This is a genomic window from Prescottella sp. R16 (genome assembly GCF_030656875.1).
In the GTDB taxonomy this organism is placed as follows: Bacteria; Actinomycetota; Actinomycetes; order Mycobacteriales; family Mycobacteriaceae; genus Prescottella.
Map to the genome: position 1 here is coordinate 2,697,348 of NZ_CP130943.1, position 57,671 is coordinate 2,755,018.

Here is a 57,671-nt window from a genome sequence, read left to right on the forward strand (position 1 = left end):
TCTGCCCGTCGACGGCCGGACGCTGATCCCGGCGACTTCCCGGGATGACGGCACCGTCGGAGCCCCGGTCGTGGGTCTCGGAACCGTCCTCACCGGCGAGGACGCCGTCCATCGAATCCTCGAGGCCGAGCAGACCGTGACCGTCCCAGCCCGTCGCACCGACGATGTTCGCGGCCAGCGACCCACCCGGATACTCGCGGATGTCCTGCCGTTCGAGACCGACCTCCGGGAACTCCTCGGCGATGTCCGCGGCGACCGCCGGATCGACACTTCGAGCCAGGTACACGAACGTCTCGTTACTGCGCAGCTTGTCGAGAAGGCCCGATTCGGGCGCGGCGTCACCGAGCCGGTCGTGGATACCGGCGGCGATCTCCTTCACCCGGGTCTGCGAGTCCGGCTGCGTGTCGTCCTTGGCGTGCAGCTCGTCGATGTTCTTGCGTTCCCGCACCGGCTGGAACGTGAGCGCCTTCGCGTCGAGCGTGTAGGCGAGCTTGTTGCCGTTCCGGTCGACGACAGAACCCCGCGTCGCAGGCAGCGTGACGACGGTGGTGCGTTGGTTCGCGGCCTCCGCGGACAGCCGCGGCGCGTCGATGCCCTGCACCCACAGCAACTGCACGGCGACGACACCGAGCGCGATGAGCATGACGGCGCGCCCGTACTTGAGCCGGAACGCGAACGCATCGCTGCGCCGCCGCGCGGGCCGACGCGGTTTTCCCGGCCGGGCCCGGCGCTGCGGTTGCGGCGCCGGACGACGGCGGGGTGCCGGGCGACGTCCGCCGGGGGACGTCACTGCCGCGTACCTGCCGGGGGCTGGTTGACGACCGTGACGGGTGTGGGCTGTTCACCGCGGGCTTCGAGGCGGCCCTCGACGCTCTGTCCGGGCAGCGGCGCGGCCGGGGTGTTCTGCTGCGGCGGCGCGGGCGCGGTGGTCCGCGGTGCGGGTGCCCGGTCCAGCGGCGGGACGGGAGTGCCCTCGGCAGGTTTCGGGGTGCCGACGACAGCAACGGCACCGTCGGTGCCCAATACCAGACGCGCCGGATCCTTCGCCGGGATCAACCCCAGCTCCGCCGCCTTCGACGCGAGTACCGGCGCCGAGTTCCCGGCGGCGACCTCACGCTGGACGGCTGCCGTCTGCTCACGCAGGCTCTGGTTGTGCGCACGAGCGTCCGCGAGTTCGTACGAATCCTCCGCGGCACGCGTCGTCAGCAGCAGCGTCGTCGCCAGCCCCAGGCACAGCAGCGCAATGATGGTGGCCACGAACGGAACCCGCGCCGAGATACGCCGCGCCGACGATTCCTGCGAGGGCACCGGCCGGGCGGACGCCGCGGGACGCTGCTCCGGGCCCGAGGCACGCTGCCGACGCCGGTCGTAGGCACGTTGCGCCGCCGTGGACCGCCGGACCCGCACGGTGGGAGCCGCTTGGACAGTCATGTCGTCGTCCTCCTCGCGATTCGCTGCGCCGCCCGCAAACGCACGGGTGCAGCTCTCGGGTTGTCCTCGATCTCCTGCTCGGACGCGCGTTCCGCACCACGGGTGAGGATGCGGAACTCCGGCCCCATACCGGGAAGTTCCACGGGCAGACCCTCGGGGGTCTTGGACTTCGAGAGGGGCGTCAGTTCCTGCTTGACGACCCGGTCCTCGAGCGACTGATAGGACATGAACACGACACGGCCCCCGACATGGAGGGAGTCGAGTGCCGCCGGGACGGCGGCCCGCAGCGAGTCCAGCTCGCCGTTGACCTCGACGCGCAGCGCCTGGAAGGTGCGCTTGGCGGGGTGCCCGCCGGTACGCCGGGTGGCCGCCGGGATGGCGTCGTAGAGCAGTTCCACGAGCGCCGCACTGGTGGTGAACGGCTGCTTCTCACGGCGGCGCACGATCTCCGACGCGATCCGGCCCGCGAACCGTTCCTCACCGTAGGTGCTGAGGATGCGCGCGAGTTCGCCGTGGCTGTAGGTGTTGAGGATCTCGGCGGCGGTGAGCCCGGCGGTCGGGTTCATCCGCATGTCGAGCGGCGCGTCGACCGAGTACGCGAAACCGCGGTCGGCCTCGTCGAGCTGCATCGACGACACCCCGAGGTCGAACAGGATCGCGGTGACCGTGCCGACGGGTGCGAGTCCGGCCTGGTCGAGTGCCTCGACGATCCCGTCGTAGCGGGTGTGCACGAACGTGGTGCGATCCGCGTACGGCGCCAACCGGTCCGACGCGATCCGCAGCGCCGCAGGATCACGGTCCAGCCCGATCAGGTGCAGACCGGGATAGGTGCGCAGGAAGTGCTCCGAATGACCGCCCAGACCGAGTGTGGCGTCGATCATCACCGCGCCGGCACCGGACGGGTCGTCGGCCGTGATCGCGGGACCGAGCAGTTCGTCCGCCCGATGCAGCAGGACCGGCACATGACCGAACTCGTCGGGGACCGACCGGGTGTCGTCCTCGCCGTCGACCATGTGTCCTCCGGTTCGTGCTCGTGCGCTCGCGCGCGGTACTGGTTGTTCGGAGGTGGCGAATGCCTCGGGGTCCCTGTCCGATCGAGGAGCCTGGCACTGGGGAAGAGTGTCAGGTTCCCGGTGGTGATCCTGGCGCTGGGGAAGTGCGTCAGGGTCACACTCGGGCAGAGGCCTCGCGGCACTCGCCGGCAGCCGGGGGCTAGAAGATCCCCTCGAGTGCCTCGTCTCTGGCTTGCGAATAGCTTTCTTCGTGCTCCGCGAGGTAGTCCGCCCAGGCCTGGGCGTCCCATATCTCGAGGAAGTCGACCGAACCGATCACCACACAGTCCTTGGACAACCCCGCATAACGGCGGTGGTCCGCAGACAACGTGATCCGGCCCTGGCCGTCGGGGTGCTGCTCGTCGGTTCCGGAGGCGAGCCCACGCACGAACGCCCGCGCCTGGGGATTGCTCCGCGAGGCCGCAGCCGCACGACGTGCGAGTGCGGTGAACTCCTCACGGGGGTACACCGCGAGGCTGTGGTCCTGCCCCTTCGTGACCATCAACCCTCCCGCCAGCGCATCCCGGAACTTCGCGGGCAGCGTGAGCCGCCCTTTGTCGTCGAGCTTGGGCGTGTAGGTCCCGAGAAACACTCGACACCTCCCGCCGGGGCCCTGTGACGACCATGCGCGCAGCACTTCCGAAATTTTCCGTCGTGCCGTTCACATTTCTGGCGGGTCGCCTCCACGATCCGCCGTCCGCCACTTTACCCCACTTTCCACCACTTTCAATCCGAACCACCGGGCGATTTGACAAGCAACGGCCGATAATTGCAGCTCACAGCGGGGGCACGGAGTGGGGGACGAATCGGCGCGTGACAGCAGACACCCGAAACCGAGGAACCGCCCCCATGCCACATTCGGCACGAATCGGCTGCGACACGCCCGTCGAGACCACCTCGAACCCGGCACAGACCGGGCACAGACCGGGCACAGACCAGCCGGTGGGGAGCGGTGGGGAACGAGCAAACCCCAGGTGGGGTGGGTCGACGGCCGGCGGAAACGAGGAACGACGGGCGGCCGCACCGACCGCCCCGGCACACACGAACGCGGCGGCGCGACCGTTGTGGTCGCGCCGCCGCGTTCGAACGAGTTCGGTTACTTACTCCTGCTCGAATCTCCTCCGGAAACGATCCTCCATACGGGACGAGAATCCGCCCGTGGACTTCTTGCCACCATGGGACTTGCGGGGATTCGCTCCCCCCGCCCCCCGTGACGTGTCGTTCCCTTCGGGAACCGTCGCCGAACTTCCCTTGCCTCCACCGAGAAGGAAGAGAATTCCGGCACCGAACATCACGACGAATCCGATCAGACTGATGATCGGAAACTCGCCCAACCGCACATTGAGAGCCACGCCCGCGACAAGGAGAACGAGGCCCAGAACGAAGAGGGCCACCGCCTGCAATCGACGCTTCCCGGACGGGGCGCGCATACGCCCGCCCCGCACAGTGGACGCGAACTTGGGGTCCTCGGCGTAGAGCGCGCTCTCGATCTGGTCGAGCATGCGCTGCTCGTGCTCGGAGAGTGGCACGGTACCTCCCCCGGCACTAAGAGTTGACACCTCGCCGCGGTGCGGTGAGGCGGGTAACGGCTGACGGTTACCTGAACTCGATAATACGAGGTGCGCCCGCGGCGTACCACCTACTCCGCCGACAAGTTCCCGACGAATCGGTGGTATCCGGGGGTTGCCACCGACGACAAGCCCGTGACCTGCCGAAATGCGGCGTACCGGACACTCGGTGTTCGCTACGCGCCGACACCGCCCCCGCCCCGCACCACCCCGGTGAGCAGATCGTCCACCGCGATGAGGAACCGTCCGACGTCCGCGTAGAACCGATCCGCTGCGGAGCTCTCGACCGAGCGGGTCACCCCCGATTCAATCGCGGCCCGGAGCGCGGAGTGCTCCGCGAAGTAGTCGGCCCAGTCCGCGAACTCCGGTGCCGCGCGCGCCATGAGCACCCAGGCACTGCGCGAACGCGGACGTCGCCCGGTCGCCGCCCGGGCCGCACCGTCACAGGCCGCCAGTACCGCGGCGGCCCCCTTCAACGCGGCCAGATACGCGCACCGGAACCGTTCGTCGGCCCGCGACGCACCGGCAGCCTCCGACAGCAAGCCGTCCGCGCGCCGCAGCAACACCGTCGCCCGGTACGGCGCCGACATCGGCGAACGCACGGCCGCCGCGCACCCACCTGCCGGCACCACCGGACTCGACACCACCCGTGCCATGACTCAGAGCACCTCCCACGGCTGCCGAGTTCCCGGTGATCCGGTGATGCATCGCTTCCCCACAGAACCACCGACACATCACCGGATCACCATCATCGAACACCTGTTCGACATATTCAATATAGCTGGCCCCACCGACACGTCGTCAAGGGAGAGATCAAGAGTGAGCCCACAGACGGACTCCGAGGACCGCTCGGACGGCACCGAACCGAGAATCGTGGATCTGCCCGCGGCCGACATGCGTTCCCGGTTGCCCGAGGCACTCGCGATCTACGTCGCCGCCATGGGGTATCCGAAAGGCACCGAATACCACCGCGCACCCATGTGGTCCGAGCACATCGCTCGGCCCGGCTGGCGTGCCGTCGGTGCCGTCCGCACCGACCCCCACCACCCCGACCGGCCCGCGGAGCTCGTCGCGATCGCCTACGGCTACCGCGGCGGCCCCGACCAGTGGTGGCAGCAGCAGGTCCGCCACGGAATGCGCGCGACCGGTTGGAGCGGCGAGCAGGTCGACTTCGTCCTGGGGAACTATTTCGAGCTGACCGAACTGCACGTCCACCCGGACGCGCAGGGCCACCGACTCGGCGAACAACTGCTCCGCCGACTCCTCGCCGACCGCCCGGAGCGGGGCGTCCTGCTGTCGACCCCCGAGGTCGATCGCGAGGACAACCGTGCGTGGCGGCTGTACCGGCGCACCGGATTCCGCGACGTCGTCCGGCACTTCACGTTCGCGGGCGACCGGCGTCCGTTCGCGGTTCTGGGCCGAGGGTTGCCGCTGTGACCGCGACTCTCGACGCCGTCGTCGTCGGATCGGGGCACAACGCACTCGTGTCCGCGTGCTACCTCGCCCGTGACGGCTGGTCCGTCGAGGTCCTCGAACGGGACACGGTGCTCGGTGGTGCGGTGTCGACCGTCGAGAGGTTCCCCGGGCACCGGATCGACCGAGGCTCGTCGGCGCACATCATGATCCGGCACTCCGGGATCGTCGAGGAACTCGGCCTCGCCGCCCACGGGCTGCGCTACATCGACTGCGATCCGTGGGCGTTCGCGCCCGCGCCGGCGGGGTCGGATCGTCCGGGCATCGTGTTCCACCGCAGCCTCGACCGGACGTGTGCGTCGATCGAGGCTGCGTGCGGCGTCGCCGACGCGGACGCCTACCGGCGGTTCGTCGGCACGTGGGGGCCGCGCAGTGCCCGGGTCATGCGCGCGTTCGCGGCCCCGCCGACCGGCGGGCACCTGCTGCGCTCGTTCTGGGGCCTGGACACGTCCGACGGGGCCGGCGCGCTCTCCCGCGAGTTCATGACGACGGGTGACGCACTGCTCGACGAGTACTTCGACAGCGAACCGCTCAAGGCGGCGCTCGCCTGGTTCGGTGCCCAGTCCGGTCCCCCGATGTCGGAGCCGGGCACCGCGCCGATGGTGGGGTTCGCGGCGCTGATGCACACGCTGCCCCCGGGCCGCGCGGTCGGCGGCAGCGGGGCGCTCACGGCGGCGCTGGCGTCGCGTCTGGAATCGGACGGCGGCACCGTCACACTCGGTGACGGGGTCACCGAGTTGCGTCGCGACACCGACGCCTGGACCGTCGTCACCGCGTCGGGCCGCCGGGTGCGGGCCCGCACAGTGATCGCGGGCTGTCACGTGCTCACGACACTCGACCTGCTCGAACGAGGCGGCTACGACCGGGAGACACTCGCAGGCTGGCGGCGGCGGATCCGCGTCGGCCCCGGAATCGGGCTGGTGCTGCGGCTCGGGACGGACGCGTTGCCGTCGTACCCGAGCGTGCCCGACGGCGAGACCACTGTGTCGTCCACGTCGGGGCTGCAACTGCTCGTCACCGATCGGGCGCAGCTGCGGACCGCGCACGGCGCTGCGCTGGCCGGTGAGCTGCCCCCGGATCCGGCGGTGCTGGCCATGAGCTTCAGCAGTATCGATCCGACCATCTCCCCGGCCGGGGAGCATCAGGTGACGTTGTGGTCGCAGTGGCAGCCGTACGCACTGTCCGGCGGCCGGAGCTGGGCCGACATCGGCGAGCGGGAGGCCGACCGGGTGATCGCGGGCGTCGACGCCCTGGCCCCCGGTTTCGCCGGCAGCATCCGGCACCGGCACGTGCAGACGCCCGCGGACATCGAACGCGAAATGGGGCTGCTCGGCGGCAACGTGATGCACGTGGAGATGTCGCTGGACCAGATGTTCATGTGGCGGCCGATCCCGGAGCTGTCGGGGCAGCGCGTCCCGCACGCGTCGGGGCTGTATCTGACCGGGGCGTCCACGCATCCCGGTGGCGGCGTGTCCGGGGCCAGTGGGCGCAGCGCGGCCCGGATCGCGCTCGCCGACGCGCGCGGCGGCCGGGTGCGGCGTCTGCTGCGCGGCCGGCTGCGGTGACGAGCACCGTCACCCGGTCCCCGCTCGTGCGGGTGTCCGCGGTGCTCGCGGCGGCCGCCGTCGCGGCGCAGATCGTCTATCCCCTCGTCGACGGACGTGCCCGAGATGTCGTGACGGTCGTGGTCGTCGCACTGCTGGCGGCGGCGTCGATCGTGCACGCCGTCGCGGTCCGGGGCGGCCGGTGGGCGGTGGGCCTGGTAGCGGCGACGGCCGGGATCGGGCTGGTCTCGGAGATCGTCGGGACGGCGACCGGCTACCCGTACGGCTGCTACGCGTATGCGACGGACCGGCTCGGCTGGGCGATCGCGGACGTCCCGGCGGTGGTGCCGTTGGCGTGGACGGCCGGCTTCTACCCGGTGTGGTGTGCGGCGTCGCTGGTCACCCGGACGCGGGTGGCCCGGATCGTACTGACGACGATCGGCGTCGTCGGCTGGGATCTGTACCTCGATCCGCAGATGGTCGCGGACGGCCAGTGGCGCTGGTGTGTCGTCGACGCCGGACTGCCCGGTATCGCGCACATTCCGCTGACCAACTACGCCGGCTGGCTGCTCGTCGCGGCCGTCATGGCCGTCGTCGTGGATCGACTCGATGCCCGGCTCGATACACGACCGGGCTCGTCGCCGCCGTCGCCCGCTCGGGACGCGGTCCCGTTCGCGCTGCTGTCGTGGACGTGGCTCGGGTCCGCGCTCGCGCACGCCGTGTTCCTGGACGCGCCCGAGTTGCGGTATTCGGCGGTCTACGGGTTGCTCGCGATGGGGGCCGTCGGGGTGCCGCTGCTGGTGCGGCTGGCACGCCGGAACGTCGACACCTGACACCGGCGGCGGGCTGCGCCTGGCAGGATGCCGATGTGCTGTCGTCGACGCCTGCCCCGTCCTCCCGTCCCCGTTCCGTCCGCGCGGCCGCGGTCGCGATTCTCGCGATTCTGCTGATGCCGCTGCTCGCAGGCTGTCTGCGGGTGCAGGTGACGATGGGTGTGTCCACCGACGACAAGGTGTCCGGGCAGATCGTCGCCGCCACGGTTCCCAAGGACGAGAACGACAAGGGTCCGCAGCTCACCCCGCCGGACTCGCTCGCGCCGCGGATCCGGGTGGAGGAGTACCGCAAGGACGGCTATGTCGGTACGCAGGCGTTCTTCAGTGATCTCACGTTCGGGGACGTCAACGACCTCGGTTCGATGTACGGGCAGACCGGTGGCGTACTGCAATTGGCGTTGCGACGGGCCGGTGACCAGGTGACCCTCGACGGCCGGGTCGACCTCGAGGACATTCCCGCGCAGGGCACCGACGTGCAGTTCACGATCGCGTTCCCCACCCGCATCACCACCACGAACGGTGTCCGCAACGGCGATTCGACGGTCACCTGGACGCTGCCCGCCGGCGACGTCAGCACCCTGCACGCCGAGGTCCGCTACCCGGACCCGCGGACCCGCAGCTTCGCCGGCTGGGCGGGCATGGCCGGGGGTGTGGCCGTCGCGGTCGCGGTGATCGTCGGGGTGATGGCATGGCGTGGACGCAATCCCGCACCGCGTCCCGCGCAGGCGGAGACGGAGGCTACCGACGACGCGACCTCCGAGACCGTCCGGCACTGACCCGCGTGACCGCCGTGCCCCACCCGTTCGGTGTTGCGGTGCGCGCCGGTGCCGCCCTGGCACTCGCCGGGGTCGTCGTCGCCGTGGCCAACGTCGTCGCGCTGCCCCGGCTGCGGCCGCGCGGCGACACGGTCACCGAGCCGGTGACGGTGATCGTCCCGGCCCGTGACGAGGCCGACCGGATCGCCGCGCTCGTCGCGGACCTGCGGGCCCAACGTGGTCCGACGGCACTGCGGATCCTGATCGTCGACGACGATTCGGCCGACGACACCGCGGCGATCGTGGCCCGCGCGATCGACGGAGACGACCGTTTCACCCTGATCCGTACGACGGGGCCGCCGACACCGGGATGGCTCGGCAAGACCGCCGCGTGCGCGCGTGGCGCGGATCATGCTGCCCGGCAGGCGGATCCGGGCCGGCCAGGGGTGCTGGTCTTCCTCGACGCTGATGTCCGGACCCACCCGGATGCGGTCGCGGCCGCGGTGGCCGAGTTGCGGCGGCGGAACGCCGCACTGCTGTCGGCGTGGCCTCGGCAGGTTGCGGTCACGGCCGCGGAACGGCTGGTCCAGCCGCTGCTGTGCTGGTCGTGGTTCGCGAGCCTGCCGGTCGCGGTCGCGCACCGCAGCCGCCGCCCGTCGATGGCAGTCGCGTGCGGCCAGTTCCTGGTGTTCGACGCCGCCGCCTACACCCGGGCGGGCGGGCACGCCACGGTCGCGGGCGCGGTCACCGAGGATCTCGCGATCGCGCGGGCACTGCGGCGGCGGGGCGAACGCACCGTGGTGGCCGCGGCCGGTGCGGTGGCGTCGTGCCGTATGTACACCGGGGCCGGCGCGGTGCGCGACGGCTACACCCGCTGGTTGTGGTCCGCGTACGGCTCGCCTGCCGGGTCGGCCGCGGTGTCCGCGGTCGTCGCGCTCGGATACCTGTTGCCGCCGGTGGCCGTCGTGGTGGGACGCGGACGGATCCGCCGGTGGGCGCTGGCCGGGTACGGTGCGGCCGTGGCGTCCCGCGCGGCGGCGCGGGCCGTCGAAACCGGGCGGCGGCCCGGGCTCGGGGACGTCGTGGACGCCGCGGCCCACCCGCTGTCGGTGGCCGGGTATCTGTATCTGACCGCTGCGTCGCACGTCGGCCGGCGGCGTGGCCGGCTGCGGTGGAAGGGTCGAGGAGTCGGCTGACGGTCTCCGCTCAGGCGGTGGCCGCCGCGGGCGTCGACAGTCCCAGGTTGGCGAGGACCTCGCTCGTCGCCCGCGCGAAGTTGAGGGTGATGAAGTGCAGGCACGGTGCGCCCTCGGAAATCAGCCGCTCCGCCATCTCCGTCGCCACCTCGATACCGACCTCGCGCACGGCTGCCCGGTTCTCCTCCGGGCCGTCGCCCGCGGCCCGCACGAGACGTTCCTCGAGCGCCACCGGCAACCGTGATCCCGACAGCTCCAGGCTGCGCCGCGCCGACCTCAGCGACGTGATCGGCATGATCTCCGGGATGATCGGCTTCGCCCCCTGCTCGGCGTCGAACGCGACGACCCGGTCCCGCAGCCGCAGGTAGTCGTCGACGTCGAAGAACATCTGGGTGATCGAGTACTCGGCACCGGCCCGCAGTTTCTGCACCAGGTACTTCGTGTCGTGCTCGAGATCCGGGGCCCGGTAGTGCCCCTCGGGGAACGACGCGACACCGACGTGGAAGTCGCCCATCGCCCGGACCAGCCGGACCAGTTCCTCCGCGTACTCGACGCCGTCGGGATGTTTGACCCAGTCGCCGAGCGGATCGCCCGGCGGATCACCGCGCAGCACCAGGATGTTGCTGATGCCGCGATCCGCGTACGCCCCGCACATCGCCCGCAGCTCGTCGATGCTGTGTCCGACCGCCGTGAGGTGCGCGACCGGCAGCAGCGTCGTCTGATCGGCGATCTCCCCGGTCACCCGCACCGTTCGGTCCCGCGTCGAGCCGCCCGCGCCGTACGTCATCGACACGAACGCCGGATTCATCCGCTCGAACGCGCGCACCGCACGCCACAATCGAGCCTCGGCCGCCTCGTCACGCGGCGGCGAGAACTCGACCGAGAACGGGATCCGGTTGCTCCCGGAGTCCGCCGAAGAACGAATACGGTCCACGATCGAAGGGGTCTGGGTCACCCAACCTGCGCTGCTGCGCCCCCGAACGGCATCGAATGTCACGCACCCAGCATAGGTTGACCTGCGTCACCCGACCTCATCGTGTCGCCCGAATGGTCCGGGTAGGTGGGTGCCGGGCGGCGTCTAAGGTGGGGCCAGATGTAGTCCCACTGCATGTCGCGATCACCTTGGAGGCAGTCCTGTCCCCCCGCCCCGCTCCGTCCGTCCCGCCGCTCACCGATCTGGTCGAAGCATCGCTGCGGGAGTTCTTCGCGTCACGCGCCGACACGGTTCGTTCCGTCGGCGGCGGCTACCCGGACGCCGTCGCAGCGTTGGAGAGTTTCGTGTTGCGTGGCGGGAAGCGGGTCCGTCCCGTCTTCGCGTGGACGGGCTGGCTCGGGGCCGGTGGTGATCCCGACGGTCCGCAGGCGGCCGCGGCGCTGCGAGCGGCCTCGTCCCTCGAGCTGGTGCAGGCCTGCGCGCTGGTGCACGACGACATCATCGATGCATCCACCACCCGCCGAGGTTTCCCGACCGTGCACGTCGAGTTCGCCGGCCGGCATCGTGCGAACGGCTGGAACGGTGACGCCACCGGGTTCGGTCACGGTGTCGCGATCCTGCTCGGGGATCTCGCACTCGCGTGGGCCGACGACATGATCCGCGACTCCGGGCTCGATCCGACGGCGTCGGCGCGGGTGTCCCCGGTGTGGTCGGCGATGCGCACCGAGGTGCTCGGCGGCCAGTTCCTCGACATCACCGGTGAGGTGAGTGCCGACGAGTCGGTCGAGGCCGCCCTGCGGGTGAACCGGTTCAAGACGGCCGCGTACACGATCGAGCGACCCCTGCACCTGGGTGCGGCGATCGCGGGGGCGGACGCCGCCCTGGTGGACGCGTACCGGCGATTCGGCACCGACATCGGGATCGCGTTCCAGTTGCGTGACGATCTGCTGGGTGTGTTCGGCGATCCGGAGGTGACCGGCAAGCCGTCGGGTGACGATCTGCGGGCCGGGAAGCGGACGGTGCTGTTCGCGGTCGCACTCGCGCGGGCCGACGCCACCGACCCGGCCGCGGCCGCGGTGCTGCGGGACGCGATCGGGACGGACCTGTCGGAGACGCAGGTGGAGCGGCTGCGGTCGATCATCACCGAGTTGGGTGCCGTCGACGACGCCGAACGGCGGATCACCGACCTCACCGACAACGCGCTGGCCGTCCTGGACGCCAGCACCGCCACCGACGACGGCAAGCGCCTGCTGCGGGAGATGGCCGTGGCCGTCACCCGGCGGAACGCCTGACGTCGTGCGGACCGTGCGGGGCGCGACCGACCACATCGTGGTCGTCGGCGCCGGGTTGGCGGGGTTGTCCGCGGCCCTGTACCTGCGGGGTACCGGCCGGGACGTGACGGTCCTCGAACGCGACGACCGGCCCGGCGGCCGGGTGGGCGTGTACGACGACGCCGGATATCCGATCGACAACGGGGCGACCGTGCTGACGATGCCGGAGCTGGTGCGCGATGCTTTGGCCGCCGTCGGCGCGGACACCGAGTCGACGACGCCGCCGCTGCGCCTGCACCGGCTCGAACCGGCGTACCACGCCCGGTTCGCGGACGGTTCGACGATCGACGTGCACTCCGATCCGGAGAAGATGGCGGCCGAGGTCGCGCGGGTGTGCGGTCCCGGTGAGGCCCAGCGGTATCGCCGGTTGCGCCGCTGGCTGGCGCGGGTGTTCGACGCCGAGTTCGACACGTTCATCGACGCGAACTTCGATTCGCCGCTCGATCTGCTGTCCACCCGCCGATCGGCGGCCGACCTGGCCCGGCTGGTCGCGGCGGGCGGGTTCGGCCGGCTCGGCGGCCAGGTGGCCCGACGGATCAGCGATCCCCGGCTGCGCCGTGTGTTCACGTTCCAGGCCCTGTACGCGGGCGTGGCGCCGGCGAAGGCGCTCGCCGTCTACGGGGCGATCGCGCACATGGACACGTCGCTGGGGGTGTCGTTCCCCGAGGGTGGTATGCACACGATCGCGGCGTCGATGGCGGACGCCTTCACCACGGCCGGTGGCCGGCTGCATCTCGGTGCCGACGTCGTCCGGATCGAACGGGACTCCGCGCGGGCCGACGCACGGGCCCGGGCCGTGCACACCGCCGACGGCCGTGTCTTCGCATGCGACGCACTGGTGCTGACCCCGGACCTGCCGGTCGTCGACCGACTGCTGGCGACGCGGCGGCCCCGCCGATTACGGATCTCGCCGTCCGCGGTGGTCCTGCACGGCACGGTGCCGCGGTCGACCACGGCCCGGTGGGGCGCGCCGCACCATCACACGATCGACTTCGGTGACGCGTGGGAACGCACATTCACCGAGATCACCGCACCGCGGGGCCGGGGCCGGCTGATGAGCGACCCGTCGCTGCTGATCACCCGGCCCGCGGTCACCGATCCGGGCCTGGCGATCGTGCGCGACGGCGTCGACCACGAACCGCTGTCGGTGCTGGCGCCGTGCCCCAACCTCGACAGCGCCCCCCTGGACTGGACCGCACTGGGCGGCGCGTACCGCACGGAACTGCTGCAGACCCTCGAGTCCCGCGGCTACCCGGGCATCACCACCGACTATCGCGTCGATCACATCGACACCCCGGCCACGTGGGCCCGGCAGGGCATGGCCGCCGGCAGCCCGTTCGCGCCCGCACACGTGTTCCGTCAGACCGGCCCGTTCCGGCGCCGGAACATGGCGTCACGCACGACGAACATCGTGCTCGCCGGCTCGGGAACCACCCCCGGTGTCGGTGTCCCGACCGTCCTCGTCTCCGGGAAACTGGCCGCGCAACGCATCTGCGGGCAGGCCTTTGCCGGAGATTCACCGACGACCCACTAAACTGACTCTCCGTCCCATGCCGTCCGACCGCCACGACACCGTCGGACACCGCCGTTCGATCCTTCCGGGGGAGGAACCTGCACCGATGTCGGCCTCTTCCGTATCCGTCGGCACCACCACATCCGTACGCACTGCGACCGATCCACGGTCCCGGCTGCGCACGAGCGCCGACTATCTGCGCACCCCCGCCGGGCACGCGTCGCTGCTCGGCTTCCTCGGTGCCGCGATGATCACGTTCGGCGGGTTCGGGGCCGGCAGCGTCCGGCGTCACGATCCCCTGCTCGAGGAGATGCGGCTGTCGTGGCTGCGGTTCGGGCACGGCTACGCGCTGTCGACGATCGTCGTGTGGGGCGGTGTGCTGGCGATGATCGCCGCATGGGTCCGGTTGGGCCGCATCGCACTCCGTGGCGACGTCGGACTGCGCGGCGTGCTGTGGACGGTCCCGGTGTGGACCGCCCCGATGCTGCTGGCGGTCCCGATGTTCAGCCGGGACGCCTATTCGTATCTGGCGCAGGGCGCGCTGCTGCGGGACGGCTTCGACCCGTATGCGGTCGGCCCGGTCGTCAACCCGGGCCTGCTGCTCGACAACGTCTCCAACGTGTGGACGACGACGACCGCACCGTACGGTCCGGTGTCGCTGCTCCTCGGGCAGGGCATCACGACGATCACCGGGGACAACGTGGTCGCGGGCACGATGCTGCTGCGACTGGTGTTCCTGCCCGGTCTGGCGCTCATGATGTGGGCGTTGCCGCGGCTGGCCCGGCAGCTCGGCGGCGATCCGACGATCGCGGTGTGGCTCGCGGTCCTCAATCCGCTGGTCCTGATCCATCTGATCGGGGGCGTCCACAACGAACTGCTCATGGTCGGGTTGATGGTCGCCGGCATCACGCTCGCACTCGACCGCAAGCATCTGGCCGCGGTCGCGGTCATCGCGCTCGGTGTCGCCGTGAAGGCCATGGCCGGTATCGCGCTGCCGTTCATCGTGTGGATCTGGATGATCCACGAACGCGACCGGGCCCTCTCCGAGGGCCGCGAACCGGTGTCTCCGCTCGCGTCGTTCACCCGGACCGCCGGAACCGGGGTCGCGGTGTTCGCGGCGATCTTCGCGGCGGTGTCCGCGATCGCCGGAGTCGGTCTCGGCTGGCTGACGGCGCTGTCCGGGTCCGCGAAGATCATCAACTGGCTGTCGCTGCCGACGATCCTGGCGCACATCGTCACGGTGGGCACCGGCTGGTTCACCGGGCTGCGATCGGTGGATGCGGGTTCACCGGTTCTGGGGGTGACGCGCACGATCTCCGCGGTCGTCCTCGCGAGTCTGCTGGTATGGATCTGGTGGCGGTTCCGCAAGACGGAGCGGGACGCGGTGATGGGCATCCTCGTCGCCCTGGTGGCGATCGTGATCCTGTCCCCGGCCGCACTGCCGTGGTACTACTCGTGGCCGCTCGCGATCGCGGCCGGTTTCTCGATGTCGACGCGCACCCTGCAGATCCTCGTCGGCCTGTCGACGTGGCTGATGCTGGTGTTCCAGCCGGACGGGTCGATCGGCCTGTACACGTTCGTCCACGTCGCGCTCGCCACGTTCGCGGCCGTCGTCGCCGCGGTGTCGCTGAAGGTGGTCGATCCGCTGCGGCTGCGGGCGGTGTCCGATCGGGCGGCAGCACCGGCCCCGGAACCGATTCCGGAACCGGTCGCGTCGGCCGCGTCGGAGCGGACCGCGTCGCCACGGTGACCGTTCCCCGTCCGGCCGACGATCTGGCGTCGGCGTACGAGCAGTGCCGCCGGATCGCCGCCGAACACGGCCGCACCTACTATCTGGCGACCCGGCTGCTGCCGGCCGAGCGTCGGCCCGCCGTGCACGCCCTGTACGGGTTCGCGCGGGTCGTCGACGACATCGTCGACGTGGCACCCGACGGCGGGCAGTCGGAGGCGCTGGACACCGTCGCGGCCCGGTTCGAGTCCGTGCTCGCCGGCCGTCCGGTGGACGATCCCCGGACGGGACCGGTTCTCGCGGCGCTCGCCGACACGATCGACCGGTACGGGATCGACGTCGCCTACTTCCGCGCGTTCCTCGATTCGATGCGGATGGATGTTCCCGGGTCGCCGTCGTTCCGGGCGGGTTACCCGGATCTGGCGGCGCTGCGGGAGTACATGTACGGGTCGGCCGCGGTGATCGGGTTGCAGATGCTGCCGATCCTCGGCACCACGGTTCCGGTCGCGGAGGCGCAACCGTATGCGGCGGCGCTGGGGGAAGCGTTCCAGCTCACCAATTTCCTGCGGGACGTCGGTGAGGATCTCGGCCGCGGCCGCGTGTACCTGCCCGCCGACGAGCTGGCGGCGTTCGGTGTGGATGCAGGTCTGCTGCGGCACTGCCGGGCCACCGGGACGACGGATCCGAGGGTGCGGCGGGCGCTGGCGCATCTCGTCGCGCTCACCCGTGACGTCTACCGCCGGGCCGAACCCGGGCTCGAGATGCTCGAGCCGCGGGTCCGGCCGGGGCTGCGGGCCGCGTTCGTGCTCTACCGCGACATCCTCACCGAGATCGAACGTGACGGTTACCGGGTGCTGGACCGTCGGGCGACGGTGCCGCGACGCCGCCGTGTGGCGGTCGCGGTGCCGTTGCTCGCCCGGTCGGTCCTGCGCACCGGATAGCCCCGGACGGATCCGGTTCCGGGTCAGAACGCCATCGACTGGGCGCGGCGGACCACTTCGCGGGCCTGGTCGGTGTGCATCGCGTCGATCGGGGTGCCGGTCAGGGAGTCGTCCTCGGTGAACAGCCACTGCAGGATCTCCTCGTCGGCGAATCCACCGTCCCGCAGGACCGTGATCAGCCCCGACAGGAGCCGGACCGGCTGCCCGTCCTCCCCGAAGAAGGCTTCCGGGACACCGGGAACCCGGTCCCGCTTGACGGCGATCAGACGGTGGTCGCGCAGCAACTGGTGCACCCCGGTGATCGGGATACCCATCCACTTCGACACGTCCGGCAGCTGCAGCAGCGGAATCGACCGGTCCAACACGTCATCGCAGTAAGGGAGTGCACTCACTCCCGCTACGTTATCGGGTCCCGCCGCGTCCTTCGACCACCACCACCGTCTGCCGCACCTCGCGGAGTCGGGGTTGTCCGGGCGGCTGACTACGATCGGGGGGAATCTGTATCCGTCGAGACGAGGGGCTCGGGCTTGAATCCAGGAGGTCGAGGGTTGATCGGTGTGGTGCTCGAACGGCGCTATCGCATCGACGCGCCCATCGCTCGCGGTGGCATGTCCACCGTGTACCGCGGCATGGATCTGCGGCTGGACCGGCCGGTCGCGATCAAGGTGATGGATCCGCAGTTCGCGGCGGACCCCCAGTTCCTCGCCCGTTTCGAGTTCGAGGCCCGCGCCGTGGCCCGGCTCGCGCACCCCGGCCTGGTGGGGGTGCACGATCAGGGCCGCGACGGCGAGCACGTGTTCCTGGTGATGGAACTCGTCGAGGGCGGCACCCTGCGGGAGTTGCTCCGCGAACGCGGCCCGATGCCCCCGCACGCCGTGGCCGCGGTGGCCCGCCCGGTACTCGAGGCGCTCGCCGTCGCACACCGGGCCGGACTCGTGCACCGCGACGTCAAACCCGAGAACGTGCTCATCTCGCACGCCGGCGACGTCAAGATCGCCGATTTCGGTCTGGTCCGGGCGATCGCGGCGTCGAACACCACGTCCCGCAGCGTCATCCTCGGCACCGCGCAGTATCTGTCCCCCGAGCAGGTCACCACCGGGACCGCGGACGCCCGCAGCGACGTGTACGCCGCAGGTGTGCTGATGTTCGAGATGCTCACCGGTGCCACCCCGTTCACGGGCGACACGTCGCTGTCCATCGCCTACCAGCGGATCGACAACGACGTCCCGGAGCCGAGCAGCCTCATCGACGGGGTGCCCCCGGCGTTCGACGAGCTCGTCGTCCGCGCCACCGAACGCGACCCGGGCGACCGGTTCGCCGACGCCGGCGCCATGGCGGCCGAACTGCGCTCGGTGAGCGCCCGACTGCAGTTGCCCGAGTACCGGGTGCCGGCGCCGCGGCGTACCGCTCCCCCCACGCCACCCCCCGCCTCCCCCCCTGCCGCAGCGCCCACGGCCGCGACCACACGGGTACCGACCGGGCCGGCATCGGCGTCCCCCGAGAGCACGACGCCCCGGGGAGACGCGACGACCGTGCTCGCGACAGCCTCCGATCCCGGTTCCGGCGTCCAGCACACCAAGGTCGTCACGACGATGACCCCACGGCCCGCGCTCGAGTCCGAGGCCGTGCCCCCGCCCGAACCCCCGCGGCCCTTCGGCGCCGGGCCGGCGCGACTGCACCGGTCCCGCCGCACCGTCGTGGCGTGGCTGCTGGTGGTGCTGCTGCTCGCGGCCGCGGTCGGTTTCGGCGGCTGGTGGCTCGGGTCGGGCCGCTACATCGCGATCCCGGTGATCGACGGGCAGGACAAGGCCACGGCGACCGCCACCGTCGAGGCGGCCGGGCTGAGCGTCGACACCGTCGGCCGCTACTCCGACACCGTCGCGGCCGACGCCGTGATCGGCACCGACCCCGATGCGGGCGCGGAGGTGACCCGCGGATCGTCGATCAGTCTGCTCGTCTCCCTCGGCCGACCGGCCGTCCCCGAGGTTCCCGGCCGCGGTGACGCCGCCGCCGTCGAGGCGAGCCTGAAGGAACGCACGTTCGAGCCCGTCGACGGCGGTGAGACGTTCAGCGCCCGCGTCCCGGTCGGGGCGATCGCCGCCCTCGACCCCGCCCCCGGCACCGTGCTGCCCGTCGGCTCGCAGGTGCGGATGCTCCGCAGCAAGGGCGCCCCGCCCATCGACGTCCCCGACGTGTCGGGCATGTCGGAGGACAAGGCCCGCAAGGCTCTCGACAAGGCCGGGATCACCGTCCGGGAGGTGCAACTCGTGTTCGACGCCGGCGTCGACGCCGGGGACGCGATCGGCACCGACCCGGCGACCGGTGCCAGCGTCACCGCCGGCACCAGCGTCGTGCTGAAGGTGTCCAACGCCGTGAAGGTGCCGTCGATGCTGGGCCGCTCCGTCGGCTCCGCGAAGAACGAACTGGACCGCCTCGGCCTGCCCTACGAGGTGCGTCAGATCATCAGCTCCGACCGCTCCCTCATCGTCTCCCAGGATCCGAGCTCCGGATCCCGCGTCGCCCCGGGCACCACCGTGACGCTCACGTCGCTGCTCTGACCGTGTGCTCGGCTCACAGCCGAAGGGACCCTTCGGTCGCCCGGGGCGATCGAAGGGTCCCTTCGGCTGTGGCGGCGGGAGTGCCCCGCCGGCGGGTGGAGTCGGAGATCAGCCGCGCAGCATTTCGGCGACGAGGAACGCCAGCTCGAGGGACTGCTGGGTGTTGAGGCGCGGGTCGCAGGCGGTTTCGTAGCGGCCGGACAGGTCGAGGTCGGAGATGTCCTGGGCGCCGCCGAGGCACTCGGTGACGTTCTCTCCGGTGAGTTCGACGTGGATGCCACCGGGGTGGGTGCCGAGCCCGTTGTGGACCTCGAAGAAGCCCTGGACCTCGTCGACGATGCGGTCGAAGTGGCGGGTCTTGTAGCCGGTGGTGGCCTCGTGGGTGTTGCCGTGCATGGGGTCGCACTGCCAGATGACCTGGTGGCCGGTGGCCTGCACCTTTTCGATGATGGGGGGCAGCAGGTCGCGGACCTTGCCGTTGCCCATGCGGGAGATGAGGGTGAGGCGGCCCGGCTTGTTGGTGGGGTCGAGGCGTTCGACGTATTCGACGGCCATGTCCGGGGTGGTGGACGGGCCGATCTTGAGGCCGATGGGGTTGGACACGAGCTCGGCGAACGCGATGTGCGCGCCGTCGAGCTGGCGGGTACGGTCGCCGATCCACAGGAAGTGGGCGGACAGGTCGTACAGCTTGGGGTGGTCGCCGCTGTCGTCGAGACGCAGCATCGCGCGCTCGTAGTCGAGGACGAGGGCCTCGTGGCTGGCGTAGATCTGCGCGGACTGCAGGTTGGGGTCGGTGACCCGGCACGCGTCCATGAACTTCAGGCCGCGGTCGATCTCGGCGGCGAGGGCCTCGTAGCGGGCACCGGCCGGCGAGTTGGCGACGAATTCGCGGTTCCAGTCGTGCACGCGGTGCAGATCGGCGGTGCCGGAGCCGGTGAGGGCGCGCACGAGGTTCATGGCGGCGCTGGCGTTGGCGTAGGCGCGCACGAGCCGCGACGGGTCGTGGGCACGGACGGCCTCGTCGGCGACGATCGAGTTGACCATGTCGCCGCGGTACGACGGCAGTCCGAGGGCGTCGGTGTTCGACGAGCGCGGCTTGGCGTACTGGCCGGCGATGCGGGCGACCTTGACGACGGGCAGGCTGGCACCGTAGGTGAGCACGACGGCCATCTGCAGCAGGGTGCGGATGTTGCCCTTGATGTGCGGTTCGGTGTTGTCCGCGAAGGTTTCCGCGCAGTCACCGCCCTGCAGCAGGAAGGCTTCACCACGAGCCACTTCGGCGAGCCGCGCGGACAGCGCCTCGACCTCGCCGGCCACCGTGATCGGTGGCACGGATTCGAGGACGGTGCGCATGGCCGCGGCCTGGTCGGCAGGCCACTGCGGCTGCTGGGCCGCCGGCTTGGCGAGTGCGGCGTCGAGCTGATCGCGCATCACGGCGGGCAGCGGCGGCAGTTCGGGCAAGCGATCGATCGGAACATCGACAGTCCAGTTCACGACTACAGGATATTCTCCTCGTCACATCCGGGGCCGAGAAGGCTCCCATTCACAAAGACCACCCCCGGGAGCCCCGGCTCACCGCAGTCGGCGGAACGCCTCGATCGCGTCGAACTTCGCAAGGTTGTGGCGGGCGTCGGCGAGGGCGTCGTGGGCGTCCTCGGGGACCGGCGGCAACGGCGGGCAGCCGTGGAATTCCCAGTGCTGACGCAGTTCGCGGGTGTAGCGCGGCATGCTCGACGGCAGTTCGGTCATCGCCCCGAACAGCTGGCACAGCGCGACGTGGTCGTATGCGGCGACCCACGCCCACAGTTCCGGTTCGATGCCGGGGCGCGGGATCAGGAACGCCATGAGGTCGTCCCGGATCCGGGTACGCGACTTCCACAGCGGCGACGACGGCGGCGGCAGTTTCGGCAGGACGTTGCGGCGCACCCAGCGTCCGGCACGGTCGGGATCGAACTCGGTGGAGACGGCGTAGAACTCGCGGCCGTCCTCGCACACGACGCCGATCGAGACGAGCTCGATCGTGCGGCCGTCCTCGATGAATTCGCAGTCGTAGAAGTAGCGCACCGTGGGAGCCTATGCTCCCGTTCAGCGGGCTACTCCACACGGGAGCCCCGGTTCGGGGCAGGATGGTTCGGTGCGCACCCCCTCCCCCGATACTGCCGATCGACCGTCCGACACCGGGCGGCCGGTGCCGTCGTGGTGGCAGTCGCCGTTCGGAGCCGTGGCCCGGGTCGTGATCGCGGCGGGCGCGTTGTTCGGCGCGACCTTCTACCTGATCGGGATTCCGGGGCTCCGCGACGTCGGCCTCCACTACCGCATCGACCTCGACGTGTACCGGCTCGGGGGCGCGGTGTTCGCGGAGGGAGGCCCGCTGTACGGGTCGCTGCCGAAGACGGCGTCGGGTGATTCGCTGCCGTTCACGTATCCGCCGCTCGCGGCGGTGGTGTTCTCGCCGATGTCGGCGATCTCGCTGGACGCCGCCGGGGTGGTGTTGACGGTGCTGACGGTGCTGGCACTGTTCGCGTCGCTCGCGCTCACGCTGGCGTCGATCGGGGTGCGGGTGCGCACGATGCTGGCGTGGACGGCGCTGGCGGCGACGGCGGTGGCGTTCACGCTCGAGCCGGTGCGGTCGACGTTCGACTACGGGCAGGTCAACATTTTGTTGATGGCGTTCGTGGCGGCGGACTGCCTGCCGAAGCGGACGCCGTGGCCGCGGGGGCTCCTGATCGGGTTCGTGGCTGCGGTGAAGCTGACACCGGCGGTGTTCGTGCTGTTCTTCCTGGTGCGCAGGGACGTTCGGGCGGCGGTGACGACCGGGGTGAGTTTCGTGGCGTTCGGCGCGATCGGGTTCGTGCTGACCCGCGCCGACTCGTGGCAGTACTGGACGGAGACGCTGTTCGAGTCGAACCGGATCGGGACGCCCGCGTATCCGGCGAATCAGAGCATCACCGGCATGCTGGCCCGCCTCGGGGTGGACGAGTCGCTGCGCAGTGTGCTGTGGCTGGGTCTGAGTGTCGTGGCGCTCGGGGTCGCCGCGATCGCGATGCACCGCGCGTTCGCGGCGGGGGCGACGGCGCTCGCGCTGTGCGTCAATGCGCTGTTCGGGCTTCTCGCGTCTCCCGTGTCGTGGTCACACCACTGGGTCTGGGTCGCCCCGCTCCTCACGCTCACTGCGGTCGAGGCATACCGGCGTCGCAGCGCGCTGCTCGGGGCCGGCGTCGTCGTGAGCTGGCTGCTGTTCGTGATCGCCCCGCACTGGCGGCTCGGGCCGGGCCGCTGGGACGGGGCCGGATGGCCGCTGTGGGACCAGTTCCTCGCCTCGTCGTACGTGTGGTGGGCGGTCGCCGTGATCGTCGTGGTCGCGTGCGGGGCCGGGCTCGGTCGGCGGCGTGCCGACCGGCCCGACGACGCCGTCGCGCAGCCGGTGCCGGTGTCCTGATCCGGCCTCGATCGGCGTCGGCGCACGGTCACGCCGGAGCTGCACGTCGACGACGGTCACCGGATCGTCCGGTGGTGACACCACTTTCGGTTCGGTCAGCTCACCTGGGTGTCGGGGATCCTGGCGGCGTCACCGGCCGGAGCCTCCGGTGCCGGGTCCTTGAGGGTGGCGGCGTAGATGTCGACGTACTCCTGGCCCGACAGGCGCATCAGCTTGTACATGACCTCGTCGGTGACGGCGCGTTCGACGAACCGGTTGCCGCCCATGCCGTCGAAGCGGGAGAAGTCGATCGGCTCGCCGATACGGATGGTCACCTTGGCGGGCTTCCACAGGCGCGACCCGATCGGGTTGACCTTCTCGGTACCGATCATCGCGACGGGGATGACCTTGACGCCGGATTCGAGGGCGAGCCGCGCCATACCGGTCTTGCCCTTGTAGAGGCGACCGTCGGGCGAGCGGGTGCCCTCCGGGTAGATGCCGAGGAGCTTGCCCTGACCCAGGACCCGCAGGCCCGCGTCGAGAGCGTCCTTCGCGGCCGACGCGCCGGTGCGGTCGATCGGCACCTGCCCGACCGCGGAGAAGAACCACTTCTGGAAGGCGCCCTTGGGGCCGCTGCCGGTGAAGTACTCGCTCTTGGCGAGGAACGTGATGCGCCGCTTGACCCGCAGTGGCAGGAAGAACGAATCCAGCACGGCCTGATGATTACTGGCGAGAATCGCCGGTCCGTCCAGTGGAATGTTCTCGGCGCCTTCGAGTTTCGGCCGTCCGAGGAGCCACAGCTGGGGGCCCAGCAACACGTACTTGAACAGCCAGTACCACATGTTGTCCTTCCGGCCCCGGGGCTTGTCTCTGTCCAAGACTGTACTCAGCAGTCTCGGCAGCTGCCACACCGCACCACCGCGTCCCCGGGGACGTGCCCGAGACTCGCCGCGGTGTGCCCGCGGCATGTTCGAGGACGGCGGGAACACCGTCCGACGTGCGTCAGAGCACGGCCCGGGCCAGGTCCGCGGCACCGATCACGGCCGCCGATTCCCCGAGCAGGGTGTGCCGGATCCGGGCCAGCGGGCGGTGACCGGAGCCGGTGACCAGCCGCGCGTAGTGCTCGCGGGCGTCGTCGAGGAACAGCGGCGCCGAACTGCCGGCGCCCCCGCAGATCACGACGAGATCCGGGTCGAACACGTCGGACACGGTGGCCAGGCCCACACCCAGCCACCTCGCGAAGTCGGCGAACGTCGCCAGCGCCAGCGGGTCGCCGTCGGCGGCGGCCGCCGCGATCCGGCGGCCGGTGAGTGCACCGGGGTCGACCGCGACGGCGCGCGCCAGGACGGTCGACTCCGAGGGGTCTGCGGCCAGCAGGTCCAGGGCCGTCTCGACGAGTGCGGTGCCGCTGCAGTACCGCTCCCAGCAGCCGCGTTTGCCGCACGCGCACGGCCGGCCACCGGGGACGACCTGCAGGTGCCCGAGTTCCGGTGCCACCCCGAAACTTCCGCGGTAGAGCCGACCGTCGATCAGCAGGGCCGCGCCGATACCGGTGCCGATCGCGACGACGACCACGTTGCGCCCGCCGGCCGCGGCCCCGAACCGGGACTCGCCCCAGCCGGCGGCGTTGGCGTCGTGTTCGAGGACGACGGGCAGCCCGAGCCGCTCGGCGAGAATGCGGGCGACGGGTGCGTCCACCCACGGCAGGTGCGGCGCGAATCGCACCGTCGTGCGGTCCGAGTCGACGAATCCGGCCACGGCGAGGCCGACGGCCGCCACCGGGTGCCGCGCGGCGAGTTCCCGGACCGCGCGTTCGATACCGCGTTCGAGGGCGTCCGCGGACTGGGGTGTCGGCGCACGCACCGAGTCGAGCACCTCGCCGCCGGAGTCGACGACCGAGGCGCGGATGCTGGTGCCGCCGACGTCGATCCCGACGGTCGGCGGATCCGGGTGCGGAGCGTTCACGTCCTGATCGTCACATCGATCGGCGCGAACACCGACCGGGGCGGTACCGGATCGCCGTCGGCGGGAGCGGCCGGCGAACCCGCGGCCGCGGTGCGCTCGTGGGCGTCGCGCATCTCCCGCAGTGCCGCGATCAGGGTCGACGCCTGTCCGGCCACGAGGGTCACGAGATCGTGCTGCTCTCCGCGGACGAGGGCCGCCAGCGCACACAGGGGACACCACGAGCAGCTGCTGCAGCCGCCGGAACCGTCGGCGGTCGCGGCAGATCCGGCGGCCTGCTGCGCCTTCGCGAGGATCGGGTCGAGACGGTCGAGGACCGTGTCGGCGAGCGCCCGCAGCTCGGCGATCAGTTCGGCGTGCTCCCCCGTCACTGTGGCCACACCGCCGGATCGGGGACGAACCGCACCACCAGGTCGGTGCCGTCGAAGTCGGCCCCCGTCACGGTGCAGCGCCGCAGCACCGATGCCAGCCGTATGCGACGCCGTCGGCCGTCGGCCCCCACCAGCAAGTCGTCCTCCACTCGTCCCAACGTCAGTGTTCCCGGGTCGACGACCGGGAGGTGCATCCGCATGGCGTACACCGATTCCACGTCGCCCGAACCCGATTCCCGCGTCACCCGCACCGACGGTTCGGCTGCCGCCGTGCCGGCCGGGTCGACCGGATCCACCGGGTCGCCACCGGCCTCGGGGTACACCGAGGCGGCGAGAGCCGCGAGAGCGTCCCACCCTATCGGTTCGGTTCCGGCCCGTGCGGCGGCGAGGACCGGAGCCGCGTCCACCCTGCTTTCGGCCATCGGATCGTCCTGGCGCGCACTGTTGTTCATGATCACGGCGTCGACCCGCAGGCCCGTGAGGGCGGCCGCGGACAGCACACGTCGGGTCTCCGCGGCCGCAATCCGTCCCGGCGCCGACACGACGCGCAGCGCCGTCCGGTCCCGGTCCGCGAGCAGCCGCGCGGCGGCATCGGCGCCGTCGACCACCCGGTCGACCAGTGCGGCGGCGAACGCCGCCCGGGGATCGGAGGAGGTCGCGGCGGCGACCCGGCGGTGCTGCGGCCACAGCCGCTCGACGTATCCGGTGACCGTGCCCGGCAGGGCCAGTGTGCGCAGCGCGTCGGCCGTGGGGGGACAGTCCACGACGACGACGTCCCAGCGCCCCTCCCCCGCGAGCCGGACGATCTCCCCGAGGCCCAGGAGGTCCTCGACACCGGGCAGCCCGGTCAGTTCCTCCGGCGCCAGATCGGTGAACCGGTCGCCGTGGTCGTGGCTACCGGCGACCGCGAGCAATGCGATCAGGCCGCGGTACCGCTGTTCGAGCAGTCCGAGGGTGTCGATCTCGACGGCGTCGAGCCCGCCCCCGATCCGGGTCTCCGTACCGCGTCCGACCGGTCGATCGAGCACGTCGGACAGTGCGTGCGCCTGATCCAGTGAGGCCAGCAGCACCCGCCGGCCCGCCGCGGCGAGGGCGACAGCCGTGGCCGCGGCCAGCGTCGTCCGGCCCGCACCGCCCTTGCCGACGAACAGCCGGACCGCGGCCCCCGGGCTCGCGGCGCTCAGCCCTCCACCCGCTTCTTGAGCTCCTCGAGGGCGGTGCCGGTGATGACCTTCTCCGCCTTCCGTTTGAACAGGCCGATCATCGGGATCGTCAGGTCGACGGTCAGCTCGTAGGTGACGCGTGTCGATGCCCCGCCACCCTCCGAGCTCTCGGGCTCGAGCACATACGAGCCGTGCTGCGCCTTCTGGATCTCCCCGGACACGAGGTCCCACTCGACCGACAGCCCGTCGGGCGCCCACCGGTACCGCAGCACGTACGTGTCCTTGACCATGCCGGCGTCGAGCACGAACCGCACCTGCTCGGCCCGTCCGTCGGTGCCGGTCGCGAGGACCTCGACGGACTTGGCTGCATCCACCCACTCCGGGTAGGCGGCGAAGTCGGCGATCACGCCCATCACGTGTTCGGCGGGTGCGTCGACGGTGATCGACCGCCGGGTCTTCTCGGCCATGCCTCGGACGCTTCCTTTCAGAACGAACGGATGCGGTGGTGCCGCACCCGTCCATCACACACGAACCCCCGGGCACCGCACAATTCTCTCCGTGCCCCTCTCCGTGCCGCTGCGGCCTCTACGCGGCGGGCGGTTCCCCCGCCGGGCGCCCCGACTCGAGCTGCCGTTTGATCTCGAACGTCATCTCCTTGCCGGCGACCCGGCGGGCGTGGTTCATGCCGGCCAGGTCGAGGGACGCCAGATTCTGCGGGCTCACCCCGGTCGGTTCGGCGTGCAGGAAGTAGTGCACGACGGTGCCGTCCATCACCGGTTCGAGCCACACTTCCATCGTGCCCGTCAACGGTCCGGCGACGGTCCAGCGGATTCCCTTCTCCCCGCGGTCTTCTCGGACGTCGAGGGCGAGGTCCGGCCACCAGGCCCGCCACCGCGCGCGCACGGACACACGGGCGGCCACCTTCTCCGGGGCTGCGGCTACGAACGTCTGGTCGGCGACCTGAATGCTGCTCACTCCCACAGCTTCACACACCGGCCCCGAGGCCGGTGACCCGGATTACACTGGACGACGGTCCACTTCCCGGCCACCGAGCCGACGGCAGTGCCGCACGTCACTCTGCGGCGGTCTATCGTGGGGACCAGCAAAACTTACTCGTCAGTATTTTCAGTGCCGGAGGTTGTCGTGCCCGAGTTCAGCGTTCCTGCCACCTTCACGATCCCGGAGGACGCGTCCGCAGTCGACTCCGTCTTCGAGTTCGCAAAGACGAAGCCCGGCCACATCGTCTACCGGCGCCTCGTGAACGGCACCTGGACCGACGTGAACGCGCGCGACTTCGCCGAGCAGGTCACCGCGGTCGCCAAGGGCCTGATCGCCCGCGGCGTGCGTCCGGGCGACCGGGTTGCGCTCATGTCGGCGACCCGCTACGAGTGGCCGCTGCTCGACTACGCGATCTGGGCCGCCGGCGGTGTCACGGTGCCGATCTACGAGACGTCGTCCGCCGAGCAGGTGCGATGGATCCTCGAGGACTCGGCCGCGGTCGGGCTGATCGTCGAGACCGCGAAACATTCGGCGACCGTCGCCGACGTCGCCGCGGCCGCACCCGAACTGCGCGCGGTCCTGCAGATCGACCCGTCCGGCACCGATGCCGGAGCCGTCGCGATCCTCACCGCGGACGGCGCCGACGTGTCCGACGACGACGTGCAGACCCGGGTGCGGGACCTGAAGTCCGCCGACCCGGCCACGCTCATCTACACCTCCGGCACCACCGGGCGCCCCAAGGGCTGCCAGCTCACGCACTCGAACCTCATCGCCGAGTCGAAGGGCATCGTCGCCTCGACCCTCGGCGGCCTGCTCACCCAGCCCGGCGTGAACACACTGATGTTCCTGCCGCTCGCGCACGTGCTGGCCCGCGCGGTGTCGATCGCCGCGTTCGACGCCGGCGCCGCCCTCGGGCACACGAGCGACATCCCCAACCTGGTGCCGACGTTCGCCGAGTTCCGGCCCGACTTCATCCTGTCCGTTCCGCGCGTCTTCGAGAAGGTGTACAACACCGCGCGGCAGAAGGCGCACAACGAGGGCAAGGGCAAGATCTTCGACATCGCCGCCGCCACCGCCGTCGAGTGGAGCGAGGCCCAGGACACCGGTGGTCCCGGTCTGCTGCTGAACATCAAGCACGCGATCTTCGACAAGCTCGTCTACTCGAAGCTGCGGGCCGCACTCGGCGGGAAGTGCCAGCTCGCGATCTCCGGTGGTGCACCGCTCGGCGCGCGGCTCGGGCACTTCTTCCGCGGCCTCGGCGTCACCATCTACGAGGGTTACGGCCTCACCGAGACGACGGCCGCGTTCGCCGTCAACACGATCGGCAACCAGAAGATCGGCACCGTCGGGAAACCGTTGGCCGGCAATGCCGTCCGTGTCGCCGACGACGGCGAGATCCTGCTCCGCGGCCCGGTCGTGTTCGGCGGCTACTGGCGCAACGAGGCCGCGACGGCGGAGGCGATCGAGGACGGCTGGTTCCACACCGGCGACCTCGGCACCGTCGACGCCGACGGCTACATCACGATCACCGGCCGCAAGAAGGAGATCATCGTCACCGCCGGCGGCAAGAACGTCGCTCCCGCACAGCTCGAGGACCATCTGCGGGCGCACCCGCTGATCAGCCAGGCCATCGTCGTCGGCGATCAGAAACCGTTCATCGGTGCCCTCATCACGATCGACGCCGAGGCCCTGCCCGGGTGGAACGAACGCAACGGCAAACCGTCCGCCACCACGGTCGCGGACCTGCTCGCCGACGCCGACCTCGTCGCCGAGATCGACGCCGCCGTCGCCGAGGCCAACAAGCTGGTCTCGCACGCGGAGTCCATCAAGAAGTACCGCATCCTGCCCGTCGACTTCACCGAGGAGACCGGGGAACTCACCCCCACGATGAAGCTCAAGCGGAACGTCGTGCACACGAGCTTCGCCGCCGACATCGAGAAGATCTACGCCGGATAGCCGACCTCGTCCCGCCCGGACCGAGGCATGCAACGTAGTTGCAACCGTCCGGGTGGGACGCTCGTCGCGAGGTGTTCCCACACGTCGGGGGTGGGAAGACCTCGCGCGTAGCGGTGCTCGAGCCCCACGTCGGGGGTTGGGCTCGGGCACCGCGGACGCCGATCAGGCCAGCAGCGCGCGCAGACGCGCGCCGAGCACGTCCCACCGCCAGTGCCCCTGCACCCACTCCCGCCCGGCCGCACCCATCGCGGCTGCCCGCGCCGGGTCCGCCAGCACGGCGATCACCTTCTCGGCGACATCCTCCACCGACGTCCCGTCCACCACGAACCCGGTCTCGCCCTCGACCACCGTCTCCGGTGCGCCACCGGAGTTCCCGGCGACCACCGGGACGCCGGACGCCGACGCCTCCAGGAACACGATGCCCAGTCCCTCGACGTCGAGTCCGCCGCCGCGGGTGCGGCACGGCATCGCGAACACGTCCGCGATCGTGTGGTGCGCCGCGAGTTCCGCGGCCGGCACGCCGCCGGTGAACACGACGTGGTCGGCCACCCCGCACTCCCGGGCCAACGCGTGCAGTCGCTCCGCGTACGGGCCGCCGCCCACGATCACCAGAACGGCGCCGTCGATGCGGCGCCGGATCGACGGCAACGCCCGGATCAGCTGGTCCTGGCCCTTGCGGGGGACGAGCCGGGACAGGCACAGGATCGTCGGCCGGTCCCCCAGCCCGTAACGGGCACGCAGGTCGGCGCGGGCGGCCGGATCCGGCCGGAAGGTGTCCGGGTCGACGCCGGGCGGCAGATGCTCGAGCGCGGCGTCCGGACCGAACGCGGACGCGAACCGGCCCCGCGTGTACTTGCTCACGAACGTGACGACGTCGGTGTGGTCCCCGATCCGCCGCAGCGCCTGCCGGGCGCCGGGGATCATCGACCAGCCCACCTCGTGCCCGTGCGTGGACGCCACCACGTGCCGCGCTCCGGCCCTACGCACCGCGGGGGCCAGCAGCGCCAGCGGCGCCGCCGCCCCGAACCACACCGTGTCGCACTCGTAGCGTTCGACGAGCGTCGCGGCCCGCCGCGCGACGAACGGCGTCGGCAACATCAGTGTCGTCGGGTGCCGCACGACGTCGTACGACTGTTCGGCGTCGAAGCGGATGTGGCTGTCACCGCGCCAGCGGGGGGCGTAGACCACGAGCTCGTCGGCGGGCAACCGGCCGGCGAAAGTGTGCAGGTACGACTGGATGCCACCCGGCCGGGGCGGAAAGTCGTTCGTCACCAACAGGGTTCGACGCATGTGTCCACCGTAGGGTCCGGGGCGCCCGGCCCGGGAGCCGGGTCACCGGACCTGGTCGTCGACCCACGTCCCCCACGAGCGGGCCAGTTCGCCGGCGCCCTCACCGAGAGCGTCCCGGATGCGGGAGTCGACCCGGTCGGGGGTGGATCCGCCCTGCGCCAGGTCGCGGTACAGCGTCCCGAGCCGCTGCTCACCGTATTCGCTCGCGACGAACGCGGCCAGCGACCACGACGCCTCGTAGGCGCGGCGGGCGACGTCCCCGCCGGCCCGGAAGTCGGCGTCGGCGGGCAGCGACGTCGGCGGGCCGTCCGCCGACACGGCGGCACTCAGCGTGGGTGCGAGCGCACCGAACGTCGCCTCCACCCCCCGGTAGCCGATGTAGTCGGCGTAGCCCTCGAGGATCCACAGGGGGGATCCGTCCGCGGTGACCGGCCGGGCCGCGACGTGCGTGAGCTCGTGTCGCAGCACCGCGACCCGGGTGAGGTCGGTGAGACGGGCGGCCGCGTCGGGGCTGAACACGATCCGCTGCCCGGTCGCGGTCCGGGCACCGAGATCGACGGCGTCCGAGACGGCGACGGCCGCGATGTCCGCCCCGCTGTGGGCGTCCCCCACCAGGGACGCGAACTCGTCCCGCGACCCGGCCACCACCACGACGGCGCGGCGCGACCAGTCCTCCCCCCACACGTCGGTGACGTGGTCGACGGCGTCGCCGATCTCGGTTGCCAACTGTTCGATCATCGCGGACTGTTCGGGATGACCCAGCACGATCGACGATCGGCCACCGGAGCCGGGTACCTCACGAACCATGAGCGGACCGAAATCCCATGGTCCGCGCCATGTTTCACGATCCGATCCGGCGACAGCGGTGTCACTGACGAGGGTCCAGGCGTCACCGCGGCGGGCCAGGAGCAATGCGACAGGTTTGCGGGTCGCGGCGTCGTCCGCACCCTCGATGGCATACCGCAGGTACACCGTCGGTGCCCACACGTCGGACGCACCGATCCGGTCGGCCACCTCCGGCGGAACCGGCGTCTCGGGGTCGGACCCGATGTCGTACCCGAACTCGGCGAACGGCACCGCCGCCGCGCTGCGGGCCCGACGGATCTCGGCGTCGAGGAAGCCGGGGTCGGCCGCGGCATCGAACAGGGCGGGCAGGGCCGCGGTGTCCCCGGCGCGGACGGCCCGCGCCCACTCGTCGAGGACCGGCTGCACCGCCGCCCGCCGGCCGTCCTCGTACGGGTTGGCCGCCGAGGTCTCCGGCACGTCGTCCCTGACGTCCGGGTCGGTAGCCGACTGTCCGAACGCCGTCAGCGACAGCACCACCGCCATCGCGACACCGAGACCGCCCACGCCGGCCCATTCCCACCGGCGCACACGGCGCACGGGGGCGAGGTTCGGGGGACGGTCGTCGGCGGGCACGCCCGAAAGTGTAGGAGGCGCGCCTCACACCGGGTGCACGCGGTCAGTACCGGCGTGCCCCGTGGAACGGCATCGACGCCATCGAATCGACCTTCACCGGCGTCCCGTACGTCGACGCGTGCAGGACGTTGCCGTCACCGGCATAGATCCCGACGTGCGACACGTCGTCGTAGAACAGCACGACGTCGCCGGGCTGCAGTTGCGAGCGGTCGACGGGCGTCCCGCCCTGCGCCTGCGCCTGACTCGACCGCGGCAGGTCCTTGCCGATCTGCCGGTAGGCCCACACGACGAGCCCCGAGCAGTCGTACGCGTCCGGCCCGGTCGCACCCCAGCTGTACGGCTTGCCGACCTGTGTCAGCCCCGCCTGCAGCGCCGCCGAGCCGGCACCCGGGGCGAGGTCGGCGAGGATCCGGCCGGCGTCGAAGCCGGGCGGGAACGTCGAGCCCGCGAGCTGCGCCCGCTCGGCACCGGTGAGCCGGTCGAATGCGGCCGTGACGGCGTCGATCTGCTTCTGCAGTTCGCTCTGCTCGTGTTGGAGCTCGTCGCTGACGAGTTTGGCCTGGTCCGATGCGGCGCGGGCCTCGTCGGCGGACACCTGTGACGCGTCCGCTGCCGCCCGCGCGTCCGAGGCGGCCTGCCGGAACTGTGCGACCGCCCGCGACGTGTCGGTCGAGATGGCGTCGAGTGCCGACATCTGGTCGAGCAGTTGTTGCGGCGAGTCGCTGGTCATGACCGCGAACAGCCGGTTGGTGCGGGCCCCCTGGTAGCTCGCCGCCACCAGCTTGTTCACGGTCGGCCGGAACTCCTCGAGCCGGGCCCGGGCCGCGTCCAGGGCATCCCGGTCGGCGGCCAGCCGGGCCTCGGCGTCCCGCGCCGCCGTCTGCTTGCTCTCGAGATCGATCTGCGCGTTGTGCAGGGCTTCGGTGGTCTGCTCGGATTCGCGGGACAGGTCCGCGAGCCGTTCCAGTGCGGCGGTCGGATTGTCGACGACGGGGTCGGCCGCCGCCGTGGAACCGGGCAGCCCGACGAGGGCCAGCGAGACCATGCCCGTCGCCAGGGCGGTGCACATCGAACGTTTGATCGTCAGCGACGGTTTGGGGGCGGGCACAGCAGCACGACTCTCCGGTTCTGGGGGATCGTTCCGCCCGCGCGGCCGACGCCGGCGACGGAATCAAAGGTCTCGATCAGGTTACGGAACGGCATCGTCTCATGTCCACCGACCCGGACGAACAACGCAACAGGGGCGGCTCCGACACACGTCGGAACCGCCCCCGGGGCGTGGAACAGGTAACGCGTCAGGCGTAGCGGCGCGCGCCGTCGAACGGCATCGACGACACGGGCGCGTACTTGACCGGCTGACCGGACGTCGACGCGTGGATGACGTTGCCGTTGCCGGCGTAGATGCCGGAATGGCTGCCGTTGTAGAACGAGACCACGTCACCGGGCTGCAGATCGTTGTACGAGACCGGGGCGCCGGCGGCGGCCTGGTCGTAGCTCGTGCGCGGGAGGTTCAGGCCGGCCTGCTTGTAGGCCCACTGCACCAGACCCGAGCAGTCGAAGGCGTCCGGGCCCGCGGCGCCGTACACGTACGGGGAGCCGAGGCGCGACTCGGCGGCCTTGACGGCCTGCTCACCGAGGCTCGAGACAGGCGCGGGGGCGGCCGGGAGTTCCGGTGCGACGCTGCCGGTTCCGAGCTGCTGGGCGACGCCGGGCGCGATGGCGCCGATCGCGGCGTCCACCTGGGCCTGCGTGACGCCGGGGACGTCGACGGTGCCGACACCGGGCACGTCGATCGGATCGGCGAGAGCCGGCGCTGCGGTGACCGTGACTGCTCCGACAGCGAGTGCGCCGGCGACGGCGGCGCGCCGCGCGGAACGCTTGAGAGTATGTGACGCCACGAGAAAGAGAACTCCGTTTCTTCCGTTCGTCCGCCGACCGAGTTAGCTGACGGGTTCGGGCTGGGAAGATCAGCCCTACCCGACGACACCGCGAGGCGGCTTCGACGGGATTCACCCCAAAGAAAACGTGGGTTCCCGGCACGTCCCCTCCGAGGAGGTTCCGATTAGGCGGTCCCAGCGATGCCGCTCCGGGTGGGACGGCAAGACTCCGCTAGGTCTCGAGAAGATTACGAAAGCGCATCCCTCGTGTCGACTCGGACGCGCGGAAAATGCCGCCGATGCCCTATTTATCCCGATTAGCCGCGACACCCCGACCGCTGTGTCACGACGCGATAACGACCGGTTCGGTTCGTGGACCGCACCCGCTCCGCCCCTGCTCCGGCGGCACCGCGCGCACCGCACCCCCGTTTCCCGTACGGCGGACCGCAGACCCTGCCACGGCCACCGCCACGAAGACACTGTGATGCTCGTCTCTCCCGGCCCCGATCCCCGCCCGGGACCGCCGCCACCGCCCTGTCGGTGGGCCCCTCTACTGTCTGCAGACGTGAGTGCGCCACCCCGGAAGCCGTCACCCCGTGATCACGGCGACGTCGACCGACAACTGTCCTTCGACGAACTGGACGCGCCCCTGCACGACGTGACCTTCGTCGTCGTCGACCTCGAGACGACGGGGGGCAGCGCCGAATCCGATGCGATCACCGAGATCGGTGCGGTGAAGGTCCGCGGCGGCGAGATCCTCGGCGAGATGGCGACGCTCGTCGACCCCGGACGGGAGATCCCGCCGTACATCGTCGAACTCACCGGCATCACCACGGCGATGGTCCGGGAAGCTCCCCGGATCGACGCCGTCCTTCCTGCGTTCCTCGAGTTCGCCCACGGCGCTGTGCTCGTCGCACACAACGCCGGGTTCGACGTCGGCTTCCTGAAGGCCGCCGCCGCCCGCCTCGGGCTGCGCTGGCCGCCGTTCCAGGTGCTGTGCACCGTCAAGCTCGCTCGCCGTGTTCTCGACCGGGACGAGGCCCCGTCGGTGAAACTGTCCGCACTCGCCCGACTGTTCGGCGCCGACACCACACCCACGCACCGCGCCCTCGACGACGCCCGCGCCACCGTCGACGTCCTGCACGCCCTCATCGGGCGGGTCGGCAACCAGGGGGTGCACAGCCTGCCCGAACTGCTCGACTACCAGCCACGGGTGACGGCGGCACAACGCGCCAAACGTGCTCTGGCGAACGATCTGCCCCGTACCCCCGGCGTCTATCTCTTCCGTGGACCGTCCGACGAGGTCCTCTACGTCGGGACGGCCGTCGACCTGCGGCGGCGGGTGCGCACCTACTTCACCGGATCCGACACCTCCGGACGCGGCAGCCGGATGACGGAGATGGTCGCGCTCGCCACCCGGATCGATCACGTCGAGTGCGCCCACGCCCTCGAGGCCGGGGTCCGGGAACTACGCCTGATCGGCGCGCACGTCCCGCCGTACAACCGGCGGTCGAAGTTCCCGATGCGCGGCTGGTGGGTCACCCTCACCGACGAAACGTTCCCGCGACTGTCCGTGGTCCGCACCCCCACCGTGGACGCCCTCGGCCCGTTCCGGGCCCGCACGGACGCCGCCGACGCCGCCCTCACGATCGCGGAGTTCTGCGGACTGCGGACGTGCACCACCCGGATCGGGAAAGGGCAGCGACACGGACCCAAGTGCCCGCCCCGGGAGGTCGGCGGCTGCCCCGCCGTCGCCGACGATCCGGACGGCTACCGGATCGCGCCCGAGCGGGTCCTCGCCCTGATCCGCGGCCACGACGACACCCCCCTGTACCGGATGCGGGACCGGATCGAGCAGTTCGCCGCCGACCAGATGTTCGAGAGCGCGGCGCGACTGCGCGACCGGGTCGCGCTCCTCGTGACGGCGCTGCGACGGATGCAACGACTCGCCGCGCTGGCCGTCGTGGACGAACTGGTCGCCGCGAAACCGCAGGACGGCGGCGGCTGGGAGTTCGCGGTGATCCGGGCCGGTCGGCTCGCATCCGCCGGCGTAGCGGCGCGCGGCGTCCCCCCGATGCCGGTCGTCGACGCCCTCACCGCGGCCGCCGAGACGGTCCTCCCGGACGCCACCCCCCTGCGCGGCGGCTCCCCCGAGGAGCTCGCACTCGTCGCCCGCTGGCTCGGCGACGACGGCGTCCGGCTCGTCCGGACGAGCCACGGCTGGCACGAACCCGTCCACGGTGCCGGAGCCTGGGCGGACTGGTGTGCACGCGCTCGCGACGCTCGGCCCACGTCCGCGCGGCCCGCGCGGACGCCTACTGTGTTCACGGAACGTCAGAACACGCGAGGAGCCACATGATCAACGCGATCGTCATGATCCATGCCGAGTCCGACCGGATCCCGGAGACCGCGCAAGCGGTCGCCGACGTGGACGGCGTGTCCGAGGTCTACTCGTGCGCCGGAGACGTCGACCTGATCGCGATCGTGAAGGTCCGCGATCACGCCCGGATCGCCGAAGTGGTCACCGAACGCATCAACAAGGTGCCCGGCGTTCTGCGGACCGCGACGCACATCGCGTTCCAGTCCTACTCGAGCGCCGACGTCGAGGCCGCCTTCTCTATCGGCGAGTAGCCAGCTCCGCCGTCAACGACGCCCACCGCTCGAGCAGCGCCGAGGCCGCCCCGGAATCGATCGCCCGGGCGGCCTTGGCCATGCCGGCGGCGAGCGCCTCCTCGAGATCGCCCTCGAGACCGTCGAACGCCGCGATCGCACCGGCCGCGTTGAGCAGCACTGCGTCCCGCACCGGACCGGTGTCGCCGGCGAAGATCCCCAGCGCCACCCGCGCATTGTGATCGGCGTCGCCGCCGCGCAACGCGTCCAGTGGCACCCGGGTGATCCCCAGATCGGTGGGATCCAGCTTCTGCGTCCGCACGACGCCACCGGACACCACGTGCACGACGGACGTCGTCGACGTCGTCAACTCGTCGAGGCCGTCGTCGCCCCTGACGACGAGCGCCGAGTTGCCACGTTCGGCGAGGACCCCGGCGATCACCTCGATCAGGTCCTCGAACGCGCACCCGATCAGACCCGCGCGGGGCTGGGCCGGGTTGGTCAGCGGGCCGAGCACGTTGAACACGGTCGGGATACCGATCTCCTTGCGCGGCGCACCCGCGAACCGCAGCGCCGGGTGGAACACCGGGGCGAAGCAGAAACCGATACCGGTCTCCTCGACGCAGCGGGCGACGGCGTCGGCCCCGAGATCGATGCGCACACCGAGTGCCTCGAGCACGTCGGCGCCGCCGCTCTTCGACGACGCGGCCCGGTTGCCGTGCTTGACGACCCGCACTCCGGCTGCTGCCACCACCACCGATGCCATCGTCGAGATGTTGACGGTGTTCGACCGGTCCCCGCCCGTGCCGACGATGTCCACGACGTCCGGGGACACCGGCACCGTGCGGGCGTGCCCGAGCATCGAGTCCGCGAGACCCCGCAGTTCGCCGGGCGTCGCACCCTTCATCTTGAGGGCGACACCGAACGCTGCGATCTGTGCGGGCGTGGCGTTGTCGGACATGATCTCGTCCATCGCCCACTCGGTGTCGTCGGCTGTCAGATCCCGCCGATCGGTGAGGGCACCGAGAACCGCAGGCCAACTCCGGTCGCCCGCGCCCGTCACTCGCTGTGTGCCCTGCGCTGCCGACCGTCGCTCCATCACGACCCCTTCTGCTCCCTCGTCCACCGGCCGCCCGGTGATCCTCGTCGCACCGCAGCTTAGTGCGCGGTCATTCCGGAACCGGCGGCTGCAGTCCTTCCCACCCGATCGCGGTACCGCCGTGGCGCTGGGCCAGCCCCGCCATCCGCGAACGCTCCTGCGAGCAGTGCAACGCGTCGAGCACCTGTACCCGCTCCAATCGGAGCCGGACGGTGCCGTCGGTCGTGCCCGCGTCGCCTGCATCGTCCGTGTCGTCACCGGGATCCGCGACGGGCACGTAACCGTCCTGGGCCGCGATCGCGATCACCTCCCCGACCGCCGCCGGCGGCACCTGCAGATGGTGCCGCAGGACGGCCTCGGCGTCCGCGGTCCATCCCGGCGTCCCCGCAGCGCCGCGTTCGAGCGCCGACGAGCACGACTCGACGTCGTCGAACCCGGAGACGACGACCACCAGGTCGGTTCGGGTCCGGTCGAGGGCCTCCGGACGCCCCCCGGACAGAAGTCCACGTATCCAACGAGCGACACTGCCACCGAGTTCCATGCGCCCACTGTGTCACGTCCCCCGACCACCGTTGCGACCGCGACCGAACCACCTCTGACATGCACCGACGCGCCGATGCCGGACCCGGGTGGCTTTCCTTTACGACAAGGCGTCATACTTCTCAGCGTGACGAGCGCAGTAGGGACTTCAGGATCGGCAATCACCCAGCGCGTGCACTCGCTGAACCGGCCAAACATGGTCAGCGTCGGCACCATCGTGTGGTTGTCAAGTGAGCTCATGTTTTTCGCAGGGCTCTTCGCCATGTATTTCGTTGCGCGGGCCCAGGCAGGCGACAACTGGCCGCCGGAACCCGTGCACCTCAATCTGGCACTCGCCGTGCCCATCACCACGGTGCTGATCGCGTCTTCTTTCACCTGCCAGATGGGTGTTTTCGCGGCGGAAAAGGGTGACGTCTTCGGCCTCCGACGGTGGTACCTGCTCACCCTGGCGATGGGCACGTTCTTCGTGCTGGGCCAGGGCTTCGAGTACTACCAGCTCGTCAATGAGGGCGTGACGTTCTCGAGCAGCGTGTACGGCTCGGTCTTCTTCATGACGACCGGCTTCCACGGCCTGCACGTCATCGGCGGTCTGATCGCGTTCGTCTTCTTGATCGTCCGCACCAAGGTCAGCAAGTTCACGCCTGCACAGGCCACTGCGGCGATCGTCGTTTCGTACTACTGGCACTTCGTCGACATTGTGTGGATCGGCCTGTTCGCCACGATTTATTTCATCCGTTAGCCAGCTGAACGACCAGGCAGCCCCCTGACGCTTCAGTCGTCCCGACATACCCAAAGGGATACAGATGAGTTCATCCCCCCCTCCCGCATTCGAGGGTGACATGCCCGACCGCACCACAGCCGGATCCGCCAAGAAGGCGCGCCGCCAGCGCAAGCTGCGTCGGCGCGTCACCGGTGCGCTGATCCTCATGCTGGGTCTCGTGAGCGCCGGCTTCCTCGCCTCCGCCCTGACGCCTGCCCCGCAGGTCGCCACCGCGAGCGACGATTCCGCAGCACTGATCCGCGAAGGCAAGCAGCTCTACGACACCTCCTGCATCACGTGCCACGGCGCGAACCTGCAGGGTGTCCAGGACCGCGGCCCCAGCCTGATCGGTGTCGGTGAAGCAGCCGTCTACTTCCAGGTGTCGTCCGGTCGCATGCCTGCTGCCCGCAACGAGGCGCAGGCTTCGCGCAAGCCGGCCAAGTTCGACGCCCGGCAGACCGACGCCATCGGCGCGTACGTGCAGTCGCAGGGTGGCGGCCCGACCGTCATCCGTGACGAGAACGGCGAGATCGCCCAGTCCTCGCTGCGTGGCGGCGACGTCGCGCGCGGCAGCGAGCTCTTCCGCATGAACTGCGCGTCGTGCCACAACTTCACCGGCCGCGGCGGCGCTCTGTCCTCCGGTAAGTACGCCCCCGTTCTGGATCCGGCCAGCGAGCAGCAGATCTACGCCGCCATGGTCACGGGTCCCCAGAACATGCCCAAGTTCTCCGATCGTCAGCTGACGCTCGAGGAGAAGAAGGACATCATCGCCTACGTCAAGCAGTCCTCGGAGGCCAAGAACCCCGGTGGGTACGGTCTCGGCGGCCTCGGCCCGGCGTCCGAGGGCCCCGCGATGTGGATCATCGGCATCGTCGCTGTCGTCGGCGCTGCACTGTGGATCGGAGCAAGGTCATGAGTGACGCCACCAACGGCGGCACGCCGAAGAACTACACCGACGACGAACTCGATCGGATGAGCCGGGACGAGCTCGTCGAACTCGGCACCAACCTCGACGGTGTGGACGTCGTGTTCGAACGCGACCGCTGGGCCGTCAAGGGCACCAAGGCCGAGAAGCGCGCCGAGCGTTCGGTGGCCTTCTGGTTCGCCCTGGCCGGCGTCTCGGCGCTGGCCTTCGTCGGCGTCTTCCTGTTCTGGCCGTGGGAGTGGGCCGGCGAGGGTGAAGACACCTACGGTGCGTACAACCTGTACACCCCGCTGCTCGGCCTCACCATGGGCCTCGCCATCATCGGTCTCGGTGTCGGCGCGGTGAAGTTCACCAAGAAGTTCATCCCCGAAGAGGTCTCGATCCAGGACCGCCACGACGGCGGTTCCGCCGAGGTCGACAAGCGCACCCTCGCTGCGCAGCTGTCCGACACCCTGGACAAGTCGACGATCGGTCGTCGCAAGATGATCAAGCGCAGCCTGATCTTCGGTGGCGGCGCGATCGGCATCATGTCGGTCATGCCCCTCGGCGGCATGATCAAGAACCCGTGGGCCAAGGGCGACCAGTCGCCGCTGTGGGTGTCCGGTTGGACCCCGCGCTACCCCGGCGAGACCATCTACCTGCGTCGCGACACCGGACGCCCGAACGACGTCGTTCTGGTTCGTCCGGAGGACCTCGACGCCGGCGGCATGGAGACCGTGTTCCCGTTCCGCGAGTCCGATCGTGGCGACGAGCACGCGCTCCTCGGGAGCCTGCGCGGCATCCGCAACGCCGTCATGCTGATCCGTCTGCGCACCGAGGACACCGAGAAGGCTGTCAAGCGCAAGGGCCAGGAGAGCTTCAACTACGGCGACTACTTCGCCTACTCGAAGATCTGCACCCACCTCGGCTGCCCCACCTCGCTGTACGAGCAGCAGACCAACCGAATCCTGTGCCCCTGCCACCAGTCGCAGTTCGACGCTCTGCAGTACGGCAAGCCGATCTTCGGTCCCGCCGCTCGCGCTCTTCCGCAGCTACCTATTACTGTGAACGAAGAGGGCTTCCTCGTCACCAACGGTGACTTCATCGAAGCCCTCGGCCCGGCATTTTGGGAGCGTCGCCCGTGAGTACTGCAACCCAGTCCCGTGTCGCGGAAGCTGCCGAGAACGTCGACTCTCGGTACCATCTCGCGGCGGGCATGAAACGCCAGATCAACAAGGTCTTCCCGACCCATTGGTCGTTCATGCTCGGCGAGATCGCGCTCTACAGCTTCATCATCCTGCTGATCTCGGGTGTCTACCTGACGCTGTTCTTCGACCCGTCGCTGGCACACGTCACGTACGACGGCGCGTACGAGCCGCTGCGCGGCGTCACCATGTCGCGTGCATACGAGACGGCGCTGGAGATCTCCTTCGAGGTCCGCGGCGGTCTGTTCGTCCGCCAGATCCACCACTGGGCCGCACTGATGTTCGCCGCGTCGATCATCGTGCACCTGCTGCGCATCTTCTTCACCGGCGCGTTCCGTCGCCCGCGTGAGGCGAACTGGGTCATCGGCTCGCTGCTGCTGATCCTGGCGATGTTCGAGGGTTTCTTCGGCTACTCGCTGCCGGACGACCTGCTGTCCGGTACCGGTCTGCGCGCCGCGCTGTCCGGCATCACCCTGAGTGTTCCGATCGCCGGCACCTGGCTGCACTGGCTGATCTTCGGCGGCGACTTCCCCGGCGAACTGATCATCCCGCGTCTGTACGTTGCGCACGTGCTGCTCGTTCCGGGCATCCTGCTGGCCCTGATCGCCGCGCACCTCGCGCTGGTGTGGTACCAGAAGCACACGCAGTTCCCCGGCCCCGGCCGCACCGAGAACAACGTCGTCGGCGTCCGCATCCTCCCGGTGTTCGCGATGAAGGGCGGTTCGTTCTTCGCGTTCACGTTCGGCATCCTGGCCCTGATGGGCGGCCTGCTGCAGATCAACCCGATCTGGAACATCGGCCCGTACAACCCGGCGCAGGTGTCGGCCGGTTCGCAGCCCGACTTCTACATGATGTGGACCGACGGCATGGCCCGCCTGTGGCCGGCGTGGGAGATCTACCTGTTCGACCGGTACACGATCCCCGCGGTGTTCGCAGTCGCGTTGATCATGGGCATCGTGTTCGCGCTGCTGATCGCGTACCCGTGGATCGAGAAGAAGTTCTCGAAGGACGATGCTCACCACAACCTGCTGCAGCGTCCGCGCGACGTTCCGGTCCGTACCGGCATCGGTGCGATGGCCATCTCGTTCTACGTGGTGCTGACCCTGTCCTGCGTCAACGACGTCATCGCCTACCACCTGGACATCTCGCTCAACGCGATGACCTGGATCGGTCGCATCGGCATGGTGATCCTGCCTCCGGTCGCGTACTACGTCACCTACCGGTTCTGCCTGGGCCTCCAGCGCAGCGACCGCGCGGTACTCGAGCACGGCATCGAGACGGGCATCATCAAGCGCCTGCCGCACGGTGAGTACGTCGAGATCCACCAGCCGCTCGGACCGGTCGACGATCACGGCCACCCGATCCCGCTGGAGTACCAGGGTGCTGCGATCCCGAAGAAGATGAACAAGCTCGGCTCCGCCGGCAAGCCCGGCTCCGGCAGCTGGGTCTCCCCGGACCCGGCCGAGCAGAGCCAGGCTCTCGAGGCCGCCGAGCACGCAGGCGAGCACGAACAGCTGCGCATCCTCTCGGAGTACCAGGACCGCAACCGCGGCATCACCTCCGGCGACAGCGAACACTGATCCGCCGGTAGCAACACCGGGAAGGGCCCCGAACCATTCGGTTCGGGGCCCTTCCCGTATGCGTTGCCCGTGGCCGATACCCTGCCCTGGTCAGCGCCCTGCCGTGCGCTCGTCGGCGAACCGACTACGGGCTGCCGAGAACAGCGTCACGCACACCTCGACCAGCATCGCCGGATCCTGTTCCCCGCCGCTCATCAGCCGGTCGACGAGCAGGTGGTTGACGGCACCGGCCAGTGCGACACCGGCCAGCGCCTCCCGCTGTGTCGGTTCCACGCCGGCGCCGACGAGTACGGCGGTGATCATGTCGGCGAAGCCGGCCAGGACGCCGTAGCGGGCCTCCTCGAGTGCCGGCGAGACACCGACGACCTCGACCAGGACGACGCGGGCCCGGCGTGGGTCCTCGGTCAGATATCCGACGAACGCCGCCAGTCCACGCTCCGCGGCGGCGTCGCTCCCCTCCCCCGCCTGTGCGACGGCGGTTCCGGTGACCGCGGTCAGGTCGTCCGCCAACTCCAGGTACAACTCGCGCAGACAGGTCTCACGGTCCCTGAACGACTCGTAGAAGTAGCGTTCGGTCAGGGCCGATGTGCGGCAGAGTTGTTTGACCGACGTTGCGGCATACCCGTCCGTGCCGAACCGGTCGAGTGCTGCGTCGAGGAGCGCGCGCCGGCGCAGCAGCGCACGCTCCGCCGGGGCCAGACCCGCATACCGCCGTCCTCCTGCCCGGGCCCGTGCGCCCGTATCCGTCATCTCGTTCCCTTCCCGTTCCACGTGCGTCGACCCTTCGAAGCATTGTGCACGCATATCTGACATGCAAACATGTCAGATACGAGTCGAGAGGTAACGGGAAGGGTGGTGAGCCGATGAGATCTGCGAGTTCTGTGAACGGCCGGATCGTTGCAGTGACGGGTGGCGCACGCGGAATCGGACGGGAGATCGCGGCGCAACTCGCGGAGGCGGGCGCGCACGTCGGGATCGGCGATCGTGACGGGGACGCGGCCCGATCGGTCGCCGCCGCACTGGGACCCCGAGCACGCGGCTTCGATCTGGACGTCGCCGACCGGGCGTCGTTCGCCGCGTTCCTGACGGCGGTGGAGGAAACGTTCGGCGCTGTCGACGTCCTTGTCAACAATGCGGGCGTGATGTGGGTGGGCCCGTTCGACCAGGAACCGGAAGCGGCGCGACGCCGGCAGTTCGACGTGAACGTACACGGTGTGATCAACGGCGTCACCCTCGCGGCGCCGGCGATGCGCAGCCGTGGACGCGGGCACATCGTCACCGTCGCGTCCGCCGCCGCGAAGCTCTCCCCCGCCGGCGAATCCACCTATGCCGCAACGAAACATGCGGTGCTCGGCTATCTGACCGGGGTGCGGTGGGAACTCGCCGGCACCGGGGTCGAGATCACCGCGATCATGCCCGGTGTCGTCGACACCGAACTCGCCGCCGGTACCGCCACCGGCGCCGCCCGCATGCTCGCGCCGGCCGATGTGGCGGCCGCGGTGCTCGCGGCGATCGAGAAACCTCGGTTCGAGATCACCATCCCCCGTTACGTCGGACCGCTCGTCGGCTGGGCGAACGTCCTGCCCCAGCGGGTCCGCGACGTCCTCCTGCGCCGCATGGTCCCGAATCAGGTCGACGCGGTGGCGGACAGTTCTGTGCGCAGCACCTACGAACAGCAGTTCACGAACCCCGACCAGTCAGGAGAAGCGCAGTGACCAACCCGTCCGATGCACCCCCGTCCACCGTCGTCCGTCCCATCCCCGAGTTCGACGGCGTCCACGACGTCTGGCCGCGTGGTGACCGGCTGACCGCGGTGCGCGAAGCCGCCGCGAAGTACCGGGAACGGTTCCTGTCCCAGGGCCGGGTCACGGCGATCAAGAGCTTCGACATCGCCACCGCGCCGTACCCCTCCCGGTTCGCGTTCCAGGGGTACTCGATCGGCGTCAACCCGTTCATCGGCATCACCAACCGGATGCTGGTGATCCAGTTCGAGGGCTTCGACGGCACGCTGAAGACTCTGGTGTGGGAGCCGACGGTCGCGGCGGGATCGGCGAAGGCCCCGTTTTATCACAAGATCCAGGAGCTGGGCCGACGGTTCAAGATCGAGAGGTTCTTCGCCGACTACATCAACGATCCCGACGACGTCCTACCGAGCCTCGGACTGACCAACGACGACGTCGACTACGTCAGCTTCGACCACCTGCACGTCCAGGACGTCCGCATGATCATGGGGTCGACGGAGCCGATCGAGGGCGAGAGCGAACCTCGCACGCCACTGTTCCCCAACGCGAAGCTGCTGGTCCATCGCAAGGAGCTGGGCACGTTCGAGTCGATGCACCCCATGCAGACGGCATGGTATGTGAACAAGGGCATGGACGGGGTTCCCACGGACCGGCTCGAGGTGTTCGACGGCGACGTCGAACTGGGTGTCGGGGTGAGCCTGCTGTGGACTCCCGGCCACACCGACGGTAACCATTCCCTGTGTGTGAACACCCCCGACGGCGTCTGGGTGCAGTCCGAGAACGGGATGGCCCCGGACAACTGGCAGCCCGAGCTGTCGAAGATTCCCGGTGTTCGGCAGCAGGCCGCGTTCTACGGACGCGAGGTGGTGCTGAACTCCAACACGCTCGAAGATCCCCAGGACCAGTACGACTCGATGGTCAAGGAGAAGACGATGGCCTCGCGGTCCGTGCGCGATGCACGGTGGCTGCAAGTGATTCCGTCGTCCGAGTGCACGAACTCCAAGCGGCAGTGGCCACTGGTCCCGACCTACAGCCACGGCAGCCTCGACTACGGCACGATCGTCGCACCGCAGCGCTAGAGACATCGCAGCGCAGGGGCGTCGACCGGAAAACGCCGAAGGCGCCGAACCCCGCACGGGTTCGGCGCCTTCGGCGTTGTGGTGCTAGTGCTTCTCGGGTCCGAGGTGGTACTCGAAGACCAGACCGGCAGCGGCGGCGATCACGAGGATGACCGCGATGACGATCATCCATCCCTGGTAGAACGCGAGGGCCAGACCACCGCATGCGGCAGCGCCGGCGAGAAGGATCGGCCAGAAGCTACCGGGGCTGAAGAAGCCCAGGTCGCCGGAGCCGTCGGAGACCTCGGCCTCCTCGTAGTCCTCGGGACGGGTGTCGAGGCGACGTGCCACGAACCGGAAGTAGGTTCCGACGATCAGGCTCAGACCGGCCGACAGGACGATCGCGGTGAGGCCGGCCCACTCGATTCCGGTGCGCGACATCGAGGTGAAGACACCGTAGACGATCGCGACGAGAATGAAGAACACCGTCAGGATCTCGAAGAGCTTGGCTTCGATCTTCATATCAGTTGTTGTCCTTGCTCAGTGGTGCTCGACGGTCAGTTGCCGGTGGCCGAAGCCTCGCGCACGGTGCGGTCGGTGTTGAACGGCGCGGTCGAGGTCGCCATGGGCGCCTCACCGATCGATGCCAGCGCCTCGGCGGTGCTCAGGCCCTGACCACCGTCCTCGACGGACTTGCGCGCCTCGATGTACTGCTCGAACTTCTCCGGCGACACTGCACGGATCTCGAAGTTCATCATCGCGTGGAAGGTGCCGCACATTTCGGCGCAGCGGCCCACGAACGCGCCTTCCTTCTCGATCTCACTGATCTGGAAGACGTTGTCGGAGTGGTTCTCCTTCGGGTTCGGGTTCACGTCACGCTTGAACAGGAACTCGGGGACCCAGAAGGAGTGGATGACGTCGGAGGACGCCAGCACGAACTCGATGCGCTTACCGGTCGGGAGGACGAGGATCGGAACCTCGTTGCTGGTGCCGACGGTCTCGATCTTGTCGTAGTGCAGGTAGGACAGATCCTGCGGGTTCTTGCCGTGGATCGCACCGATCTTCTCGCGGCCGTGCTCGTCGAGGCCCTCGGGCTTCGACGCGGCGACTGCGGCTGCGGTGGCAGCCTCGTCGGTGCCCTCGTACTTGGCCGTGCCGTCACCGAGATCGATGGTGCGGTAACCGAACTTCCAGTTCCACTGGTACGCGGTCACGTCGACCACGACGTTCGGGTTGTCCTTCTTCTCCGTGACGTAGTTCTGCACGACCACGGTGAAGTAGAACAGCACGGCGATGATCACGAACGGAACTGCCGTGTAGAAGAGCTCCAGCGGCACGTTGTACGCCGTCTGACGCGGGAACTCCGGCGAGTCCTTCTTCTTCCGGTGGAAGATGACCACCCAGAAGGTGAGGCCCCACACGATGACACCCATGACGAGGGCGGCGATGACCGACCACGTCCACAGCTCGCGCATACGCTCGGCCTGCGGGGTAATACCCGATGGCCACCCGAAGCGAAGCACCGAATTGTCGATTGAACAACCCGACAGCAGCATGGCAGCTATGCCCAAAGATGCTGCCAGCCCGGCTCGCCGAAGGATCCGACCTTGCGCCACGTTCACGCCTTCCTGATCGCCGCAATTCCACTAGGGCACACCCGATGGGAAGGCCCAATTACTACGCAGCGTAGACCAACGGCGCCGATCCTCCATCCTCGGGTCGGCGCCCGTGTTGCAGTCGGGACCAATGTCCACCGAATGTACGCGCGCTACCTGGGATTGCGCTGAGAGCAACGCGGTCACGTGCTCCCCACGGACGCGGGGGACCCGAATGCTGCGGCATACTTCCGGAGGGAAACGGCGCCCTTCCGGTCCGCCGGCCCGAACGGGACAACCAACTCTGAATCGAGGTACTGGACGCTGTGTGCGGACTGCTCGGACTACTCACCACCGACGGCACCGGCGACGAGGCGGTCACGCGCGTCGGTGCGGCCCTGCACTGTCTGCGTCACCGCGGTCCGGACGAGCACGGGACGTGGCACGACGACGATGTGATCTTCGGGTTCAACCGATTGTCGATCATCGACATCGAGCATTCGCACCAGCCGCTGCGGTGGGGGCCTCCGGAGGCCCCGGAGCGGTATGCGCTCACGTTCAACGGAGAGATCTACAACTATGTGGAACTGCGAGAAGAGCTCACTCGCGACCACGGCGCCGAGTTCCGGACCGAAGGTGACAGCGAGGCGATCGTCGCCGCGTACCACTACTGGGGTGCGGACGCGGTACGACGGCTGCGCGGCATGTTCGCGTTCGCGGTGTGGGACACGCAGGAGCGGGAACTGTTCGTCGCCCGTGACCCGTTCGGCATCAAGCCGCTGTTCCTGGCGACGGGCACCGGTGGCACCGCGTTCGGCAGCGAGAAGAAGAGCCTGCTCGAGCTGGCCGACGTGATCGGTGTCGGCACCGAGCTGGATCCGCGGGCCACCGAGCACTACACGGTGCTGCAGTACGTGCCGGAGCCGGAGACGCTGCATGCGCAGATCCGTCGCCTCGAGTCGGGTTGCTACGCGCGTCTGACGCCGGGCAGCGCCCCGGTGGTGACGCGGTACTTCACGCCGACGTTCCCGGCGGTGCCGTTCGTGGCCGGCTCGGAGCAGGCCCGCTACCGGGAGGTCGCGGAGGCACTCGAGGATTCGGTGGCCAAGCACATGCGGGCCGATGTCACGGTCGGCTCGTTCCTGTCGGGCGGTATCGATTCGACGGCGATCGCGGCGCTCGCGATGCGGCACAACCCGAACCTGATCACCTTCACCACGGGTTTCGAGCGCGAGGGCTACTCGGAAGTGGACGTCGCGGCCGAGTCGGCGGCGGCGATCGGTGCCCGGCACATCGTCAAGGTGGTCTCCCCCGCCGAGTTCGCGGCCGCGATCCCGGAGATCATCTGGTATCTCGACGATCCGGTCGCCGACCCGGCCCTGGTGCCGCTGTACTTCGTGGCGAAGGAAGCCCGCAAGCACGTCAAGGTGGTGCTCTCCGGTGAGGGTGCCGACGAACTGTTCGGCGGCTACACGATCTATCGGGAGCCGCTGTCGCTGAAGCCGTTCGAGTATCTGCCGGCGTCGCTGCGCCGGGCGGCCGGGAAGCTGTCCGAGCGCATCCCGGACGGCACGCGCGGCAAGAGCCTGCTGCACCGCGGTTCGATGACACTCGAGGAGCGCTACTACGGCAACGCCCGCAGCTTCAACGATGCGCAGCTGCGGGCCGTGCTGCGCGACTTCCGCCCCGAGTGGACGCACCAGGACGTCACGGCACCGATCTACGCACAGTCGAAGGACTGGGATCCGGTGGCGCGCATGCAGCACCTGGACCTGTTCACGTGGCTGCGCGGCGACATCCTCGTCAAGGCCGACAAGATGACGATGGCGAACTCGCTGGAACTGCGGGTCCCGTTCCTCGACCCCGAGGTGTTCTCGGTCGCGTCACGGATCCCGCTGGATCAGAAGATCACGAAATCCACCACGAAGTACGCGCTGCGGCAGGCCCTCGAGGGCATCGTCCCGCCGCACGTACTGCACCGCGCGAAGCTCGGGTTCCCGGTACCGCTGCGGCACTGGCTGGCCGGTACCGAACTGTACGACTGGGCGCACGAACAGATCGCCGCGTCGGGCACGGACCACATCTTCGACAAGGCCGCCGTCACCCGCATGCTGCGCGACCACCGGGACGGGGTCTCCGATCACAGCCGCCGACTGTGGACGGTGCTGTGCTACATGATCTGGCACGGCATCTTCGTCGAGAAGCGCATCGAGCCGCAGATCCAGGAGCCGGCGTACCCGGTGAGCCTGTAGAGGCAGAGACGACTCCGCCCGGGTTCCTCGACGAGAGGAACCCGGGCGGAGTCGTACGAGTCGACGGGCCTTACGGCAGCAGAGCTGCGATCTCGTCGGCGGCGTCCTTGCCGTACGCCTCGGTGAGGCGTTTGACGGCGTCGTCGCGGTCGAGGCTCCATTCCTGGGTGCCGACGGTTTCGAGAACGTATACGGCAACCAGGGAACCCAGCTGAGCCGAACGTTCCAGGCTCAGGCCGGCGGCCTGGGCGTGCAGGAACCCGGCACGGAAGGCGTCACCGACACCGGTGGGGTCGACCTTGCCGCGTTCGGGGACGACACCGACGCGGATCCAGTTGCCGTCGGCGTCGACGATCTCGACGCCCTTGGCGCCGAGGGTGGTGACGCGCAGCCCGACCTGGGCGCGGATCGCTTCTTCGGACAGTCCGGTCTTCTGCTGCAGGAGGCCCCACTCGTACTCGTTGGTGAACAGGTACTTCGCGCCGGCGACGAGCTGGGCGGCCTCGTCGCCGGACAGCCGGGCGAGCTGCTGGGACGGGTCGGCGGCGAAGGGGATGCCGAGCAGGCGGCATTCGTCGGTGTGCCGGATCATCGTCTCGGGATCGTTGGCGCCGATCAGGACGAGGTCGAGTCCGTCGTGTGCCGCCGCGAGTGCGGCGAGTTCGATGCCACGGGCCTCGCTCATGGCGCCCGGGTAGAACGAGGCGATCTGCGCCATGTCGTCGTCGGTGGTGCACACGAAGCGTGCGGTGTAGGCGCTCTCGGAGACGAGGACTCCACTGCAGTCGACGCCGTTGGATTCGAGCCACGTCCGGTATTCGGCGAAGTCGACGCCGGCCGCACCGACGAGCAGCGGCGAGCCACCGAGCACTCCCATCGCGTAGGCGATGTTGCCGCCGACGCCGCCGCGGCGGACGACGAGGTCGTCGACGAGGAAGCTCAGCGAAATGTGTGCGAGCTGATCGGCGAGCAACTGATCGGCGAAGCGGCCCGGGAACCGCATCAGGTGGTCGGTGGCGATGGAACCGGTTACCGCAATGGTCACGCTCGGAGGCCTTTCGAAGTGATGGTGGGTGGAACGGTGCTGGCAGGTAGAACGCAGTCTGACGCGGAGCCCGCCAGGGTGGCGGACTCCGCGTCAGACGGTGTCGTTATGGGGTGCGGGACTCAGTTGAAGGAGTCGCCGCAGGCGCAGGATCCGGTCGCCTGCGGGTTGTCGATCGTGAAGCCCTGCTTCTCGATGGTGTCGACGAAGTCGATGGAGGCGCCCTCGACGTAGGGGGCGCTCATCCGGTCGACGGCGAGGCTGACGCCACCGAAGTCGACGACGAGGTCACCGTCGAGGCTACGGTCGTCGAAGAACAGCTGGTAGCGCAGGCCCGCGCAGCCACCGGGCTGCACGGCGATGCGCAGCGCGAGGTCGTCGCGTCCTTCCTGATCGAGCAGCGCCTTCGCCTTCGCGGATGCGGTCTCGGTCATCGTGACGCCGTGGGTGGCGGTCTCGTTCTGCACAGTCATGGGCTCTCCCTGTCGCTCGTGCCAAACCCGTGATCGCTTCAACGGTACTCTGCGTGCCCCTATTCCTCATGTATCGGGCCGGATGTATCGCGCCACGCCCGGGCCACGGTGGCCGCCAGTTCCGTGAGGTGTCCTGCCGCGTCGGCCATGGCGCGTTCGACGGATCCGGCGATGTCGGTCAGCGCGTACGTCGCCGTGATCCCGGCTGCCGCGGCGGCGGCCGGGTCGACCGCGGCCTGCCCGGTGAGGACGACGACGGGTGTTCCCGCACCGGATCCGAGTGCGGCGACCGCGACGGGGAGTTTGCCGCGCAGCGACTGGTCGTCGAACTTTCCCTCCCCGGTCAGGACGAGGTCGGCGGCGGCGATCCGCTCGCCGAGCCCGGTGGCGTCGGCTACGACGGCGGCCCCGGACTCCCGGGCCGCACCGAGCGCGAACAGGGCCGCCCCGAGTCCACCGGCGGCGCCGGCACCGGGCCGGTCGACGACGTCGGGGCCGACTGCGGCACGCAGTTCGTCCGCCCATGCGATGTTGCGGCGTTCGAGGAGGGTGACGGTGGCGGCGTCGGCGCCTTTCTGGGGTCCGAAGACATGGGCGGCGCCGTGTTCGCCGAGCAGCGCGTGTTCGACGTCGGTGGCGGCGATCAGGTCGATACCGTCCAGCAGTGCCCGGGCCCGGGTGAGTCCGCCGAGGGCGTCGAGTGCGCCGCGGCCACCGTCGGTGCAGCAGCTGCCGCCGAGTCCGACGACGATCCGGCGGGCCCCGGCGGCCACGGCGGCGGCGAGCAATTGCCCGACGCCGCGGCTGTGGGCCCGGCGGGCGGTGTCCGGGGTGGGCGGGCCGACGAGCAGGTCCAGGCCGACGGCCTGCGCGGATTCGAGGTAGGCGACCCGTCCGTCACCGGCGAGGACCCAGTGTGCCCGGGCCGGGTCGCCGAGGGGGCCGTCGACACGGGTGGTGTGGACGGTGCCGACCACACTCATGGCGTCGACGAAGCCGGGACCGCCGTCGGACTGCGGGGCGAGATCGAGCCGGTCGCCGGGTCGGGCGCAGCGCCAGCCGGCGGCGATCGCGGCGACCGCCTGGGTGGCGGTGAGGGTGCCGCCGAACGAGTCCGGCGCGATCAGGACGCGCATCCGCGCAGTCTAGGGCGGTGGTCGGTTTCGCCAGGACGACGGTTATCCCATAGCCTGGATGTGTGAAGCTGCTACGCCGAGGCGACTCCGACAATCCCGACAAGAACCACGTCGAGGTCACCGAGTCGTCCGCGTCGTCCTCGGAAACCACCGCCGAGACGGCCGGGAAGACCGCGTCGACCCCCGGTAAGGGGCGTCCCACCCCCAAGCGCCGCGAGGCCGAGGCCAAGCGCCGCGGCCCGGTGACCCCCGCACCGCTCACCGCGAAGGAGGCCCGGGCCCGCCGCAAGGCGACTCGCGGCTCCAAGGAGGAGCGCAAGACGGCCGCCGCCGAGCGTCGGGCCGACGCCGCCGACCGCCGGGCCCGGATGCTCGCCGGCGAGGACAAGTACCTGATGCCCCGCGACAAGGGCCCGGTCCGCGCGTACGTCCGCGACCTCGTCGACAGCCGCCGCAACCTCGTCGGCCTGTTCATGCCGCTCGCCCTGATCCTGATCATGGCGATGTTCCTCAATCCGATCATCCAGAGCTATGTCACGCTCGGCATGCTCGTGATGATGCTGTTCATGGCGATCGAGGGCTACGTCCTGGGGCGCATGATCAACAATCGCGTCCGGGAGCGTTTCCCCGACACCGCGGACGGCGGCTTCAAGCTCGGCTGGTACGCGTTCGTCCGCGCGTCGCAGATCCGTAAGATGCGCGCCCCGAAGCCGCGTGTCGGCCCGGGCGACGCCGTCTGATCCCCACGTCGTTCCGGGCCGGTCCGCGCACTGCGGGACCGGCCCGGTGCGGTTGATAGCGTCTATCCTCGTGTCCTCCCCCGATGTTCCGCGCCGCACGCTCGTACTCGGCGGCGCCCGGTCCGGGAAGTCTGCGCACGCCGAAGGACTGCTCGACGATGTTCCGGGCGATGTCCCGGTGCGCTATGTGGCGACCGCGCGCCGGTATCCGGGGGACACCGATTGGGATGCCCGGATCGAGCAGCATCGAGTCCGGCGTCCGGCCTGGTGGTCGACTGTCGAGACCGGCACCGACCTCCCCCTCTCGGACGTCCTCGCCTCCCCCGGACCGCATCCGCCGACCCTCGTCGACGACCTGGGCACATGGCTCACGGGCGAACTCGACGACGCCGACGCGTGGGACGCGCCGCGGGGCACGATCGCCGGGCGGGTCGACGCCCTCGTCGCGGCGGTGGCGGGATTCGACGGGCGTCTGCTGCTGGTGAGCCCCGAGGTGGGGCTCGGCGTGATTCCGGAGACGCGTTCGGGCCGGCTGTTCCGCGACGAGATCGGCGCGCTCAACGCGCGCCTCGCGCAGGTGTGCGACGACGTGGTACTCGTCGTCGCGGGCCTCCCCCTGACTCTCAAGACATCGCAGGCGTAGATGAAAGGTCCAGCGTGACAAGCGAATCCGTGAACCCGTCGGTGACCGACTTCGAGTTCCCCACCCCGCCGGACGCCGAGGTGCGGGAGCAGGCACGCCTGCGGCAGCTGCAGTTGACGAAACCCACCGGGTCGCTGGGCCGGCTCGAGGAGCTGTCGGTGTGGGCGTCGGCCTGCCAGGGCGTGTGCCCGCCGAAGGTGTTCGAGCGGCCGCGAGTCGTCGTGTTTGCCGGTGACCACGGGATCGCCCGTGGTGGGGTGTCGGCGTATCCGCCGGAGGTGACCGCGCAGATGGTCGCGAACATCCGCGGCGGCGGCGCCGCGGTGAACGTGCTCGCCGAGATCGCCGGTGCCGGGGTGCGCGTGGAGGACCTGTCGGTCGACGCGGACACCGACCCGTCCGTGTCGGCGTTCAAGGTGCGCCGCTCGTCGGGGTCGATCGACCGCGAGGACGCGATGACGCACGAGGAGACCGCGCAGGCGATCGCCGCGGGACGCGCGATCGCCGACCAGGAAGTCGACGCGGGCGCCGACCTGCTCATCGCAGGCGAGATGGGCATCGGAAACACGACGCCGGCAACGATTCTCATCGCCGCGATCACCGACACCGAACCGGTGGCGGCCGTCGGGCGCGGTACCGGCATCGACGACGCCGGCTGGATGCGCAAGACCGCCGCGATCCGGGACGGGCTGCGGCGCGCCCGCCCGTACACGCGGGACGCCGTCGGTCTGCTGCGGACAGTGTCCGGTGCAGACCTGGCGGCGATGGCCGGGTTCCTCGCTCAGGCGGCGGTACGCCGCACCCCGGTGATCGTCGACGGTCTGGTGGTGACGGCGTCGGCGCTGGTCGCGGAGGAATTGGCGCCCGGCGCCCGCGAGTGGTGGGTGGCCGGGCACCGGTCCACCGAGCCGGCCCACACGATCGCGCTGCGGCACCTGGGGCTGGATCCGATCCTGGGGCTGGACATGCGTCTCGGCGAGGGGTCGGGTGCGGTGACGGCGCTGCCGGTGCTGCAGGGCGCGGTCGCGACCCTGGCCCGGATGGCGACGTTCGATTCGGCGGGCGTGAGCAACAACAGCACCGACACGGAACCCGACAGCACCGACGGCACGGAATCGGCCTGAGCGTGCGGGGTGCGGTCACCGGGATGGCGTTGGCCCTGTCGTGGTTGACGGTGCTGCCGGTGCGCGGCCCGCACGACATCGGCCGCCCCGAGGGCCGGCGGGCGATCGCCGCGGCACCGGTGGCCGGGATCCTGCTGGGCGCGGCCGCGGCGGGGCTGTTGTGGCTGCTGTCGTGGGCCGGTCTCGAGCCGACGCTCTCGGGTCTGCTGGTGGTCGGTGCGCTCGCATCGGGGACCCGCGGCATGCACGTCGACGGTCTCGCGGACACCGCGGACGGCCTGGGCTGTTACGGGCCACCGGAGCGGGCGCGGGAGGTGATGAAGAGCGGCGGTGCCGGACCGTTCGGGGTAGCGGCGCTGATCGTGACGTTCGGGGTGCAGGCTCTCGCGTTCGGTTCGCTCGGCGCGCACGGGGCGTGGCTCGCGGTGGCCGTCGCGGTGGCGACGGGCCGGGTGGCCGCGGTGTTCGCGTGCCGCCGCGGAATCCGGGCGTCGGGGACGACGGGTTTCGGTGCACTGGTGGCGGATTCGCAGCCTCTTCCGGTGGCCCTGGCGTGGGGCGTCGCGGCTGCGGGCGCGGCGGTTCTGGCGGTGCCGGCTCTCTGGTGGCAGGGCCCGGTGGTCGTCGTCGCGGTACTGCTCGCCGCGGTACTGCTGGTGCGGCACTGTGTCCGCCGGTTCGACGGCGTCAACGGTGACGTGCTCGGGGCCGCACTGGAATTCACCGTCGCCGCGACGGCCGTCGGGTTCCTGCTCGGAGGCTGACCCCGACACAACTCGGGCCCTCCCACCGAAGTGGAAGGGCCCGAGCAGGTTTCGGCCGAGTGTCAGCGCAGCTTGGTCATCCACTCGTGGGTGTCGGCGAAGGTGCCGCGCTGGATGCCGGTGAGGGTGTCGCGCAGCGCCATGGTGATCGGGCCGGGCTCGCCGTCGGCGACGGTGAACTCGCCCTGCGCGGACTTGACGCGGCCGACGGGGGTGATGACGGCGGCGGTACCGCATGCGAACACCTCGGTGATCTCACCGGACGCGCACTTCTCCCGCCATTCGTCGGTGCTGATCCTGCGCTCCTCGACCGCGAATCCGGCGTCGGCGGCGAGGGTGAGCAGCGAGTCGCGGGTGATGCCGGGCAGCAGCGACCCGGACAGTTCCGGGGTGACCAGGCGGGCGTCGGGGCCGGAACCGAAGACGAAGAACAGGTTCATCCCGCCCATCTCCTCGACGTACGCGCGTTCGATGGCGTCGAGCCACACCACCTGGTCGCAGCCCTGCTCGGCGGCCTGGGCCTGCGCCACCAGCGACGCCGCATAGTTGCCGGCGAACTTCGCGGCACCGGTACCGCCCGGTGCGGCCCGCACGTACTCCCGCGACAGCCACACGCTGACCGGCTTGACGCCGCGCGGGAAGTAGGCGCCTGCGGGGGACGCGATCAGCAGGTAGCGGTACTCCGACGCCGGGCGCACCCCCAGCCCCGCCTCGGTGGAGAACAGGAACGGCCGCAGGTACAGCGACGCCTCACCGCCGGCCTCCGGCACCCAGGCCTCGTCGACGTCGAGGAGGGCCTCGATGGAGGCGACGAACAACTCGTCCGGCAGTTCCGGCATCGCGAGCCGGCGCGCCGACCGGCGGAGCCGTTCGGCGTTGGCGGTGACCCGGAACGACGCGATGCTGCCGTTCGGCTGGCGGTACGCCTTGAGGCCCTCGAAGATGGACTGCCCGTAGTGCAACACCATGCCGGCGGGGTCGAGGGAGATCGGCCCGTACGGCAGGACCTCGGCGTCGTGCCAGCCACGGCCCTCGGTGTAGCGGATCGACACCATGTGATCGGTGAAGTACCGACCGAACCCGGGCGCCTCGAGAATCTCGCGCCGCGCCTCGTCGGTCGCGGGAGAGGGATTCAGGGTGCGCGCGAAGTCGAGGCCGTCTGTCATAAGCCGTAATCCTATCTAACGAGGCTTTCGCCTTTTACCTGGCGTATCGGGGTCTATTTGGTGTGGACGGGCACGAACGGGGTGGTCACGACCTCGCAGCGCAGTGCACGTCCTCGCACGTCGACGGTGATCTCGTCTCCCACGGACACACCGGCCACACCCGCGGCGGTGTCGAGCAGCGCCAGCGCGATACCGACCTTGAGGGTCGGCGAGAACGTGCCCGACGTGGTCTCCCCGATCGGGGCGCCGTCCTTCGACACGGTCTGTCCCTGCCGCAGCACACCACGGTCGAGGGCCTTGATTCCCCACAGGCGACGGGCCGGGCCGGCCGCCTTCTCCGCGGTGAGGGCGTCGCGGCCCCAGAACTCCGGCTTGGACCAGCCGATGGCCCAGCCGCAGCGGGCCTGCAGCGGCGAGATGTCGAGCGACAGTTCGTGGCCGTGCAGCGGGTACCCGGCCTCGGTGCGCAGGGTGTCGCGGGCGCCCAGACCGGCCACCTGGCCGTCGCGGTCGCGCACGAGGTCGACGAGGACCCGGAACAGCGCCTCGGCGTCGGCCCACCGGGGTAGCAGCTCGTAGCCGTGCTCACCGGTGTAGCCGCTGCGGCACACCCGTACCGGGACACCGTTCCAGTCGGCGTCGACGAACGCCATGTAGTCGATGTCGGTGGGCAGGCCCAGTTCGGCGAGGACGTCCGCCGACTTCGGACCCTGAACCGCGAACACCGCGTAGTCCCGGTGCTGGTCGGTGATCGCGACACCGTCCGGCGCGGCGGCCTGCAGCCGGGCGACGACGTCGGCGGTGTTCGCGGCGTTCGGCACCAGGAAGATCTCGTCGTCGGACACGTAGTAGGCGATCAGGTCGTCGACGACGCCACCGGTCTCGGTGCAGCACAGCGTGTACTGCGCCTGCCCGGGCGTGACCTTGCCGAGGTCCGCGGTGAGCGTCGAGTTCACGAACTCCGCGGCACCGGGACCCGAGACGAGAGCCTTACCGAGATGGCTGACGTCGAACAGGCCGACCGTCTCGCGGACCGCGTTGTGCTCGGCGACGGTGCCCGCGTACGAGACCGGCATCTCCCAGCCACCGAACGGTGCGAACGTCGCACCCAGGTCGACGTGGACGGAATGGATGGGGCCCTGCAGCAGTTGCGCGTCGCTCATGAGGGACAACGCTAGCCCACCCGCCGCGAGCACTAACATCGGAATTCGGCAGCTACCCGCCTCCCCCTTCGACAGGAGATGTTCGTGCCCCCTACCTCTTCGCCCGTCCGACCGCTGGGTCCGACGCTCGCCCTGGCCGGTTCCCCGAGCCGTCGCGCCGACGTCCTGGTGATCGGTCTCACGACCGGATCCGACGGACCCGAGGTCCTCGTCGGTGCCGGTGTGGACGAGGAGGTCCTCGCCGGACTGCTCGACGCCCTGACGGCAGTCGGTGCGACCGGCCGCGCCGAGGAACTCACCCGGATCCCCGCCCCCGCAGACCTGCCCGTGTCGAGTGTGCTGGCCGTCGGCCTCGGTGCCGCCGACAAGATCGACGCCGAGCAGGTCCGACGCTCCGCCGGCGTCGCGGCACGCGCCCTGTCCGGGGTCGCGACCGTCACCACGACGCTGTCGTCGCTCGATCTGGGTGCTGCCGCGGAGGGCTTCTTCCTCGGCGCGTACCGGTTCGACGAGTTCCGGTCGAAGTCGGCGCCGGCCGCCGACGCGCAACCCCTCGGCCGCGTCGAACTGCTCGTCGAGTCGCCGCGCACGAAGGGCCCGAAGGACGAACTGGCCCGCTCGGTCGCGATCGCCGAGGCCGTCGCCACCGCCCGCGAATTCGTCAACACCCCGCCGAGCCACCTGTACCCCGCCGAGTTCGCCGACCGGGCGAAGGCCCTCGGCACCGCCGCGGGCCTCACCGTGAAGGTCCTCGACGAG

The 57,671-nt window shown here is 70.2% G+C and carries 56 protein-coding genes and 1 riboswitch (2 of these 57 cut by a window edge); of the genes, 26 read left to right on the forward strand and 30 right to left on the reverse strand.

Features of this window, described 5'->3' with window-relative positions:
* From Q5696_RS12635 to Q5696_RS12660, 6 genes are all read right to left on the reverse strand, one after another.
* A protein-coding gene (locus Q5696_RS12635; protein ID WP_305091697.1) for a peptidoglycan D,D-transpeptidase FtsI family protein crosses the window boundary here: on the reverse strand, positions 1-790 show its 5' portion. It extends 1,124 nt beyond the left edge of the window; the window shows 790 of its 1,914 coding nt (coding positions 1-790); its start codon is at positions 788-790; the stop codon falls past the left edge of the window.
* Positions 787-1,431: a cell division protein FtsL gene (ftsL, locus tag Q5696_RS12640; RefSeq protein ID WP_305091698.1), complete on the reverse strand. Its 645-nt coding sequence runs from the start codon at positions 1,429-1,431 to the stop codon at positions 787-789. Before ftsL ends, Q5696_RS12635 begins: the two co-directional genes overlap by 4 nt.
* A complete protein-coding gene (gene rsmH, locus Q5696_RS12645) occupies positions 1,428-2,444 on the reverse strand; it encodes a 16S rRNA (cytosine(1402)-N(4))-methyltransferase RsmH (protein ID WP_305091699.1) in 1,017 nt (338 codons plus the stop codon). Before rsmH ends, ftsL begins: the two co-directional genes overlap by 4 nt.
* A 199-nt stretch (positions 2,445-2,643) precedes the next feature.
* Positions 2,644-3,075 (reverse strand): division/cell wall cluster transcriptional repressor MraZ, encoded by a 432-nt coding sequence (gene mraZ / locus Q5696_RS12650; RefSeq protein ID WP_305091700.1) that lies wholly within the window; start codon positions 3,073-3,075, stop codon positions 2,644-2,646.
* Between the two features lie 508 nt (positions 3,076-3,583).
* A complete protein-coding gene (locus Q5696_RS12655; RefSeq protein ID WP_305091701.1) occupies positions 3,584-4,012 on the reverse strand; it encodes an SCO2097 family morphological protein in 429 nt (142 codons plus the stop codon).
* 215 nt (positions 4,013-4,227) lie between these two features.
* Complete coding sequence (locus Q5696_RS12660; protein ID WP_305091702.1) at positions 4,228-4,707, reverse strand: SAV_6107 family HEPN domain-containing protein; 480 nt, start codon at positions 4,705-4,707, stop codon at positions 4,228-4,230.
* Positions 4,708-4,945: 238 nt separating this feature from the next.
* Between Q5696_RS12660 and Q5696_RS12665 the strand changes: the two genes are divergently transcribed.
* Genes Q5696_RS12665 through Q5696_RS12685 form a run of 5 tightly spaced genes read left to right on the forward strand, consistent with a single transcriptional unit; the run spans position 4,946 to position 9,852 of the window.
* Positions 4,946-5,488, forward strand: coding sequence for a GNAT family N-acetyltransferase (locus tag Q5696_RS12665; RefSeq protein WP_305095270.1), 543 nt, complete (start codon positions 4,946-4,948; stop codon positions 5,486-5,488).
* Positions 5,485-7,089 (forward strand): phytoene desaturase family protein, encoded by a 1,605-nt coding sequence (locus tag Q5696_RS12670; RefSeq protein WP_305091703.1) that lies wholly within the window; start codon positions 5,485-5,487, stop codon positions 7,087-7,089. The genes Q5696_RS12665 and Q5696_RS12670 overlap by 4 nt, the downstream gene beginning before the upstream one ends.
* Positions 7,086-7,901, forward strand: a complete 816-nt coding sequence (locus Q5696_RS12675; protein WP_305091704.1) for a carotenoid biosynthesis protein — start codon at positions 7,086-7,088, stop codon at positions 7,899-7,901. The genes Q5696_RS12670 and Q5696_RS12675 overlap by 4 nt, the downstream gene beginning before the upstream one ends.
* A 38-nt stretch (positions 7,902-7,939) precedes the next feature.
* A complete protein-coding gene (locus Q5696_RS12680) occupies positions 7,940-8,677 on the forward strand; it encodes an LppM family (lipo)protein (protein WP_514131069.1) in 738 nt (245 codons plus the stop codon).
* Positions 8,678-8,682: 5 nt separating this feature from the next.
* The gene (locus tag Q5696_RS12685) at positions 8,683-9,852 is read left to right on the forward strand and encodes a glycosyltransferase family 2 protein (protein WP_305091705.1); all 1,170 of its coding nucleotides are present in this window, start codon (positions 8,683-8,685) and stop codon (positions 9,850-9,852) included.
* A gap of 10 nt (positions 9,853-9,862) precedes the next feature.
* Here the strand turns inward: Q5696_RS12685 and metF are convergent, their stop codons facing one another.
* On the reverse strand, positions 9,863-10,807 hold the full coding sequence (metF, locus tag Q5696_RS12690; protein ID WP_305091706.1) for a methylenetetrahydrofolate reductase [NAD(P)H]: 945 nt from the start codon (positions 10,805-10,807) through the stop codon (positions 9,863-9,865).
* Positions 10,808-10,935: 128 nt separating this feature from the next.
* Here metF and Q5696_RS12695 point away from each other — a divergent pair, with 128 nt between their 5' ends.
* From Q5696_RS12695 to Q5696_RS12710, 4 genes are all read left to right on the forward strand, one after another.
* Positions 10,936-12,078, forward strand: a complete 1,143-nt coding sequence (locus tag Q5696_RS12695; RefSeq protein WP_370654781.1) for a polyprenyl synthetase family protein — start codon at positions 10,936-10,938, stop codon at positions 12,076-12,078.
* 4 nt (positions 12,079-12,082) lie between these two features.
* Positions 12,083-13,651: a phytoene desaturase family protein gene (gene crtI, locus Q5696_RS12700; RefSeq protein WP_305091707.1), complete on the forward strand. Its 1,569-nt coding sequence runs from the start codon at positions 12,083-12,085 to the stop codon at positions 13,649-13,651.
* Positions 13,652-13,736: 85 nt separating this feature from the next.
* Positions 13,737-15,380, forward strand: coding sequence for an alpha-(1->6)-mannopyranosyltransferase A (locus Q5696_RS12705; RefSeq protein WP_305091708.1), 1,644 nt, complete (start codon positions 13,737-13,739; stop codon positions 15,378-15,380).
* Positions 15,377-16,300, forward strand: coding sequence for a phytoene/squalene synthase family protein (locus Q5696_RS12710; RefSeq protein ID WP_305091709.1), 924 nt, complete (start codon positions 15,377-15,379; stop codon positions 16,298-16,300). Before Q5696_RS12705 ends, Q5696_RS12710 begins: the two co-directional genes overlap by 4 nt.
* A 23-nt stretch (positions 16,301-16,323) precedes the next feature.
* On the opposite strand, the gene Q5696_RS12715 is transcribed toward Q5696_RS12710, so the two are convergent.
* Positions 16,324-16,692, reverse strand: coding sequence for an Rv2175c family DNA-binding protein (locus Q5696_RS12715; RefSeq protein WP_305091710.1), 369 nt, complete (start codon positions 16,690-16,692; stop codon positions 16,324-16,326).
* A 135-nt stretch (positions 16,693-16,827) separates the two neighbouring features.
* On the opposite strand from Q5696_RS12715, the gene pknB reads away from it, so the two are divergent.
* On the forward strand, positions 16,828-18,858 hold the full coding sequence (pknB, locus tag Q5696_RS12720; RefSeq protein ID WP_305091711.1) for a Stk1 family PASTA domain-containing Ser/Thr kinase: 2,031 nt from the start codon (positions 16,828-16,830) through the stop codon (positions 18,856-18,858).
* Between the two features lie 108 nt (positions 18,859-18,966).
* Here the strand turns inward: pknB and Q5696_RS12725 are convergent, their stop codons facing one another.
* Positions 18,967-20,352 (reverse strand): class II 3-deoxy-7-phosphoheptulonate synthase, encoded by a 1,386-nt coding sequence (locus Q5696_RS12725; RefSeq protein ID WP_305091712.1) that lies wholly within the window; start codon positions 20,350-20,352, stop codon positions 18,967-18,969.
* A gap of 78 nt (positions 20,353-20,430) precedes the next feature.
* Positions 20,431-20,922: a polyadenylate-specific 3'-exoribonuclease AS gene (locus tag Q5696_RS12730; RefSeq protein WP_305091713.1), complete on the reverse strand. Its 492-nt coding sequence runs from the start codon at positions 20,920-20,922 to the stop codon at positions 20,431-20,433.
* Between the two features lie 124 nt (positions 20,923-21,046).
* Between Q5696_RS12730 and Q5696_RS12735 the strand changes: the two genes are divergently transcribed.
* Complete coding sequence (locus Q5696_RS12735) at positions 21,047-22,297, forward strand: glycosyltransferase 87 family protein (protein WP_305095273.1); 1,251 nt, start codon at positions 21,047-21,049, stop codon at positions 22,295-22,297.
* Between the two features lie 95 nt (positions 22,298-22,392).
* Here the strand turns inward: Q5696_RS12735 and Q5696_RS12740 are convergent, their stop codons facing one another.
* The 6 genes from Q5696_RS12740 to Q5696_RS12765 form a co-directional block, all read right to left on the reverse strand.
* Positions 22,393-23,118 (reverse strand): lysophospholipid acyltransferase family protein, encoded by a 726-nt coding sequence (locus Q5696_RS12740; protein WP_305091714.1) that lies wholly within the window; start codon positions 23,116-23,118, stop codon positions 22,393-22,395.
* Positions 23,119-23,278: 160 nt separating this feature from the next.
* A complete protein-coding gene (locus Q5696_RS12745) occupies positions 23,279-24,241 on the reverse strand; it encodes an ROK family protein (RefSeq protein WP_305091715.1) in 963 nt (320 codons plus the stop codon).
* Positions 24,238-24,618 (reverse strand): hypothetical protein, encoded by a 381-nt coding sequence (locus tag Q5696_RS12750; RefSeq protein ID WP_305091716.1) that lies wholly within the window; start codon positions 24,616-24,618, stop codon positions 24,238-24,240. The genes Q5696_RS12745 and Q5696_RS12750 overlap by 4 nt, the downstream gene beginning before the upstream one ends.
* Positions 24,606-25,793, reverse strand: a complete 1,188-nt coding sequence (locus Q5696_RS12755) for an ArsA family ATPase (RefSeq protein ID WP_370654926.1) — start codon at positions 25,791-25,793, stop codon at positions 24,606-24,608. The genes Q5696_RS12750 and Q5696_RS12755 overlap by 13 nt, the downstream gene beginning before the upstream one ends.
* Positions 25,790-26,239, reverse strand: coding sequence for an SRPBCC family protein (locus Q5696_RS12760; protein ID WP_305091717.1), 450 nt, complete (start codon positions 26,237-26,239; stop codon positions 25,790-25,792). The genes Q5696_RS12755 and Q5696_RS12760 overlap by 4 nt, the downstream gene beginning before the upstream one ends.
* Positions 26,240-26,357: 118 nt before the next feature.
* Positions 26,358-26,747 (reverse strand): polyketide cyclase / dehydrase and lipid transport, encoded by a 390-nt coding sequence (locus tag Q5696_RS12765; RefSeq protein WP_305091718.1) that lies wholly within the window; start codon positions 26,745-26,747, stop codon positions 26,358-26,360.
* 168 nt (positions 26,748-26,915) lie between these two features.
* Between Q5696_RS12765 and Q5696_RS12770 the strand changes: the two genes are divergently transcribed.
* Entirely contained in the window at positions 26,916-28,727 is a 1,812-nt protein-coding gene (locus Q5696_RS12770; RefSeq protein WP_305091719.1) for an AMP-dependent synthetase/ligase, read from the forward strand.
* A gap of 162 nt (positions 28,728-28,889) precedes the next feature.
* On the opposite strand, the gene Q5696_RS12775 is transcribed toward Q5696_RS12770, so the two are convergent.
* The 4 genes from Q5696_RS12775 to Q5696_RS12790 all read right to left on the reverse strand — a co-directional run bounded on the left by Q5696_RS12775 (position 28,890) and on the right by Q5696_RS12790 (position 33,334).
* The gene (locus Q5696_RS12775) at positions 28,890-30,017 is read right to left on the reverse strand and encodes a glycosyltransferase family 4 protein (protein WP_305091720.1); all 1,128 of its coding nucleotides are present in this window, start codon (positions 30,015-30,017) and stop codon (positions 28,890-28,892) included.
* 42 nt (positions 30,018-30,059) lie between these two features.
* Positions 30,060-31,436 (reverse strand): hypothetical protein, encoded by a 1,377-nt coding sequence (locus Q5696_RS12780; RefSeq protein WP_305091721.1) that lies wholly within the window; start codon positions 31,434-31,436, stop codon positions 30,060-30,062.
* Between the two features lie 43 nt (positions 31,437-31,479).
* Positions 31,480-32,505: an NlpC/P60 family protein gene (locus Q5696_RS12785; protein ID WP_305095275.1), complete on the reverse strand. Its 1,026-nt coding sequence runs from the start codon at positions 32,503-32,505 to the stop codon at positions 31,480-31,482.
* A 226-nt stretch (positions 32,506-32,731) separates the two neighbouring features.
* Positions 32,732-33,334, reverse strand: coding sequence for a C40 family peptidase (locus tag Q5696_RS12790; RefSeq protein WP_305091722.1), 603 nt, complete (start codon positions 33,332-33,334; stop codon positions 32,732-32,734).
* 15 nt (positions 33,335-33,349) lie between these two features.
* Positions 33,350-33,515: riboswitch (cyclic di-AMP (ydaO/yuaA leader) on the reverse strand.
* 363 nt (positions 33,516-33,878) lie between these two features.
* Between Q5696_RS12790 and Q5696_RS12795 the strand changes: the two genes are divergently transcribed.
* The gene (locus tag Q5696_RS12795; protein WP_305091723.1) at positions 33,879-35,672 is read left to right on the forward strand and encodes a DEDD exonuclease domain-containing protein; all 1,794 of its coding nucleotides are present in this window, start codon (positions 33,879-33,881) and stop codon (positions 35,670-35,672) included.
* Entirely contained in the window at positions 35,669-35,944 is a 276-nt protein-coding gene (locus Q5696_RS12800; RefSeq protein WP_137723783.1) for an Lrp/AsnC family transcriptional regulator, read from the forward strand. The genes Q5696_RS12795 and Q5696_RS12800 overlap by 4 nt, the downstream gene beginning before the upstream one ends.
* Here the strand turns inward: Q5696_RS12800 and trpD are convergent.
* Both trpD and Q5696_RS12810 read right to left on the reverse strand, forming a co-directional pair.
* Positions 35,931-37,022 carry an anthranilate phosphoribosyltransferase gene (trpD, locus tag Q5696_RS12805; protein ID WP_305091724.1) on the reverse strand — a complete coding sequence of 364 codons (1,092 nt, stop codon included), beginning with the start codon at positions 37,020-37,022 and terminating at the stop codon, positions 35,931-35,933. The genes Q5696_RS12800 and trpD overlap by 14 nt on opposite strands.
* A gap of 70 nt (positions 37,023-37,092) precedes the next feature.
* On the reverse strand, positions 37,093-37,563 hold the full coding sequence (locus Q5696_RS12810) for a hypothetical protein (RefSeq protein WP_305091725.1): 471 nt from the start codon (positions 37,561-37,563) through the stop codon (positions 37,093-37,095).
* 126 nt (positions 37,564-37,689) lie between these two features.
* Here Q5696_RS12810 and ctaE point away from each other — a divergent pair, with 126 nt between their 5' ends.
* The 4 genes from ctaE (at position 37,690) to qcrB (ending at position 42,011) form a co-directional block, all read left to right on the forward strand.
* The gene (gene ctaE / locus Q5696_RS12815; protein ID WP_305091726.1) at positions 37,690-38,301 is read left to right on the forward strand and encodes an aa3-type cytochrome oxidase subunit III; all 612 of its coding nucleotides are present in this window, start codon (positions 37,690-37,692) and stop codon (positions 38,299-38,301) included.
* A gap of 64 nt (positions 38,302-38,365) precedes the next feature.
* The gene (gene qcrC, locus Q5696_RS12820) at positions 38,366-39,238 is read left to right on the forward strand and encodes a cytochrome bc1 complex diheme cytochrome c subunit (protein WP_305091727.1); all 873 of its coding nucleotides are present in this window, start codon (positions 38,366-38,368) and stop codon (positions 39,236-39,238) included.
* A complete protein-coding gene (gene qcrA, locus Q5696_RS12825) occupies positions 39,235-40,371 on the forward strand; it encodes a cytochrome bc1 complex Rieske iron-sulfur subunit (RefSeq protein ID WP_305091728.1) in 1,137 nt (378 codons plus the stop codon). The genes qcrC and qcrA overlap by 4 nt, the downstream gene beginning before the upstream one ends.
* Positions 40,368-42,011 (forward strand): cytochrome bc1 complex cytochrome b subunit, encoded by a 1,644-nt coding sequence (gene qcrB, locus Q5696_RS12830; protein ID WP_305091729.1) that lies wholly within the window; start codon positions 40,368-40,370, stop codon positions 42,009-42,011. Before qcrA ends, qcrB begins: the two co-directional genes overlap by 4 nt.
* A gap of 90 nt (positions 42,012-42,101) precedes the next feature.
* On the opposite strand, the gene Q5696_RS12835 is transcribed toward qcrB, so the two are convergent.
* Complete coding sequence (locus Q5696_RS12835) at positions 42,102-42,761, reverse strand: TetR family transcriptional regulator (protein ID WP_305091730.1); 660 nt, start codon at positions 42,759-42,761, stop codon at positions 42,102-42,104.
* A 113-nt stretch (positions 42,762-42,874) separates the two neighbouring features.
* On the opposite strand from Q5696_RS12835, the gene Q5696_RS12840 reads away from it, so the two are divergent.
* Positions 42,875-43,726, forward strand: coding sequence for an SDR family oxidoreductase (locus tag Q5696_RS12840; protein ID WP_305091731.1), 852 nt, complete (start codon positions 42,875-42,877; stop codon positions 43,724-43,726).
* On the forward strand, positions 43,723-44,832 hold the full coding sequence (locus Q5696_RS12845; protein ID WP_305091732.1) for an MBL fold metallo-hydrolase: 1,110 nt from the start codon (positions 43,723-43,725) through the stop codon (positions 44,830-44,832). The genes Q5696_RS12840 and Q5696_RS12845 overlap by 4 nt, the downstream gene beginning before the upstream one ends.
* An 84-nt stretch (positions 44,833-44,916) precedes the next feature.
* Here Q5696_RS12845 and Q5696_RS12850 read toward each other — a convergent pair whose 3' ends face one another.
* Both Q5696_RS12850 and ctaC read right to left on the reverse strand, forming a co-directional pair.
* Positions 44,917-45,333, reverse strand: coding sequence for a cytochrome c oxidase subunit 4 (locus Q5696_RS12850; RefSeq protein ID WP_305091733.1), 417 nt, complete (start codon positions 45,331-45,333; stop codon positions 44,917-44,919).
* Positions 45,334-45,368: 35 nt separating this feature from the next.
* Entirely contained in the window at positions 45,369-46,433 is a 1,065-nt protein-coding gene (gene ctaC, locus Q5696_RS12855) for an aa3-type cytochrome oxidase subunit II (RefSeq protein WP_305091734.1), read from the reverse strand.
* A gap of 299 nt (positions 46,434-46,732) precedes the next feature.
* On the opposite strand from ctaC, the gene asnB reads away from it, so the two are divergent.
* Entirely contained in the window at positions 46,733-48,658 is a 1,926-nt protein-coding gene (gene asnB / locus Q5696_RS12860; protein ID WP_305091735.1) for an asparagine synthase (glutamine-hydrolyzing), read from the forward strand.
* Positions 48,659-48,728: 70 nt separating this feature from the next.
* Here the strand turns inward: asnB and Q5696_RS12865 are convergent, their stop codons facing one another.
* From Q5696_RS12865 to Q5696_RS12875, 3 genes are all read right to left on the reverse strand, one after another.
* Positions 48,729-49,703 carry a carbohydrate kinase family protein gene (locus tag Q5696_RS12865; RefSeq protein ID WP_305091736.1) on the reverse strand — a complete coding sequence of 325 codons (975 nt, stop codon included), beginning with the start codon at positions 49,701-49,703 and terminating at the stop codon, positions 48,729-48,731.
* A 122-nt stretch (positions 49,704-49,825) separates the two neighbouring features.
* A complete protein-coding gene (locus tag Q5696_RS12870; protein WP_305091737.1) occupies positions 49,826-50,176 on the reverse strand; it encodes a HesB/IscA family protein in 351 nt (116 codons plus the stop codon).
* Positions 50,177-50,235: 59 nt separating this feature from the next.
* Positions 50,236-51,312, reverse strand: a complete 1,077-nt coding sequence (locus Q5696_RS12875) for a glycerate kinase family protein (RefSeq protein ID WP_305091738.1) — start codon at positions 51,310-51,312, stop codon at positions 50,236-50,238.
* A 62-nt stretch (positions 51,313-51,374) separates the two neighbouring features.
* Here Q5696_RS12875 and Q5696_RS12880 point away from each other — a divergent pair, with 62 nt between their 5' ends.
* From Q5696_RS12880 to Q5696_RS12895, 4 genes are all read left to right on the forward strand, one after another.
* Positions 51,375-52,052, forward strand: a complete 678-nt coding sequence (locus Q5696_RS12880; RefSeq protein ID WP_305091739.1) for a DUF3043 domain-containing protein — start codon at positions 51,375-51,377, stop codon at positions 52,050-52,052.
* Between the two features lie 70 nt (positions 52,053-52,122).
* Entirely contained in the window at positions 52,123-52,695 is a 573-nt protein-coding gene (locus Q5696_RS12885; RefSeq protein WP_305091740.1) for a bifunctional adenosylcobinamide kinase/adenosylcobinamide-phosphate guanylyltransferase, read from the forward strand.
* A gap of 14 nt (positions 52,696-52,709) precedes the next feature.
* Positions 52,710-53,819: a nicotinate-nucleotide--dimethylbenzimidazole phosphoribosyltransferase gene (cobT, locus tag Q5696_RS12890; protein WP_305091741.1), complete on the forward strand. Its 1,110-nt coding sequence runs from the start codon at positions 52,710-52,712 to the stop codon at positions 53,817-53,819.
* A gap of 23 nt (positions 53,820-53,842) precedes the next feature.
* Complete coding sequence (locus Q5696_RS12895) at positions 53,843-54,583, forward strand: adenosylcobinamide-GDP ribazoletransferase (protein ID WP_305095276.1); 741 nt, start codon at positions 53,843-53,845, stop codon at positions 54,581-54,583.
* Positions 54,584-54,645: 62 nt separating this feature from the next.
* Here the strand turns inward: Q5696_RS12895 and Q5696_RS12900 are convergent, their stop codons facing one another.
* On the reverse strand, positions 54,646-55,749 hold the full coding sequence (locus tag Q5696_RS12900) for a branched-chain amino acid aminotransferase (RefSeq protein ID WP_305091742.1): 1,104 nt from the start codon (positions 55,747-55,749) through the stop codon (positions 54,646-54,648).
* 53 nt (positions 55,750-55,802) lie between these two features.
* Positions 55,803-56,912 carry a glycine cleavage system aminomethyltransferase GcvT gene (gene gcvT / locus Q5696_RS12905; RefSeq protein WP_305091743.1) on the reverse strand — a complete coding sequence of 370 codons (1,110 nt, stop codon included), beginning with the start codon at positions 56,910-56,912 and terminating at the stop codon, positions 55,803-55,805.
* Positions 56,913-56,990: 78 nt separating this feature from the next.
* Between gcvT and Q5696_RS12910 the strand changes: the two genes are divergently transcribed.
* Positions 56,991-57,671: the beginning of a leucyl aminopeptidase gene (locus Q5696_RS12910; RefSeq protein WP_305091744.1), read on the forward strand. The gene runs 846 nt beyond the window's last position; only the first 681 of its 1,527 coding nucleotides appear in the window; it begins with the start codon at positions 56,991-56,993; the stop codon falls past the right edge of the window.

What these genes read in the sequence shown, in the direction of transcription:
- Q5696_RS12775 (WP_305091720.1), bottom strand. Translation starts at nt 30,017, where the DNA reads ATGCGTCGAACCCTGTTGGTGACGAACGACTTTCCGCCCCGGCCGGGT.
- Q5696_RS12840 (WP_305091731.1), top strand. Translation starts at nt 42,875, where the DNA reads ATGAGATCTGCGAGTTCTGTGAACGGCCGGATCGTTGCAGTGACGGGT.
- rsmH (WP_305091699.1), bottom strand. Translation starts at nt 2,444, where the DNA reads ATGGTCGACGGCGAGGACGACACCCGGTCGGTCCCCGACGAGTTCGGT.
- Q5696_RS12665 (WP_305095270.1), top strand. Translation starts at nt 4,946, where the DNA reads ATGCGTTCCCGGTTGCCCGAGGCACTCGCGATCTACGTCGCCGCCATG.
- Q5696_RS12760 (WP_305091717.1), bottom strand. Translation starts at nt 26,239, where the DNA reads ATGGCCGAGAAGACCCGGCGGTCGATCACCGTCGACGCACCCGCCGAA.
- Q5696_RS12850 (WP_305091733.1), bottom strand. Translation starts at nt 45,333, where the DNA reads ATGAAGATCGAAGCCAAGCTCTTCGAGATCCTGACGGTGTTCTTCATT.
- trpD (WP_305091724.1), bottom strand. Translation starts at nt 37,022, where the DNA reads ATGGAGCGACGGTCGGCAGCGCAGGGCACACAGCGAGTGACGGGCGCG.
- Q5696_RS12895 (WP_305095276.1), top strand. Translation starts at nt 53,843, where the DNA reads ATGGCGTTGGCCCTGTCGTGGTTGACGGTGCTGCCGGTGCGCGGCCCG.
- Q5696_RS12705 (WP_305091708.1), top strand. Translation starts at nt 13,737, where the DNA reads ATGTCGGCCTCTTCCGTATCCGTCGGCACCACCACATCCGTACGCACT.
- Q5696_RS12740 (WP_305091714.1), bottom strand. Translation starts at nt 23,118, where the DNA reads ATGTGGTACTGGCTGTTCAAGTACGTGTTGCTGGGCCCCCAGCTGTGG.
- qcrC (WP_305091727.1), top strand. Translation starts at nt 38,366, where the DNA reads ATGAGTTCATCCCCCCCTCCCGCATTCGAGGGTGACATGCCCGACCGC.
- Q5696_RS12660 (WP_305091702.1), bottom strand. Translation starts at nt 4,707, where the DNA reads ATGGCACGGGTGGTGTCGAGTCCGGTGGTGCCGGCAGGTGGGTGCGCG.
- gcvT (WP_305091743.1), bottom strand. Translation starts at nt 56,912, where the DNA reads ATGAGCGACGCGCAACTGCTGCAGGGCCCCATCCATTCCGTCCACGTC.
- qcrA (WP_305091728.1), top strand. Translation starts at nt 39,235, where the DNA reads ATGAGTGACGCCACCAACGGCGGCACGCCGAAGAACTACACCGACGAC.
- Q5696_RS12800 (WP_137723783.1), top strand. Translation starts at nt 35,669, where the DNA reads ATGATCAACGCGATCGTCATGATCCATGCCGAGTCCGACCGGATCCCG.
- Q5696_RS12875 (WP_305091738.1), bottom strand. Translation starts at nt 51,312, where the DNA reads ATGCGCGTCCTGATCGCGCCGGACTCGTTCGGCGGCACCCTCACCGCC.
- Q5696_RS12785 (WP_305095275.1), bottom strand. Translation starts at nt 32,505, where the DNA reads ATGTGCACCGCCCTGGCGACGGGCATGGTCTCGCTGGCCCTCGTCGGG.
- Q5696_RS12900 (WP_305091742.1), bottom strand. Translation starts at nt 55,749, where the DNA reads ATGACAGACGGCCTCGACTTCGCGCGCACCCTGAATCCCTCTCCCGCG.
- Q5696_RS12870 (WP_305091737.1), bottom strand. Translation starts at nt 50,176, where the DNA reads ATGACTGTGCAGAACGAGACCGCCACCCACGGCGTCACGATGACCGAG.
- Q5696_RS12835 (WP_305091730.1), bottom strand. Translation starts at nt 42,761, where the DNA reads ATGACGGATACGGGCGCACGGGCCCGGGCAGGAGGACGGCGGTATGCG.
- Q5696_RS12810 (WP_305091725.1), bottom strand. Translation starts at nt 37,563, where the DNA reads ATGGAACTCGGTGGCAGTGTCGCTCGTTGGATACGTGGACTTCTGTCC.
- ftsL (WP_305091698.1), bottom strand. Translation starts at nt 1,431, where the DNA reads ATGACTGTCCAAGCGGCTCCCACCGTGCGGGTCCGGCGGTCCACGGCG.